Source organism: Rhodopirellula halodulae (assembly GCF_020966775.1).
Lineage (GTDB): Bacteria > Planctomycetota > Planctomycetia > Pirellulales > Pirellulaceae > Rhodopirellula > Rhodopirellula halodulae.
In genome coordinates this window covers 57,672-99,435 of record NZ_JAJKFV010000033.1, presented here as the reverse complement: position 1 = coordinate 99,435, position 41,764 = coordinate 57,672, and the positions used below count along the sequence as shown (strand labels likewise).

At 56.2% G+C, this 41,764-nt stretch carries 33 protein-coding genes (1 of these 33 running past the window's edge); 20 read left to right on the top strand and 13 right to left on the bottom strand.

The window, feature by feature from the left end; all coding sequences use genetic code 11:
* Positions 1-360: helix-turn-helix domain-containing protein (locus LOC70_RS23920; protein ID WP_230256584.1), on the top strand; the 360-nt coding region annotated here is incomplete at its 5' end.
* Entirely contained in the window at positions 344-1,027 is a 684-nt protein-coding gene (locus LOC70_RS23915) for a transposase (protein WP_230256639.1), read from the top strand. The genes LOC70_RS23920 and LOC70_RS23915, both read left to right, overlap by 17 nt.
* A gap of 415 nt (positions 1,028-1,442) precedes the next feature.
* Here the strand turns inward: LOC70_RS23915 and LOC70_RS23910 are convergent, their stop codons facing one another.
* Genes LOC70_RS23910 through LOC70_RS23900 form a run of 3 tightly spaced genes read right to left on the bottom strand, consistent with a single transcriptional unit; the run spans position 1,443 to position 6,626 of the window.
* Positions 1,443-4,304 carry a PSD1 and planctomycete cytochrome C domain-containing protein gene (locus LOC70_RS23910; RefSeq protein WP_230256583.1) on the bottom strand — a complete coding sequence of 954 codons (2,862 nt, stop codon included), beginning with the start codon at positions 4,302-4,304 and terminating at the stop codon, positions 1,443-1,445.
* Complete coding sequence (locus LOC70_RS23905; RefSeq protein ID WP_230256582.1) at positions 4,291-6,069, bottom strand: LamG-like jellyroll fold domain-containing protein; 1,779 nt, start codon at positions 6,067-6,069, stop codon at positions 4,291-4,293. The genes LOC70_RS23910 and LOC70_RS23905 overlap by 14 nt, the downstream gene beginning before the upstream one ends.
* Positions 6,066-6,626: a sigma-70 family RNA polymerase sigma factor gene (locus LOC70_RS23900; RefSeq protein ID WP_230256581.1), complete on the bottom strand. Its 561-nt coding sequence runs from the start codon at positions 6,624-6,626 to the stop codon at positions 6,066-6,068. The genes LOC70_RS23905 and LOC70_RS23900 overlap by 4 nt, the downstream gene beginning before the upstream one ends.
* Positions 6,627-6,802: 176 nt before the next feature.
* Here LOC70_RS23900 and LOC70_RS23895 point away from each other — a divergent pair, with 176 nt between their 5' ends.
* The 5 genes from LOC70_RS23895 (at position 6,803) to LOC70_RS23875 (ending at position 14,506) form a co-directional block, all read left to right on the top strand.
* Positions 6,803-7,267 carry a PH domain-containing protein gene (locus tag LOC70_RS23895; RefSeq protein WP_230256580.1) on the top strand — a complete coding sequence of 155 codons (465 nt, stop codon included), beginning with the start codon at positions 6,803-6,805 and terminating at the stop codon, positions 7,265-7,267.
* Complete coding sequence (gene hrpA / locus LOC70_RS23890) at positions 7,264-11,430, top strand: ATP-dependent RNA helicase HrpA (protein ID WP_230256579.1); 4,167 nt, start codon at positions 7,264-7,266, stop codon at positions 11,428-11,430. The genes LOC70_RS23895 and hrpA overlap by 4 nt, the downstream gene beginning before the upstream one ends.
* A gap of 7 nt (positions 11,431-11,437) precedes the next feature.
* Entirely contained in the window at positions 11,438-12,004 is a 567-nt protein-coding gene (locus LOC70_RS23885; RefSeq protein ID WP_230256578.1) for a TVP38/TMEM64 family protein, read from the top strand.
* Positions 12,005-12,231: 227 nt separating this feature from the next.
* Positions 12,232-13,269: a hypothetical protein gene (locus tag LOC70_RS23880; RefSeq protein ID WP_230256577.1), complete on the top strand. Its 1,038-nt coding sequence runs from the start codon at positions 12,232-12,234 to the stop codon at positions 13,267-13,269.
* A 451-nt stretch (positions 13,270-13,720) separates the two neighbouring features.
* Positions 13,721-14,506 carry an RDD family protein gene (locus LOC70_RS23875; protein ID WP_230256576.1) on the top strand — a complete coding sequence of 262 codons (786 nt, stop codon included), beginning with the start codon at positions 13,721-13,723 and terminating at the stop codon, positions 14,504-14,506.
* Positions 14,507-14,588: 82 nt separating this feature from the next.
* Here LOC70_RS23875 and argJ read toward each other — a convergent pair whose 3' ends face one another.
* On the bottom strand, positions 14,589-15,821 hold the full coding sequence (gene argJ, locus LOC70_RS23870; protein ID WP_230256575.1) for a bifunctional glutamate N-acetyltransferase/amino-acid acetyltransferase ArgJ: 1,233 nt from the start codon (positions 15,819-15,821) through the stop codon (positions 14,589-14,591).
* Positions 15,822-16,054: 233 nt separating this feature from the next.
* Between argJ and LOC70_RS23865 the strand changes: the two genes are divergently transcribed.
* Positions 16,055-17,035 carry an ABC transporter ATP-binding protein gene (locus tag LOC70_RS23865; RefSeq protein WP_230256638.1) on the top strand — a complete coding sequence of 327 codons (981 nt, stop codon included), beginning with the start codon at positions 16,055-16,057 and terminating at the stop codon, positions 17,033-17,035.
* Between the two features lie 29 nt (positions 17,036-17,064).
* Positions 17,065-18,018, top strand: coding sequence for an ABC transporter permease subunit (locus tag LOC70_RS23860; protein ID WP_255716618.1), 954 nt, complete (start codon positions 17,065-17,067; stop codon positions 18,016-18,018).
* Positions 18,019-18,212: 194 nt separating this feature from the next.
* Here the strand turns inward: LOC70_RS23860 and LOC70_RS23855 are convergent, their stop codons facing one another.
* The 3 genes from LOC70_RS23855 to LOC70_RS23845 all read right to left on the bottom strand — a co-directional run bounded on the left by LOC70_RS23855 (position 18,213) and on the right by LOC70_RS23845 (position 23,914).
* Positions 18,213-20,441 (bottom strand): putative bifunctional diguanylate cyclase/phosphodiesterase, encoded by a 2,229-nt coding sequence (locus tag LOC70_RS23855; protein ID WP_230256573.1) that lies wholly within the window; start codon positions 20,439-20,441, stop codon positions 18,213-18,215.
* A complete protein-coding gene (locus tag LOC70_RS23850) occupies positions 20,438-22,522 on the bottom strand; it encodes an Hpt domain-containing protein (protein WP_230256572.1) in 2,085 nt (694 codons plus the stop codon). Before LOC70_RS23850 ends, LOC70_RS23855 begins: the two co-directional genes overlap by 4 nt.
* Before the next feature lie 384 nt (positions 22,523-22,906).
* A complete protein-coding gene (locus LOC70_RS23845) occupies positions 22,907-23,914 on the bottom strand; it encodes a PP2C family protein-serine/threonine phosphatase (protein WP_230256571.1) in 1,008 nt (335 codons plus the stop codon).
* A 181-nt stretch (positions 23,915-24,095) separates the two neighbouring features.
* On the opposite strand from LOC70_RS23845, the gene LOC70_RS23840 reads away from it, so the two are divergent.
* Complete coding sequence (locus tag LOC70_RS23840; protein ID WP_230256570.1) at positions 24,096-25,331, top strand: endonuclease/exonuclease/phosphatase family protein; 1,236 nt, start codon at positions 24,096-24,098, stop codon at positions 25,329-25,331.
* Between the two features lie 37 nt (positions 25,332-25,368).
* Here the strand turns inward: LOC70_RS23840 and LOC70_RS23835 are convergent, their stop codons facing one another.
* Complete coding sequence (locus LOC70_RS23835; RefSeq protein ID WP_230256569.1) at positions 25,369-25,833, bottom strand: FKBP-type peptidyl-prolyl cis-trans isomerase; 465 nt, start codon at positions 25,831-25,833, stop codon at positions 25,369-25,371.
* 186 nt (positions 25,834-26,019) lie between these two features.
* On the opposite strand from LOC70_RS23835, the gene LOC70_RS23830 reads away from it, so the two are divergent.
* The 3 genes from LOC70_RS23830 (at position 26,020) to LOC70_RS23820 (ending at position 29,557) form a co-directional block, all read left to right on the top strand.
* Complete coding sequence (locus LOC70_RS23830) at positions 26,020-26,838, top strand: sugar phosphate isomerase/epimerase family protein (protein ID WP_230256568.1); 819 nt, start codon at positions 26,020-26,022, stop codon at positions 26,836-26,838.
* A gap of 794 nt (positions 26,839-27,632) precedes the next feature.
* On the top strand, positions 27,633-28,082 hold the full coding sequence (locus tag LOC70_RS23825; protein ID WP_230256567.1) for an RbsD/FucU family protein: 450 nt from the start codon (positions 27,633-27,635) through the stop codon (positions 28,080-28,082).
* Entirely contained in the window at positions 28,079-29,557 is a 1,479-nt protein-coding gene (locus LOC70_RS23820) for an SLC13 family permease (RefSeq protein ID WP_230256566.1), read from the top strand. The genes LOC70_RS23825 and LOC70_RS23820 overlap by 4 nt, the downstream gene beginning before the upstream one ends.
* Before the next feature lie 122 nt (positions 29,558-29,679).
* On the opposite strand, the gene LOC70_RS23815 is transcribed toward LOC70_RS23820, so the two are convergent.
* Together LOC70_RS23815 and LOC70_RS23810 are read right to left on the bottom strand one after the other, a co-directional pair.
* Positions 29,680-31,827 carry a carbohydrate-binding domain-containing protein gene (locus LOC70_RS23815; protein WP_230256565.1) on the bottom strand — a complete coding sequence of 716 codons (2,148 nt, stop codon included), beginning with the start codon at positions 31,825-31,827 and terminating at the stop codon, positions 29,680-29,682.
* A 237-nt stretch (positions 31,828-32,064) separates the two neighbouring features.
* Complete coding sequence (locus LOC70_RS23810; RefSeq protein ID WP_230256564.1) at positions 32,065-33,387, bottom strand: 3-keto-disaccharide hydrolase; 1,323 nt, start codon at positions 33,385-33,387, stop codon at positions 32,065-32,067.
* Positions 33,388-33,703: 316 nt separating this feature from the next.
* Between LOC70_RS23810 and LOC70_RS23805 the strand changes: the two genes are divergently transcribed.
* Both LOC70_RS23805 and LOC70_RS23800 read left to right on the top strand, forming a co-directional pair.
* Positions 33,704-34,192: a tRNA (cytidine(34)-2'-O)-methyltransferase gene (locus LOC70_RS23805; protein WP_230256563.1), complete on the top strand. Its 489-nt coding sequence runs from the start codon at positions 33,704-33,706 to the stop codon at positions 34,190-34,192.
* Between the two features lie 159 nt (positions 34,193-34,351).
* Positions 34,352-34,822, top strand: a complete 471-nt coding sequence (locus LOC70_RS23800) for a hypothetical protein (RefSeq protein WP_230256562.1) — start codon at positions 34,352-34,354, stop codon at positions 34,820-34,822.
* 118 nt (positions 34,823-34,940) lie between these two features.
* Here the strand turns inward: LOC70_RS23800 and LOC70_RS23795 are convergent, their stop codons facing one another.
* Both LOC70_RS23795 and LOC70_RS23790 read right to left on the bottom strand, forming a co-directional pair.
* A complete protein-coding gene (locus tag LOC70_RS23795; protein ID WP_230256561.1) occupies positions 34,941-35,225 on the bottom strand; it encodes a type II toxin-antitoxin system RelE/ParE family toxin in 285 nt (94 codons plus the stop codon).
* A 4-nt stretch (positions 35,226-35,229) separates the two neighbouring features.
* Positions 35,230-35,478, bottom strand: coding sequence for a ribbon-helix-helix domain-containing protein (locus LOC70_RS23790; RefSeq protein ID WP_230256560.1), 249 nt, complete (start codon positions 35,476-35,478; stop codon positions 35,230-35,232).
* 179 nt (positions 35,479-35,657) lie between these two features.
* On the opposite strand from LOC70_RS23790, the gene LOC70_RS23785 reads away from it, so the two are divergent.
* Positions 35,658-36,068, top strand: coding sequence for a hypothetical protein (locus LOC70_RS23785; protein WP_230256559.1), 411 nt, complete (start codon positions 35,658-35,660; stop codon positions 36,066-36,068).
* Between the two features lie 414 nt (positions 36,069-36,482).
* Complete coding sequence (locus LOC70_RS23780; RefSeq protein WP_230256558.1) at positions 36,483-36,722, top strand: hypothetical protein; 240 nt, start codon at positions 36,483-36,485, stop codon at positions 36,720-36,722.
* Between the two features lie 128 nt (positions 36,723-36,850).
* Here the strand turns inward: LOC70_RS23780 and LOC70_RS23775 are convergent, their stop codons facing one another.
* Positions 36,851-37,300, bottom strand: coding sequence for a cytochrome c oxidase assembly factor 1 family protein (locus LOC70_RS23775; protein WP_230256557.1), 450 nt, complete (start codon positions 37,298-37,300; stop codon positions 36,851-36,853).
* Positions 37,301-38,552: 1,252 nt separating this feature from the next.
* Between LOC70_RS23775 and LOC70_RS23770 the strand changes: the two genes are divergently transcribed.
* The 3 genes from LOC70_RS23770 to LOC70_RS23760 all read left to right on the top strand — a co-directional run.
* Positions 38,553-38,897 (top strand): hypothetical protein, encoded by a 345-nt coding sequence (locus tag LOC70_RS23770; protein ID WP_230256556.1) that lies wholly within the window; start codon positions 38,553-38,555, stop codon positions 38,895-38,897.
* A gap of 186 nt (positions 38,898-39,083) precedes the next feature.
* Positions 39,084-39,425 (top strand): antibiotic biosynthesis monooxygenase family protein, encoded by a 342-nt coding sequence (locus tag LOC70_RS23765; protein WP_230256555.1) that lies wholly within the window; start codon positions 39,084-39,086, stop codon positions 39,423-39,425.
* Between the two features lie 227 nt (positions 39,426-39,652).
* Positions 39,653-41,764, top strand: partial view of a DUF1553 domain-containing protein gene (locus LOC70_RS23760; protein ID WP_230256554.1) — the 5' portion only. 1,749 nt of this gene lie beyond the right edge of the window; 2,112 of the gene's 3,861 nt are visible here — the first part of the coding sequence; it begins with the start codon at positions 39,653-39,655; its stop codon lies beyond the right edge, outside the window.

The following is a 41,764-nucleotide window of genomic DNA, read 5'->3' as shown; positions in this document are numbered from 1 at the left end:
ACGGATTCCAACATCGCCGAGTTGGTCGGACTTTCATCTCGACAAGTCGTTCGAATTCGCCAGCGTTTTGTTCGAGAACGCGAAGACATCTGTTCGGTCGAAGAGGCTTGTGAGCGAAAACCACGACCAGAAGCGCCTCATCGGCGACGACTTGATGGACTGGGGGAAGCTCAGTTGGCGGTCATCGCTTGTAGTGAGCCTCCTGAGGGACGAGGTGCCTGGACTCTTCAACTGATCTGCGACGAATTGCAACGACTGAAGATCGTCGATTCCATCTCGCCAGAAACGGTCAGGCAATACTTAAAAAAACGAAACTCAGCCCTGGAAGCAGGAACGTTTCTGCATCGCCGACTCAAATAGGGCTCGTTTTGTCGCTCAAATGGAAACCGTTCTTGACACGTATCAGCAAGCCTATGACGAGAAAAGGGTGCTGATCTGCATGGACGAGGCGTCGCGTCAAATTCTACGCGATGTTTCCGAACCGCTACCGGCGAAACCTCGCCAAGGAACCAAGCCAGGCCGTAACAAACGGGTCGACGATAAATACGAACGACGCGGCGTGCGATCACTGTTGATGTTTTACAACCCAATTGATGGTTGGCGGCGCGTCGGATGCCGCGAGAGTCGAACTCGCGTCGATTGGGCCCAAGAGATACGGACGCTATTGGAGGTCGACTATCCCGATGCGGAAACCGTGACGCTCGTGTGCGATAACCTCAACACGCATAGCATTGCGAGTCTCTACCATACATTTGATGCGGAACTAGCGGGACGTCTCCGTCGGCGTCTTAACTTAGTGTTCACTCCTAAGAACGGCTCGTGGTTGAACATGGCGGAAATGGAACTGAGCCTTCTAAGTCGCCTATGTCTGGGCAGCATTCGATTTGAAACAGCCGAAGCCATGGACTGTCACATTGAGCGTTGGCAATCCGATCGCAACGCAAAAAAGCGTGGCACAAATTGGAGATTCACCACCGAAGATGCGCGAGTCAAACTCAAGTCGCTTTATCCGCAGCATGACACATAGAGCCGGAACGACCACTACGGGTGGACTATGTTCGCGGTTGGGCGCGAGCCCGCCGGTGTCGTCGGTGGAAATTTGGCACCGAAACCATGTCGGCCGAATGAAGGAGGCTTTGCGACGCACATCCGGCATCACGTCGCTCGCTTGAGACGGGCTCCTCCGGCGGAACCGAGTTGAAACGGATCGTTCCGGAACAATGATGGGTTTGGGAAGATAGGGGCAGCAGCGGAAAGGTTGTGGGGAGCGGTGCGCGGTTGTCAGGTGGGACCTGACCTACATGGAAACGGTTTAGGGGTGGTGTGCAAGTCTGTGAGGCCCGACCCGCAGAAAAAATTTGGGACTCATTCCTTGTACACCACCCCATGTTCACCGTTTGAGACGTTGGCGTTTCAACGTGGGCGGTCGTTGATCGTTCGGATCAATCCACAAACACAAACTCATTCGTGTTGAACAGCACCAAGCACATGTCGGCCAACGCTCGCGTCTTGCCGTCGACTTCCCATGGCTTCAAGTCACTTTGGTAGTCCTCAAACGTGGGCAGCCATTCGGTGTATTCGAACGGACGACCGGAGAATTCTTCGACCAATGATCGTGTGATCTCCTTGGGATACGTCTTGGGCTTCGGTGTGACTTGGTTGTGATAAGCCGTCATGTCTTTGACGTACTGCTTCATGCGTTGCAGTTGGCTCTCGGTGGGAACGCGTCCAATGGACAGCTCAAACGCACGTTGAATTTGGTCCGCCAATTGGTCGGCTTCCCGCTGCAGTCGCACGGACATCGCGATGGCTCGGTCGGTCATCAAATCGCTGTTCAGCAACGTGAAGGCTTGTGGCGAGACCGATGCCGCGTCACGCACGTCTGCCGAGTCGTTCGGATTCGGCTTGTTCAACACTTCCAAGAACGGATCGGCTTGCCCACGCACGCGGTAAGCGTAGATCGAACGGCGGTTGCGTTGCTCGGGCGTTCGCGAAGGCTGGTAAGCCGGTGCAATCGAGAACTGAATCATACGAGGTTCGAGTGCAACTTCCATGTTGATCTCTGGTCGAGCAGGCAATCCGCCCACCGTTGGATTCAATTCTCCGGTAACAGCCAGCAAACTGTCTCGGATTTCTTCGGCGGTCAAACGACGTGGCGAAAAACGAGCGAGCCAAGTGTTGTCTGGATCGGCTTCCGAGTTCGGATGTTCGATGCTTCGTCGGTACGCGTCCGAATGAAGGATCATGCGATGGATCGATTTGATCGACCAATCGTTGGCCAGGAACTCGCCGGTCAACCAGTCCAACAATTCAGGATGCGTGGGAGCCGCACCCTTGACGCCAAAGTTGTTCGGCGTGGCGACTATGCCTTGATTGAAGTGGTGTTGCCAGATCCGGTTGACGATCGAACGCGTGCTCATTGGGTTCTCGGGGTTGGCGATCCATTTCGCCAGCTCCAAACGACGACCGGTCAATGTGTTCGGCAACGCGAATGGATCGTCTTCGGGGGCACCTTCGACCGGCAGCCCACACCCGCTGAGAACGCCGGGGGTGACGGCTTCGCCTTTGGCGGCAAGTGAACCGCCGTTGAAGATGAAGTTTTCAGGGATCCAATCTTCTTTGATCGTTTTCGGTGCACGCAGTTTGCGTGCGTTCATCCAGGAATCCTGTGCATTGATCACCGTTTGAGCCATCGGCTTGTAGCGTTCCAAACGCCGGTTCCAAATCCAAACGTCCTGTTCACGCACCTTCAAGCGACCTTGTTCGGTTTCCCTCAACCCAACCGCGCGAGGTGGCTTTTCGTCGTCGGGATCACCCTTGCGAGCGTTCAGGTCTTTGTAGGGTTTGTCGTGTTCCTCGTACCACGCCTTGGCAGCGGCTTCGCGTTTGCGGACCAATCGGTCGACTCGCGTTTTCGCATAGTCGTACAAGGCTTGCGTTTGTTGCTTGCCTTCTTGGAAGCCATCCGTGTTTTCGTCTTCGATGAATGGCACTTCCATTTCAACTGGCTGTGCAGTCGAGACGGCGGAATACATGCGGTAGTAGTCACGAGTCGGCACGGGATCAAACTTGTGATCGTGACACTTGCAGCATCGCATCGGCATCGACAGGAACGACTGACCGATGCTGTGCACCATGTCATCGCGAAGGATTTGACGGGCTTCTTCTTGAGGCACCATGGCGGTGTCCCACGGTCCCATGCGCAGGAAACCGGTGGCGATCATCGCTTCCACCCGAGCCGGATCGTTGGCCGGTTTGTCGGCATGCAATTCATCGCCGGCAATTTGTTCCATCACAAACTGATCGTATGGCTTGTCCTCGTTCAGACTGCGGATTACGTAATCGCGATATCGCCAAGCGTTCGAGCGTTCGTAATCGTTCGAGAAACCACCGGTGTCGGCGTAGCGAACGACATCCAACCAGTGTTGACCCCAGCGTTCACCATAGTGAGGGCTGGCCAGCAATTCTTCGATCAATGCGTCCCATGCCGCATCGGCGTCTTTTTCAAAAGCCGTCAAAAACTCACGGGTTTGCGTGGGAGTCGGGGGCAGGCCGATCAGATCGAAATAGACGCGTCGGACCAAGGTTTCCGGCGACGCGGTGGGGCCGGGCTCGATCCCTTCTTCGTCCAACTTTGCATTGATGAACTCATCAATGCTGTCGTGTTCGAATTCGGTTTGGCGAGGCAAAAATGCCCACACTTCTTCGCGTTGGTAACGTCGGTACGTCCACTCGTCGGCTTGCCCGCCGCTCGTCGCGACCAAGACACCGTCTTCGTTCTCCGCGACCAAGGATTCTTCGTCGCGAATTTCTTTTTGCCGTTCGTCGCTGGGCCATGGTGCACCGGCATCGATCCACATCCGAACGATTTCGGTTTGGGCTTCGGTCAACCGGTCGTTTTCCTTGGGCGGCATTTCCAAGCCGTCCCAGGTCACCGCCCAATAGAACGGGCTGTCTTCGGCGTTGCCAGGAATGATCGCGGCTTCTTCGGACTCACCACCACGCAGCAAGGCGTCGCGTGTTCGGACGTCGTAGTCGCCTTTCATGTCATCCGCGTCGTTGCCGTGACACCCCAAGCATTTCTCTTTCAGCAACGGCATGACTTTCAACGTGAACAGACGGTCCATGTCGTCAGCCGAGTGACCCGCGTCATCGGTCCACGCTTGTGCTTGCGTTTCCGCGTCGGCAGCGTCATTTGCAAACAACAACGTGTTGCCATTCAAACCCAGCAACGCTCCGCCTAGCAGCGCAGCCTCCGCCAACCGTTGTGTGAATCGTCGATGCAATGAATCACGGTTTTCCATGTTCAACCATTTCCTTGATTTCGGTGGGGGAGAGAGCCGCGGCGAAGATCGCCAATTCGTCCATGCTGCCGTTCAGATTGCGAATGGCATAATGTTCGTCGGGCTCGAGGGGAGTGGACCAGTTCCCGATCGACGCCATCCCAATGCGGGTGGTGCGAACGAGTTGATGAGCAGGGATGTGATCCACGCTGAGGACATCCCCGTTCAAGTAATGAGTGGTGGTTGCCGCGTCGACGTCATAGACCACCGCCAAGTGCAACCACTGGCCGCTGAGCGAAGGGTTCCAAAACGACGGCGACAACGCGATGTAATGCGGCGGTCCAACGCTGGGTTCACCGTCCGCGCCATCCGTCGATGGACGCACGGAAAAGTGAATTTGTCCGGTGTCCAGAATCTGCCAGTGAGGTTCACCCCGTTGGTAGCTGTCGGTCAAAAACAAAGAGTTGTACCAACGGTCCAAACTGTCGATTCGCACCCAAGTCGCCATGGTCAGCGAACCAAACTCGCCGGGCACATTGACACGCACGCGATCGCCCGGGCGTTTGAATTGCAAGGCTGACTTGGTGGCCCAGCGGCCTTCGGTCACGGTTGCTCCCACGATCGCGCCATCCAAATCGGATTCGCGCGGGACCGTGTCGTTCTTCAGGAATCGTTCTCCCCGAAGCGGTGTGTCCATCGCGAAATAGGCGATCAAGCGTGGATCGTTTCGCAAGGATTCGCTGTGTTGTTGCCAACGGCGATAACGTGCCAGTTGTTGGGTTTCCGCCAATTGCTGAAGCTTGGCCGCATCGACGAAGCGATCCGGTGTCATGTCCGAGGGTTGCAAACCCGATTCAACGGATTTGCCTTTTCGCAACGAGTTGCCGGCTTGCACCAGTTGAGGTTGCTTTGACTGAGTGTGCAGTTCGACTTCGCCATCGAACACTTGAACGTTGGCGCCTTCGTCGGAGACTTCCAATCCGAACTCGGTTCCCAGGTCCACGACCTTCATGTCGTTGGTGCGAACCACAAACCCACGAGCGGCGGGCGGGACTTCCGCACGGATGCGACCGCGATGCATGATGGCTTCGGCAGAGGAAACCAGTTCCATTTCCGCGGGGCCATGCAACACGACGGTGGCGCCACTGAGAAATTCGATTTGTGCCCAACCGGAATCCAAGGCAATGGAACCAGGTTGCAAGGCGGCGTTCACGGCCAAGCTTTTGCGGATCGTGTTGGCTCCGTTGTGCGATGGCAGCAAAACCGCCTCGTTCGCATCAACCAACTGCGTCACCACCGCGATCCCGGATGAAGTGGGCTCTTCCGTCGCCACGCGATCCGCCGGCAGGTTCACGCCCGCACCGGACTGCGTCGCGACTTGGGTGGCTCGTGTCTCCAATTGAACCCAGCGAACCGACACTGCAACCAACACCGCTGCTGCCGCGGCGAAGGCCCAACGCAACACCGAGCGGTCGTTCCAAATTCGCGAAAAGGGTTCGGTCGCACTTGGGTTGAGACCAACGCTTTGGTCGAGGGACGAATCGGTTTGGGGGGTGAACGCAGACGAGCTGGACGGTCCGGGTGAACGCCCGGATTCCTCTTGCAATGCGATCGACAACATCTGCAAACGAGCGAACTCGGTTCTCGCAGCCGGATCGGTTCGCAAGCGTTCATTCAACGCCTGGCGATCCGCCTCACTCAGTGTGCCTTCTTCAAAGGCCAGCAACAGTTCGTCCAAACGAAACTCATCGCCAGCTTCTGACGGCTGGTTGGGTTGGTCGTTCACGCCAGACCTCCCGCGGCCATGCGTCGCTCAATGCACTCGGCCAACTGACGACGGATTCGCATCAAGGTGACTCGCACGTTGGAGCTGCCTTGGTCGGTGCTGCTGGCGATCTGATCGATGGACTTGGAATTGAAATAGCGATGCTCGATCAACTGGCGACGCTTTTGCGGCAAGCTTGCTAAACACTCTTTCAAGGCCGATTGAATGTCGTCGAAGTTCTCTGCTTGCGATTCAACGTCGCTGGAAACCAATTCAGCAACATCGGCATCGAGCAAAGACGGAGCACGTCGTTTGTCTCGCAGATTCGACAGCACTTGCAATCGCGCGACGCCAAACGCCCATGGCAAGAACGGTTTGCCGTCCTGAAAATCAGCCTTGCGTCGCCACAGGACCAAATTCGTTTCCTGCAAGACATCGGCGGCGCGGTTGGCATCACCGACCAGCGACAGGATGTACGCGTTCAGTCGAGCCTGATGCTCCGTCACCAACTGCACGAATCGCTCTTCCGCCGATTCGGCGGCGATGCGAGGTGCGGGGTGGTTTTGGGGATCGTTCATGCTCGAATTTTAATGGCGGAGAATGCGGTCTCAGTAGCATTTGCGGCGAGATCGCGTTTCGTTACAGAAAAAGCACAAATTTGTTGCGGTTATTCTGGAAAGGCCCGGTAATCGCCTCAAATGGGGCAAAATCGCCCTCCGGTCACCAAATTCGCCGGTGCTGCTAAACTGCCCGCATGAAAAATGCGTCCCCCATCGTTTTCCCGTCCGCCGTTGATCGGTGGCTGGTTTTTGTGCTGCTCGCACCGATCTTTTTGGCCGTTGGAATTGCTGCGTACCTGTTGAATGAGGGCCGGGCTGATGAGGCCGGCACCATGGTTTTGATGGCGGCCGCGATTGCCGCGGTGACGGCGGTTTTCACCATTCCGTGCCGTTACACGCTGCTCCAGGACACTCTATCGATTCGGTGTGGGCTGCTTTGCTACCAAGTCGACTACGCGGACATCACTGAAGCAGTGCCTTCGTCCACTCTGGTCAGCGGTCCCGCTTTGTCGCTCCGGCGGGTCATTGTGCGAACCTCGAAACGTGAATTCATTGTCTCGCCCGATGACCGGGAACGTTTCATCGAAGAGCTGATGAGGCGTGTCGCTGCGACGAAGGAAACCGACTTGACGGAACAAGCAACCACCGAAACGACGTGAATCAAAAATCCAACCCACTGCAGAAACCTCACAGCCCATCGCTTTCGCCCGACGTTGAGCTGCCGCCCGTTGATTTGGACGCCGCGTCGCGATCCGGTGCCCCGGACAAATCCAGGGCTTCGACTGAGCCCGATACTCCGATCAAGATCGAGTACCCGGCGGAGTTGCCGATCACGGCGCATCGCGATTCGATCCTGGATCTGCTCGCTGAGCATCAGGTGTTGGTGATTTGCGGCGAAACGGGCAGCGGGAAAAGCACGCAACTGCCCAAGATGTTGCTCGACGCCGGATTGGGCGAACAGGGCATGATTGGACACACCCAGCCCCGACGTTTGGCGGCACGCAGCATCGCGACTCGTTTGGCGGAGGAGACTCAAACGCGGTTGGGCGATGCCGTCGGTTACCAAGTTCGCTTTGGTGATCAAACCAGCGATCGCACCAAAATCAAGCTAATGACCGACGGGATTCTGCTGGCGGAAACCCGCAGTGACCGAGACTTGCGTGCCTACAGCGCGATCATCATTGACGAAGCCCACGAACGATCGCTCAACATTGATTTCTTGTTGGGCTATTTGCGTCAATTGATCAATCGTCGGCCGGAGTTGAAAGTCATCATCACCTCGGCAACGATCGACGCGGAACGCTTCGCGGAACACTTTGGAACGTTGGACCCCAGCCAGAACGTGGATTCCGACGACGCGATCGTGCCCGCGCCGATCTTGCAAGTCGAAGGGCGCGGTTACCCGGTCGAGCTGCGATATCTGCCTTGGGAAGATGTCGCCGGAGAAGACGCCGAGGTGGATGGACGGCATTACGATTTGTCGCGGCACGTGATCGGAGGGCTGGATGCTCTGTCTCGCGACGGCAGTGGCGACACGTTGGTCTTTCTGCCGACGGAACGTGACATTCGCGAAGTCAGTCATCGTGTGGCTGGGCACTACAAGCGGATGGGGCTGACCAACCGAGTGGAACTGTTGCCCTTGTACGCTCGACTGCCGCAGTCGCAGCAACAAGCGATCTTTCATCCCAGTGGCAACAAGCGCCGGATCATCTTCGCGACGAACGTTGCGGAATCCTCGCTCACGGTGCCAGGAATCCGCTACGTCATCGATTCCGGAACGGCTCGGATCAGCCGGTACAGCGCGCGGACCAAGGTGCAGCGTTTGCCGGTGGAACCGATCAGTCGCGCCAGTGCGAACCAGCGATCGGGGCGTTGCGGACGGGTGGGCCCGGGGATCTGCGTGCGTCTTTACAGCGTCGAAGATTTTGAGTCACGCGACGCGTTTACAACACCAGAAATCCGGCGAACCAACTTGGCCAGCGTCGTCTTGCAAAGCAAAACGCTCCGCTTGGGACGCTTGGACCAGTTCCCGATGATCGACCCGCCGCGTCCGGAAGCCATTCGCGAAGGGATGCGGACGCTGCAGGAATTGGGGGCTCTCGATGAAGAACAGGAACTGAACGACGTTGGTTGGCAACTCGGACGATTGCCCGTGGATCCTCGCGTCGGTCGCATTCTGATTGCAGCGAAAGATTTGGGGGTGTTGCCAGAAGTCTTGCCGATTGCGGCCGCGATGGAGAACCCTGATCCGAGAGACCGTCCACCGGAAAAGAAGGCGGCGGCGGATGAAGCTCACGCCGCATTCAAGGATCCGGAAAGCGATTTCCTTTCGTTGCTTCGACTGTGGCGCTTTTATGACGCCATGCGAAGCGAACACAGTCGCGGCAAGTTGACGCGAATTCTACGTAAGAACTTTTTGTCGCCCGCTCGGATGCGCGAATGGGCTGACGTATATCGACAGTTGAAGGAAATGGCGTCGTCGATTGGCGAAGGCAAACGTCGGCGACGAAGGAAGCCAAAGTCGAGCGACGACCGTGGCCAAGCGACGGATCCGAAGGCGGGGGCAAATTCGACCGGACGCGGTCGTTCCGTCGGCAAAATTCGTTACGCGCCACTGGATCCTGCGAAGCAAGCCAACGAACAGCCCATCGTCGATGCGGATCGCTATGTCTTGGTACATCAAGCCTTGATGACGGGGTTGTTGTCCGGGATTGCGATGGCGGGCGATAAGAACGAGTACACCGGCGCGGGCGGATTGAAGCTGTACTTGTGGCCGGGAAGCGGCATCTTCGAATCGAAGCCGAAGTGGATTGTCGCGGCGGAGTTGGTTGAGACCGCCAAGCAGTACGCTCGCACCTGCGCGAAGATTCAACCCGGTTGGATCGAATCGGTGGGCGGGCATTTGCTGAAGTCGTCCTACAGCGATCCACATTGGAGTCGTAAAAGTGGCGGAGCGTTTTGCTACCAGCGGCAGTCGCTGTTTGGATTGCCGGTGGTGGTGCGTCGGCGAGTTCCGCTTGCACCGATCGATCCCGCGACGGCGCGTGACCTGTTGATCCGTCATGGATTGGTGGAGAACGAGTTGCCGACCACGGCAAAGTCGATCCGCCACAACCGACGCTTGATCGAATCCATCGAAAAGCTGGCCGCGAAGACGCGGCGACGTGACTTGGTCGTGGACGACTATTCTTTGTTGTCGTTCTACGCGTCGCGTTTGCCCGAAGACGTTTGTGACCGGCCTCGTTTGGAAAAGTTTGATCGCCAACATGCCACGCCGGATTGGGCGGCCAAGTTGAAAGACGACGTTGGACTGTCCGCGTGGTTGGCGGAACCTCCGCTCGTCGAGTCGACGGAACAGGTTGATCTCGACAAAACGCCTTACCTTCGTCCGGAAGACATCCTGTCGGTGGCGTCGGTTGCCATCGCCGCGGATGCCTACCCGGACGAATTGGCCGCCGGATCTTCCCGATTGCCTCTGCAGTATCACTTTCGACCCGGGGCCGAAGACGACGGGGTTCATCTGACGATCCACGAGGCCGCACTCCCTCAAGTCAGCGACGATGCGCTGGGATGGTTGGTGCCAGGATTGTTGGAGCCAAAGGTCATCGCGATGATCAAATCGTTGCCCAAACGTTTGCGACGCAACTTGGTTCCGGCTGCTGATGTCGCGGCCAAAGTTGTTGCGGAAATCTCCGAGCAACGCGGGAAGGTCCCGTTCCTGCCGACGTTGTGCGAAGCGTTGACGCGTCACGCGGAAGTTCGGGTGGTGGCGTCGGATTTCCAGGCTGAGAAGTTGGAGCCGCACCTGGAATTCTTGGTCAACGTGGTCGACGACTCGGGCAAGGTGATCGAAAGCACGCGAGGGGTCGATCAGGTCAAGGCGAGGCTCGGATCTCGAGTCGTCGACGACGCGGACGTTGCCGCGGCGGCGGACGGTCCCGAAGAAGACTGGTCACGCGAAAAGATGACGACGTTTGACGTTGACGTGCTGCCTCGCGAGGTCATCCGCAAACGTGGCGGAGTTCAGGTCGCTCAGTATCCCGGTTTGGTCGACCAAGGCGACTTTGTATCGACCAAATTGTTCTCAGAAGAAGCTTCCGCCGAAAGTTCAACGCAGTTGGGACTGATGCGGCTGTACGCGATGGCGTGCAAGAAAGACTTGCGGTCCCAAGTCCGGCACCTGCCTGCCTTGGCGGAGGCCAAAATCAAACTGGCACCGGTTCTGCCTTCGTCCATCATGGAATCCGCGCTGGCGGATCTGATCATTCGCGTCGCGCTGGTCGAAAGTCAGCCAGGACGCCGGGTGCCGTTGGTGCGAAAACGGTCGGAGTTTGAGGAGCAAGTGAAAATGGCTCCTCAGCGAATCGGCGAAGCGACCCAAGACATCGCCGGATGGTTGACCAAGCTGACCGAGTCGTACCACGCGATGCGATGCCAGTGGGAAGAGGTGACCTCTTCCAAATTGGACGATGTCCGCGGTGAAGTGATGAACCAAATGGAATGGTTGGTGGCGGAGGACTTCGTCGCGTGGGTGCCGTGGCAACACCTTCAACACTACCCACGTTACATGAAAGCCATCGCATATCGGTTGGAAAAAGCGAGCAGTTCCGCGTCTCGAGACGCTGAGTCGCGGCAAATGATCGGCACGCTGTGGCAACGGTGGCTGGCCGGATTGCCTGAGGATCGTCGCGATCCGAAATCACAACGCTGGAGCGAGTTCCGGTGGTTGATCGAGGAACTACGAGTCAGCCAATTTGCACAGCCACTGGGCACCGCCGTGAAGGTGTCTGAGAAACGCTGCGAGAAGCTTCTGGCAACATAGAATTGCTGTGGATGAACCAACGCCCAATCCGCCTCTTTGGAAACGCAGTCTTCGGATTGTGTTGCCGCTGGCGTTGTTGTTGGGATGCTGGGCCGCGTTTCAATTCGGTGGCGATGATCTTCGCCAAATGCATCAGCGATTGGGCTGGGTGGCTCCCGTTGTCACGGTTCCATTGCACGCGTTGATCGCCGCCGCGCCGGTGCCATCGGATGTGATCGTGATCGCCAACGGCGCTTTGTATTCTTATCCGGTGGCGGTGTTCTTGGGTTGGTTGGGTTGGCTGTTGGGGTCGATCCTGGAGTTCACCACGATCCGTTTGTGGACCGGAGTCAACAGCGAAGAAGAAGCTCGCAAGAAAATGCCGCGTTGGATATCGCGATGGCCGGCTGGCAGTCCTTGGTTTCTGTTCTTTGGACGGCAAATACCGGGAGTTGGGGCTCACCTGTGCGCTGGCGTGGCTGCGGCGGGCGGGGTCTCCTATCGGCGCTACATCACGTGGACAGCAATCGCCATCGTTCCGGGGGCGTTGCTGCTTTCAGCGATCGGCGCACGGCTGTTGGGGGAGGGAATTTAGCGTCCTAGCGACTAGCAACGAGTCACTGTGAGGCCGCTGAGTTGATTCGCTCAGTCTCGCGTTCGGGCGACGGAAATTTGGATCGAGATCCTCGTTTGGGTATGCAGCTTGCAATTGCATGGGGCTCAACAAGAGTCCCCCGGGCATGGAAGAGCAACGGTTGATAATCGTCAGCCGAACCTCCTCATCACGCTCTTTCGCCCCATCCCCACAACAAGGAATTCAACATGAAGAAGTTGCTCAGCTCCGCTGCCATTCTCAGCTTTGTCGCCTCCGGCTCAATTGCCAGTGCTCAAGGCGTTTTGAACAACACGGCTTCGCAAGTCGGCAACGCAGTTCGCGGAACCGCCGGCCAAGTGCAGAACGCGGCTCGCAACACCGTCGGAAGTCTCCGCAATCGGGTGGACGATGCCGCGGCTAGTTCGAGCCCTCAATCGCACGGTCCAACGGGGCAACTGAACGACGGCGAGTACTATGCCGCTCCCGGTACGACTTATGGGCAATCCACGATCGGCAATCGAGTCTACAGCGATTTGCAAACGGTCACTCCGACTGACTACCAGTACGACGGCAACTCACAACACGTGAACCACTCGGGACATCACGGACAAGTCAGCTACCACGCGGTGCCGATGCAAACGCATTACGGTGCTCACGTTGGCAATCATGCAAACGCCGTTTACACACTGCGTCACGACAGCAATGGACGCGAATTCATTTGTGTTGCTGGACAACGTGTGTATTTCGATAACAGCACGTCGAATGACATGCAGCAAAACGGCGCCGAGCAAAACGGCACTGAGCAAAGCGGCACTGAGCAAAGCGATTGGAAGTCTGCTGAAGGCCAGGCCAATAACGAGATGCAAGACGAACGCTATGAGGCTGCTTACGGCAACCAAGACAACGATTCCACGAACTCGGATGACTTGGAAAATCGCGAAGAACAAATGCGTGAGACGCTGAGCGAGTCGGACGAAGCCAGCGCCGACGTTCAAACGCAGAACAACGTCGATGCGGATTTGGAGAACGATGTGGCTGGCGTGCAAGCGGACGCTAACGCCGATACGAACCTGGATGCCGGTTTGACGCCGGACGAGAACAGTACTCGTACTCGTACAAATGCCAATGCGGACACGGAGTTGGATTCCAACATCAACGGCGACAACGCGACGACCAACGTGAACGCTGGATTGGACGCTGCGGTCGAAGACAGCTCCAACGCTGCTGCAAAGGCCGCCGCTGATGCAGCCGGCTCAATCGAATAATTTGCCACGCCGCGATAGCGGCTCACCAAATTTTGACCCAACCACGCTCGGTTTTCCCTCGGGAGCCGAGCGTTTTTCGTACGCCTGCGGCATGCCGCGCTGCAACCGATCACCTCCGTCTCGACGGTCGGCGATCCACCCGCACAAGCTCGCTGTATGTGTAGCACCGTGTCCCGTAGTGCAGCCTGCCACCCCTTCCCCAAACCGAGAGACTCTCCGCCCCCGTTCCCCGGTGCCCCACGCAACGCGGCGGGCGACTGTTGCAGGGATATTTCCGCGTGTTTGCATGAAGGATTGGTGTATCTGGGCTCGATTGCCAGGTACGGAAACCCGAACGCCCGGCGATGGAGTATCATCGTGTTCCCGGCGTCTGATGAGCAGACGCGACGCTTGCTGATTAGCTGGTTTTCGCGGTGGTTCACCGCGGCCGATCGTATGGGAAAGGTCTCCGATGAAGTTGAAGTGCCCCGGTTGTTCGAAGTTGTTGCAGATTCCCGACACGGCGGCTGGAAAGACGGTCAAGTGTCCCTGCGGGAAGCAACTCCGCGTGCCCATGCCGAAATCGGCGACCGGACAAGCACCGGTCAAACGCCCCGTCGCCGCGGGAGCCACCGCGACTCCGCGGCCGGCGGCTCCCGCATCCGCCAGTCCACTCGGTGCGGACGCCGGATTGTTCGACGAACTGACCGAAACAGATTTGGCACCGGTCGCCGTGGCACCACGTCCCGGAACAGCTCCCGCTGCATCGTCCGGCGGCGGGCACAATCCATACGCTTCATCGATGACGGAGGCAGACGCAGCGGGTGGAGCAGCCGGGAATTATGCGTCGCAGAACAAACGTCTCGGGAACTACTTTCTGGACGGAATTTTCGTCCAAATGATCTCTTTTGGAATCGGTCTCGTTGTTGGGATTGCGATGATCGCGATGTACGGCGTGGAGATGACTGAGCAACAAGAGGCAACGATGAACCTGGTGTCGTCCGGATTGGGATTCGGAAGCTTTCTCTTCTACTACGTGGCGATGGAAGCCATCTTCGGTGCCACACTCGGGAAATTCATCACCGGGACACGCGTGATCGCCGCGGATGGTGGCAAGGCGGGATTCGGAAAGATCATTGGTCGCAATCTGGCTCGGATGATCCCCTTCGATCCATTGTCGTTCCTCTTCGGCGACAAAACGACCGGTTGGCACGATTCCATCTCCGGCACTCGCGTGATCGACATTCGCAAGGGTTGAGCTGTTCAACGAAAGATCGGTTGCGATCAGCGATTGACCTCGTCGCGGGTTGTTCGTTTGCTTGGACCAGATTGGAAAACAATCAGGTAGTATAGAGCGAATTGAATCGGACATAGGCTTCGGTCAGATCGCTGGCCCAGAACGATGCTTTGCCCGGGCCGTCGCCGACACGCAGATCGGCCAGGACCTCGGAGTTCGCTTTCATCGCGGTGCTGAGCTTTGCCGCATCGATCTTTTGAGGGGTCCCGTTTTCGAACACGGTGACGCCGTCGATCACCAACGTCGTTCGATCGGGAGTGATCTTTGGCCCGGCGTATCCAGCGGCTGAGACGATGCGACCCCAGTTCGGATCACCGCCTGTGATCGCTGTTTTGACGAGAGGGCTGGCGGCTACCGTTTTGGCGATGTGTAACGCATCCGAATCCGACGCGGCGCCACTGACTCGAACCTCAAAAAAACGAGCGGCACCCTCACCGTCGGCGACCAAAAGCTTGGCCAAACGCAAGGCAACCTGGGTGGCGGCTTCTTGCCACAACGCCAAACCATCGGAGGAAAGCTCCGACGCGCCTTCCGAATCGGTCAACCCGGTCGCGACCAGCATCACCGTGTCATTGGTACTGGTGTGCCCGTCGACGCTGACGCGATTGAACGTCGAATCCGCAATCGATTTCAAACTGGCGTGTGCAGCATCGGGGCCGATGGGTGCATCCGTCGTGATCACGCCCAACATGGTTGCCATGTTCGGAGCGATCATCCCGGCTCCCTTACACATGGCCGTGATTTGATAGTCGTGACCGTCGATCGTCACGGTGGAACTGGCGGTTTTGCGGAATTGGTCCGTGGTGCAGATCGCGTCGGCGGATGCCAAGTAGGCTTCCTCGTCGTCACTTAAGTTGTCAAACGCGGATTGGATTCCGGATTGCACCTTTTCCATCGGCAATGGATGTCCAATCACGCCGGTGCTCATCACCATCACGTCGGACGGATCGCAACCGACCAAGTCGGCCGCCTGTTGGCACATTGCCTGGGCGTTTTGCATGCCTTCTTCGCCCGTGCATGCGTTTGCATTGCCGCTGTTGGTCAAGACAACGCGACCGGAAGCCGTTGGTGTTTTCGATCGAGTCAAGACGACTGGTGCCGCGACAATTTGGTTCGTCGTGTAGACCCCCGCGATCACGGCGGGACGATCCGTCACGATCATCGAAACATCGCGTTTGCCGCTGGCCTTGATCCCGCAGGACACCCCAGCGAAGCGAATGCCGCGTGGCAAAACGTGAGGCTGGTCCGATGTTTTCGTCGAGGCGTTGTCCGTCATAGTGGATGAGATCGTTGTCGGGAGGGAAGTTGGTGACGCGTTCGTTTGACAGATGGCAACAATGAGTCGTGCTCGGTGCGAATCCGTCGCTGCCGTCCGGGTGTGCTTGAGCGTTGTCGCGACGGTGGTTCCAATGGGTGAAAGCCCCAAAATTCGCGACCGTCGTTGGTCGATCAAGTTACGTCGCCTCGAACCTATTCCACAAGTCGTCTGAGAGAAGCAATTTGAGAACGTTGGAGGAACAGGACGGCGACCCGTCACCGGATGCCCTCGTTTGCTGTGAAGGGCTGACCAAACGTTATGGCGACTTCACGGCGCTGTCCGGTTGTACGATAAGCGTCGCACGCGGCGAAGTGTTCGGTTTGTTAGGGCCCAACGGTGCCGGAAAAACGACCTTGATCCGCACCATGTTGGGTTATCTGCATCCGTCCGACGGACGTTGCACCATCGCCGGTCTGGATCCGGTTTTGGACCCGGTGGCGGTGCGACGACAGGTGTCCTATCTGCCAGGCGACGCGCGGTTGCCGCGACACATGCGTGGACGAGGCCTGCTCGACTTTTTCGCGGAAATGCATCCATTTGGGGACCGGCAACGATCGTTTGCCGTCGCGGAACAACTGGAGTTGGATCTGTCTCGACGGGTCGCATTCATGTCGACGGGCATGCGTCAGAAGCTCGCCTTGGCGGTCGTGCTGGGGCCGCGAACGCCTTTGTTGATTTTGGACGAGCCGACCGCCAATTTGGATCCGACGGTCCGGGCCGCTGTGTTGGACTTGGTGATGCAAGAACGCGATGCGGGGCGAACTGTGATGTTCTCTTCGCACGTGCTGAGTGAAATCGAGCAAACTTGCAATCGAGTCGCCTTCCTTCGCAAAGGGCATCTTGCTCATGAGTTGACGATGGATGAGCTGTTCCAACGTCACCGTGTGACCGCGGTCTGTTCCGATCCAGACATGCAGTCGATCGAAATCCCTGGTCAATTGCGAGAATTCGTCACAGATGTCTCGTTGGAACAACGGAAAGTGCGAATCAATACAGCGGGTGACTTGGCACCGGTTTTGGGGTGGCTGGGATCGTTGCCCTTGCGCCAGGTTCGTATCGAACCACTTGGATTGCAGGCGATCTACCAAAGCGTGCATTTGGGGGAAGAGATCCTGCAATTGCAACCGAGGCGGGCACCACAAGACGTCGCGTTGGCGGAAGGAGTCGAATAGTGCGTGCGAGTGACATTGGTGTGGATCGCATGTTGATCCGCAAATTCATCGGTCAGTCTTCGTTGCTGTTCATCGCACTCGCAATCGCGTTATTCGCGTTTGGTTGGGTACGAGTTTGGGTGGTGAAGCTGCTGAACATGGGGCAGTTCCAAACCATCTTGGAACAATTTCGTGACTACGAAAAATTCGCGCCGATCGAGTTTGATGCTCTGTTCACGTACTCCGGCCGAGTCGGGATGACGTTTGACGAACCGATCGTGATTCTTTGCACCGTCGTTTGGTGCATCGCTCGCGGAAGCGATGTGGTCAGCGGGGAACTGGGACGCGGAACGCTGGAGATGCTGTTGAGTCAGCCCATCAGCCGCCTTCGATTCATGCTGTCGCACGCGGTGGTCAGCATCGGTGGTTTGATTGCATTGTGCTTGGTGCTTTGGGCGGGGGTGGGCGTCGGCGTCCAAACCACCATGTTGAAAGAGACCGTGCCGCCGCCGTCGGTTCGTGTTCCGTTTCTCAACATGGAATTGCCGTTGACCAACGATCCACCCGTCGAACGCACGTTTCCAATGAGTGAACAAGTCGACGTGTTGACCTACACGGCGTCCGTGTTTCACTTGTTCTCGTTTGGTTTCTTTCTGCTGGGACTGAGTGCCTGCTTCAGCAGCATGGATCGGTATCGATGGCGGACGATCGGTGCCGTGATGACGGTCTATGTGATTCAGTTGATCATGTACGGGCTTGGGAAAGCCGCTGAATCGTTGTCATTTCTGCAAGCGATGTCATTTTTCAATTGCTACAAACCTCAGAAGATGACGTCGTTGGTCCGCGATGGGGATCTGTGGTCGCCGTGGAGTTTGTCCATGACGATGGAGGAAGGCCTGTTGCCACCGCTGGCGTACCCGCTGTTGTTGCTAACGCTCGGCGCGGTGTTTTATGCGATCGCGCTGATTGTGTTCAATCGACGAGATTTGCCCGCGCCGTTGTAAGGCGGTTTGGTCGGGGTGTTTGGGTGCGGGCGAGGACGTGAGTAGGCGTTGGTTTGTGGTGGGAATCCTTAGCCGTTTTGGCATTAGCCACGGTTACGCGTGAGAACCGCGGCTAACGCCGGGCGGCTGTTTGGTTGGTTTGGGCGGGGAACTGGTTGGAGAGTTGTGTGTATAGGTGGGTGCTTGCTTGACACTCACTCGGCGATCCATTCACGGTGGATGGTCGCTTGGGCGTCATCCGGGTGCAGCGGTTCGGAAAAATGGAACCCTTGAACGAAATGGCATCCCAGTTCACGCAATCGTTGTAACTGCGGTTCCGTCTCGACGCCCTCCGCCACGACGTTCAATTCCAAACTGCTGGCCAGAGCCAGGATGGAACGAATCAGCGCGGCATTCTTGTCCGAATCAAACATCGATTCCACGAACGAACGATCCACCTTCAGGATGTCCATTGGCATGCGGTGCAGGTACGACAGCGAGGAATACCCGGTGCCGAAATCATCGATGCCGATGGTCAATCCGATGTCTCGCAATTGATGCAATAGATCGATGGTGTGCTCGGGATCTTGCATCAGCAGACTTTCGGTCACCTCCAGCTTGAGAAATTCCGGCGGCAAACCGGTTTCGTCCAAGACCTCCGTGACCGCTTCCACAAATCCCGTCGCGGACAATTGTCGAACGGAGACGTTGACGCTGATCATGAACGGACGACCAAAGTCTTCCTTCCACTGGATCGCTTGCTGGCATGCTTTGCGAAGCACCCACAATCCGATCTCAACAATCAATCCATTGGATTCTGCAATCGGGATGAAGGTGCTTGGTGACACGGGACCGTGTTCCGGATGTTCCCAACGCAGCAAGGCTTCGAAGCCGGCCGTTTGTCCGTTGGCCAAGTTGACCATGGGCTGGTACATCAGAGACAGTTCGTCTCGTTCGAGCGAATGCCGTAGTTCCGACCCCAGTTCCAATCGCAAACGGTTTTCCGCCAGCATCTCTTCGTTGAAGATTGCGTAGGGCAGTTCGGATTGGTTCTTCGCGTAATACATCGCGGTATCGGCGCGGACCAACAAGTCCTCGGACGTGGGCTGCGGTTGATCCGAATCAGAGTTCCATTCCGACACCACAATGCCCATGCTCGCTCGTGTCAAAATTTCGCGGTCGCCGACTGGGAACGGCGCCCGCATTTTGTCGTGCAAACGCATCGCGACGGCGACGGCTTCATCGACGTGGCGAATGTTTTCGAGCAAGACCGCAAATTCGTCGCCGCCCATCCGTGCGATGATTGCGTCGGACTTTCGCAATGAGGTGTCCAGGCGTGACGCAATGCTGACGAGAAAGTCGTCGCCCGCATCGTGTCCAAAATGGTCGTTGATCAGTTTGAAATCATCGACGTCCATGAAGATGACGGCAAACCGATTATGTGGATTGCGAGCTTGATAGTCCACGCAACGCTGCACCCGGTCGTTGAATAACATCCGGTTGGGCAGCCCCGTCAACGCGTCCGCAACCTTGCCTTCGGTGATATCGGTCAATGATCCCGCGATTCGATAGGCTGTTCCGCGGCCATCGCGAACAGCGAGTCCGCGACAGAGCATCCAACGATACGTCTGGTGCCCGTCCTGCATTCGCAGTTCGGTCTCGAAGTGATCCGTGTCGCCGCAGAGATGAGCCTCCAAATCAGACTCGACGCGTCGGCGGTCTTCGGCGTGGATCAAATCCATCCAAGTCGCACCATTGGGTTGCCAATCGGTTCCGTCCAATCCAACCATGCTTCGCCATCGTGGCGAGAGATACAGCTCGCCGGTGATCAGGTTCCAGTCCCACATTCCGTCGTTGGTTCCGCGAGCCGTCAACGCATAGCGTTCTTCGCTTTGACGTAGGCGATGCAGAGCCGACTTCAATTGCAATTGCGTCGCGATGCGAGCGAGTGTGACAGCGGCGTCGATTGGTTTGGTCACGTGGTCGCTGGCGCCGCTATCAAAAGCCTGAATCACATCGTTGGGCGATGCGGCGGAAGTCACCATGATGATGGGCAACGCGCTCAGGTCCATCCATTGCCGCAGCAATCGTGTGGTGCGGAACCCGTCCAGATCCGGTAGGTCCATGTCCATCAACACAAGATCGAGATGTTGTTGCTGCACCGCCACAATCGCATCACGACCGGTGGCGGCGGTCAGGACTTTGTAGTTGCGATAACGCAGCATTTTGGCGAGGGTTTCTCGCGTCGTTTCATCGCTTTCCGCGACCAGGATGGTACTGGTGTCTGGGTTGGCAACACGTCGATCAATGCTTCCCGTGGATCGAGGCGACTCCGTCACCGGCGGGACCGACGTTTCGGATGTGCCGACATGCGGCCAACTCAAGGCTTCGGCTGATTGCAATTGATGCAAGGTGTGCAGCGAGCTGGAATCAAACGAACTCATTTCGCTTCCTCCAACAGGGCTTGGATTCGATCGACCGTTTGGTCAATTCGCTGGGTGAGTTCCTGAATGCATTCGTTGACACGAGGGACGTCTTGCGACGTTGCGTGAGCTTTCAGTTCCAACGTCAAACTCGCCACGGCGCTCAGTGAATGGTCTTGGGCCGCGCCACCGATTTGGTGAGCCAAACGCCGGACCGCCGGGTAGTCACCCCGATGGGCAGCGGATTGAATTTCTCGGATTCTCGCCGGGAGCGACTGACAAAGAATTCCCATCACGACACCGGAAAGTTCGTCGTCACCGCCGCATTCGTTTCGCAGCGATTCCATGTTGAACAGATCCGATTCGTCCAGCGTTGGCTCGGACTCGACCAAATCGTCGGGTGCGACGGTGTCCGCATTCGCGGACAAAAATGGCAAAGCCAATCCCGAGTCAGGGACCACCGAGTGCGATGTGGCCGGCGGGCACATGCCGCAATCGTCGTCGTCTGGATTAGCGGCCGACAACGCTCCCAATAACGCGGTGCGAAGGCAGCTTTGCCGAATCGGTTCTTCGACAGTCCACACCCAGTCGGGCATCCGGTGACGTTGCTTGAAGTTGGAGCTTGCCGCATCATCTCGTGACTGAATGCGTATGTTGGTGCAGGTCGCCAAGCATTCCAATGTCTCGGTGGAAAGCGATTGACGGTTGGCGAAGATGGCCTCGTCGATCAGGATCGCGTCAAACGGACGTTGCATCTGCTGACTCACGCGAATGCGTTGCAGAGCGACATCAAGCTCGTCGCAATTGGTGACTTGGATTTTCCAAGAGCTCAGAATTTGAGTCAGCGTGTCTCTGGTGGCCGCATGCGAGGTCAGAACCAAGACTCGGTTGTGCGAATCAAGTCGATTTTCGAGGTGCAGATCGGACTCGGTTTCCTTGTCTTCCACCAAAGTCGTTTCAAAACTGACTTCACAGTGTCCGTTGGCCAGAAAGCGAGTTAGCAATTGCGTCGAAAGACGTTCGGCGTAGCGAGCCGCGATTTGCCATTCCGATGGTTGTTGGTCCGGGTGCAGCCACAACTGCGGGAAGGTTCCGTCTTCGGAGGTGACCGTCGGAATGCGAACGATGAATTTGGTGTGACGATTTTGCCGATGAGCAATCAATTGCACATCACCAAACTCTTTTTGCTCCGCCGCGTGATGCAACAAGTTGGCCAGTACACAGTGAATGGTTTGCAAATTGCCGCGAACCACAGGCGGCAGGGCGGGATCGACGTGAACCGTGATTCGGCGGCCGGCCCGGTGGATTTCGGGGGCGACTGATTCGGCCAAGTCTTCGAGCAGTTCGCAAAGACGGAAGCCGCGACGACGATCTTGGCGATAGCTTGGTTCGGGCTGTGATCGCGTGGGAACGACCTTTTTCAGTAACTCTCGCGAAAGCGGTTCGGTCTCAGTCTCTTTGTCGTCGCGAAAGCTTTTGCGGCGATCAGTCGGGGCGTTGTCGATTTCCAGGTGCAACAAATGGTCAACGCTGTCGAGCAGCGAATGCATCGTGCATGCCGAAGCGTTCTCCCGCACTGATTCTCGAACACGATCGATGGCCCACCGCAATTGTTTGCAGAGGTCATTCAACTGTGTGGCTCGCAGATCCGCAGTCGAAAGAGCAGTGCGGACGACGGTTTCGTTGCGTGACTGGATCGCGGTCAGATCAAAGATCGAACCGAGCCATTGTTCGAGGTGGCCGGTGAGGTTGCGAATCGGAACCAGCGTTTCCAACACCCAACGTTCACGACCTTTGAGCTTGATTTTGTGCTGCAGCGGCGGCGGGGCCAAATTCCGGCGGAAGTAGCCTTGGATTTGGTTCAACAGCGTTGGGTCGTCTTCGAGCCATGGCAAACAAACCATGTTCTCGCTGCTGACGGTTGCGGGACGCACGGATTCAGCGGTGTCAGCGTGTTTGAGTAGCTCGCGAAGGTGTTGGACACCAAAGAAACGCAACAGGGCGTCGTCAGCATCAATCAGCTGACCTTTGTCGTTCAACCGGTAGGTACCGACGGACCCGTGAAGCGTTGTCGGAAAGTCGGTGGGCTCGTCAGCGAACATCGAAAATCTGTTTGACAGAGAATGCAGACCGGCTCCTGACGAACGCGTGTTTCGTAGGAGCCGATCCGCTCTTGGGGCACGTTTCAAACATGGCCTTCGTTTGCGGGGGGTGTGGTCCGCGGATGTGTTCAAATTGAATCAGGGATTTTCTCAGCGGTCGCACATTTGTTGCAATCGATTCAACCGTTCGCTTTTGTGGTGGCGTATCGCTTCAGTCGAGTTGAGAACTGAAGTGATTGCGAAGAATTGACCACGACGAGCGAGCGAATCGACGTCACCGCGGTTCGGCAGCGAGGTGCAGGGCCGCTTAGACGTGCGTGAAGTCGCACCGAGTCGCGGCCGAAGATTGTTCGTTCAAAGGGTGCCAGCTTAACGAAAGCCTTTTCAACGTTGGCGATCCCGCTCGTCCGGCAACGTGTCTTCGTTGGCGAAACGTTGTAGGTCCTGAAGACTCATCGAAGACGCCTGGTCCGATTGCAGGTCACTTTCGTCGTCCAACCTGACCAGTGGAACCGTGCGCGATGGTTCCACCGTGTCTCGTTCCGGCTGGTTGGCACCGGGTTGTCCCACCACCACGGTGATATTGTCGACGCCGCCCGCCTCATTCGCAATTTGAATCAGATGATCCGTCATGCCTTGTAGGTCAGTTCCGAATTGATCCACCACGGACACCATCGTGTTCGGATCGACATATCGAGACAGACCGTCGCTGCAAAGGATGACTGTGTCGTTGGGCAGCAAGTCCACCCGAACGACTTGGGCGGTGAACTGATTCTCACCGTGGCCGCCCAAAACATTCCAAAGCACGTTGGACCATCGGCTGGTCGCTTCGTCTTCCGGTTTCATCGATCCCGCGTCCACCAATTGCCGGGCAAGCGTGTGGTCGGTGGTGATTTGGCTGCACTGCCCACTGCGAACCAAGTAACAACGACTGTCGCCCGCGTGCACCACGTACATGCGAGGCCAAACGATGTATGCGACCGTCAACGTCGTTCCCATCCCGCGGTCTTCTTCGGACTGCTTGGACTCGTTCAACAGTTTCAAGTTGGTGCGTTCGAGCAGACTCTTGAGGGAATCGATGAAACTTTGGTCGCGTTCCTCATCCAAGTGGAGAAACCAGTGAACGTTGTTCAGCAACTGGGTGATCAAATGATCGACCGCGAGGTTGCTGGCCCGGCGTCCTGATGCGTGGCCGCCCATTCCATCAGCCACCACCAGCAGTTGACCGTTGCGGCCGCCGAACAAAGTCGACTCCTCATCCAACGCCAAACTCGTCTGGTGAATCTGCATCGACTTCCGCAGTTCGGCAATCAGGAACTGGTCTTGGTTGTCTTCGCGACGCTGCCCGACGTGAGTTCGTCCGGCAGCATGAATTTGATCTTCTGAATTCACCAAAACTTCTTCGTTTGATGGGCGAGTTTCGCAATCTTTTCCACGTCGTAAGACATGTTGACTCAATGATGGACGCCATTGCCATTGAATCAATCGCCTGCGAAAACAGTCGTTTCCTGCGTGTCAGGACCATTGTAACGTTCCCCCAACCCGGTGGGCTATGATTTTGCGATTCCAACCCGTGGTTTCTTTTGCCCTGCTCGTTGTGTGTCTCGTTCCTTCCATTGGTGGTGGGCAAGACCTGGATTCCATGCCCGCTCAAAACGTTCCTGAAACTTCGCAGCGAGATTCGTTGAGCTTGCGAGTCGCCACGTTCAACGTGTCGTTGTACGGGGACGAAGCGGGCGAGGTGTTGCGTCGATTGGAAACGGGAAGCGACCGCCAAGCCATCCAATTGGCGACGGTAATTCGGACAATCCGCCCCGACGTGTTGCTGCTTTGCGAGATCGATCACGACGAAGATGCTCAAACGCTGAACGCTTTCGTCGAACGCTATCTTCGCGAGCAAGGGAATGCGAAAGAAGAGAGTACGAATGAGTTGGGCAGCGAGACTTTGCCGATCAACTACCCGTATCGATGGTCCATCCCGACCAACACGGGATTGTTGAGCGACCAGGATTTGGATTCGGATGGTGACGTCGAATTGCCAACCGATGCTCATGGGTTTGGTAAGTATCGCGGTCAATACGCGATGGCGATTCTAAGCCGCTATCCCATACTCAGCGAAGCGATCCGAAGTTTTCAAACGCTTCGTTGGTCGAACATGCCGGGAGCACTGCGTCCGTTCAATCCGGAGAGCAACGAACCCTACCACCCCGATGCGGTTTGGAAATCGTTACGTCTGTCCAGCAAGAACCATGTGGACATTCCCATTCGAATCCCGGTCGGGGCATCAAGTTCGAACAACGATGGTGCCAGTTCGCGTGTGTTGCACTGGTTGGCTTGTCATCCAACGCCGCCCGTGTTTGATGGGAAAGAAGATCGAAACGGGAAACGCAATCATGATGAGATCCGTTTTTGGTCGGATTACATCTCGGACGGAAAGTCCGTTTGGATCGTCGACGATCAAGGGAACTCGGGTGGGTTGGGGGGCGACCGTGATGGATCTCCCGCGTCGTTCGTGATCGCCGGTGATTTAAATTCGGATCCAAAGGAAGGCGACAGTCTTCGCGGTGGCATCCGAAACCTGTTGGCTCACCCGCGCGTGCAAGACACGTTGCCCACCAGCCCTCAACATGGAATTGCCACAGCGAGGTTCGGTCGAAACCCAATTCGAGTCGACTATGTCTTGCCGTCGTCAGATTGGCACGTCATAAATTCGGGCGTGGTTTGGCCGGATGCTGGCACCGCACTCGGGAAGGCCACCGAAGCCTCCGACCACCGCATGGTTTGGGTAGATCTGCGGCTTCAGCCTTGATGCTTCCGTCTCAATAAACGTGCGTACGCAAGTCAGATTACTGACGTGAGTCGTACAGCTCGACTTTGAAGTGCAAGGTGGCATTTGGTGGAATGGTTGGCGGCATCCCGGCCGCACCGTATCCCAGGTCAGACGGCACCTCCAATTCAATCATTCCGCCTTCGCCAATCAACTGGACTCCTTCCGTCCAAGCGGGAATGACGCTGGATAGATTGAACGTCGCTGGCTCTCGCCGGTTGTACGAGCTGTCAAACTCACGGCCGCTATCCAACCAACCCACGTAGTCGACAGTGACGAAGCTTTCGCGACCAGGAAGATCACCGGAACCTTTTCGAAGGATACGGTATTTCAAACCAGTATCGGTGGTGGTGAACTCTTTCGGCGCGTCGGGGTCTTCCGGTCCAGGGCCACTGGAACGATCGGTCTGGCCACAGCCGGCAAAGAACAGCGTGGCTGCCAACGCGGTGAAGGTGAGGTGCGATGCGATGGAACGAGTGAACATCTGACGAATCCGAAAAGAATGAATGATCGATGGGCGACAAGAAGCGTCGTGAGTCGTTGGCGGTCTGGCCAGACCAGCCGATAAATTTGCTCGCCGTCTGCCATCCGAAGGCGTATCAGCCTACATTGTGGACCAACGAACGGACCAGATCCCAGCCCAAACTCCCAAGAACAAACTCATTCTGCCATGGCCTTTCGCTACGCAATTTGCAACGAAACTTACGGCGACATGCCGCTGAACGAAGCCCTCGCTCTTGCGAAAAATGCCGGCTACACCGGATGGGAGGTCGCCCCGTTCATGCTGGCCGAAAATATCCGCGAGTTTTCAAAATCGGATCGTCGGTCTTACCGCGAGCAGGTCTCCGATGCGGGCATGCAGATCATCGGCTTGCATTGGTTGTTGGCAAAAACCGAAGGCTATCATTTGACAACGCGAGACGCGGTCACTCGAGGCAATACGACCGCCTATCTGAGTGAACTGGCGGAATTGTGTGCCGACCTTGGCGGGACGTTGATGGTGTTGGGATCGCCGCAGCAACGCAATCGAACCGAAGGGCAAAGCACCGAAGAAGCGATGGAGAATGCGGCCGAAGTCCTTCGCGGCGTTCTACCAGCGTTGCATTCGCACAATGTCAAAATAGCGTTGGAACCGCTCGGTCCGAGCGAAGGCGATTTTCTCAACACCGCGGACGAAGGCGTCCGGTTAGCGGAGATGATCAACGATCCGCACATCGGGCTGCATTTGGACGTTAAAGCGATGAGCAGCGAAGCCAAACCGATCGACGACGTGATTCGCCAACATGCCGACTCGATGATTCATTTCCACGCCAATGACCCGAACCTGCTGGGGCCAGGCATGGGAGACGTGAAGTTTGAACCGATCATGCGTGCGTTGTCGGATGTGGACTACGAAGGCTGGGTGAGCGTTGAAGTGTTTGACTATTCACCAGGGGTCGAGACGATCACTCGGGAAAGTATTCAGAACCTGAAGCATGCGATCGCGTGACGAGATGTTTCGAATCGACGAGTGATTCAATGTTTCGAGTGAACTCGTAGCCGTTTTGGCGTTAGCCACGGTTTTAGGATTTCCAACCGCGGCTAACGCCGTGCGGCTACTTGGTGCGAATGGATGGTGAGTTTCGAGAGGCGTTGAATTGGCACCAGACGATTGACGATAGGCAAACGAATATTGATTGACGAATGATTTGACATTTCGACCAACCCCATAGCCGTTTTGGCGTTCGCCACGGTTAGTTGAGCGCCAACCGCGGCTAACGCCGTGCGGCTATTTGTTGCGAATGGATGGTGAGTTTCGAGAGGGGGTGAGTTGGCATCACATGATTGGCGATCGGCAAACGAATATTGACTGACGAATGATTTGACATTTCGACCAACCCCATAGCCGTTTTGGCGTTAGCCACGGTTGTTGGAACGCCAACCGCGGCTAACGCCGTGCGGCTACTTGGTGCGAATGGATGGTGAGTTGCGAGAGGCGTTGAGTTGGCATCAGATGATTGACGATCGGCAGACAAATATTGATTGACGAATGATTTGACATTCCGACCAACCTCGTAGCCGTTTTGACGTTCGCCACCGTTATTGGAACGCCAACCGCGGCTAACGCCGTTCGGCTACTTGGTGCGAATGGATGGTGAGTTTTGGAAGACGAATGCAATTTTGATTGACGAATGATTTGACATTCCGAACGAACCACATCCTTGCAATCTTCCTTTTCAAACACGTTCCGTTTAGACAATTACCCTTTTCAACCTGATCTGTTTCCCCACTGAGACTAAATTCATGCTTCTTTCCAATCTCATTCACCCGGAAATCTCTGCCATCTGTGCCGCGGCGGGACACCACAGCACGATCTTGATCGCGGACGGCAATTACCCCGCGCTTAACAAGCGTGGAAAGAACGCGAAATTGGTCAGTTTGAATCTCAGCCCCGGTTTGGTTTCTTGCAACCAAGTGCTGCAGGCCCTGCTGTCGGCGGTTCCTTTTGAAGCCGCGATGACGATGCAAACCGAAACCGAGGGACCGTATGCGTTGGACGGAGATCCACCGGTTTGGGAAGACTATCGCAAGTCACTGAAAGACGCCGGCAGCAGCGTCGAATTGCAACCACTCGAAAAATGGGCGTTCTACGATCACGTGATCACGGATGACCATGTGTTGACGATTCAAACCGGTGACCAGCAACGCTACGCGAATCTTCTGCTCACCATCGGTGTGCGGATGGATGGATGAATCTCGACAAGCTTTCCAAATGGATGCTGCCGATCGCGCCGCTAATCGCGATCGGCATCGCACTGGTTGCCAATCGATCCGGGTTGTCTGATCCCGCGTCGGCTTGTGCGGGCGTTGCCATCACGTGCGCGTTGTGGTGGATCTTCGAATGCTTGCACATTGCCGTGGTGGGTTTATTGCCGTTTGTCGCATTGCCGACGTTGGGCATCATCAGCCACGGTGAAGTTGCCAACGCATACGGCCATTCGATGATTCTGTTGTTGCTTGGCGGCTTTTTGCTTTCGGCAGCGATGGAACGCAGTGGCGCTCACCGCCGCATTGCCATCAACATGGTTCGATTGGTGGGCGGCCAAGGCGGCAAACGATTGGTGCTGGGGTTCATGTTGGCGACCGCATCGCTTTCCATGTGGATCAGCAATTCCGCGACGGCATTGATGATGTTGCCGATCGCGATGGCGGTGTTGTCGCAAACCAAAGACACAAAGTTGCGCGTGCCATTGCTGCTGGGAATCGCGTTCTCCGCCAGCGTCGGTGGAATGGCGACTCCAATTGGAACGCCGCCGAACGTGGTGTTCATGGGTGAGATGCAGAAGAAATTTGGCGTGGAGGTTCCGTTTGCCACTTGGATGGCGTTCGGGTTACCGATCACTTGCATCCTGATCCCGATCATTTGGTGGTGGCTGTGTCGAAAGCTCGATGATGCTTCCGCCGTCACCATGCCAGAAATCGAACCAATCGCGAAGAACGAGATTTATCTGCTGGCGGTGTTTGGTGTCACGGCGCTCTTGTGGATGACTCGTGTCGGCCCTTGGGGCGGCTGGACCGGGCTGCTTCCGTGGGATGGTTCCAAAGTCGGTGATGCCACGATCGCGTTGGGGGCATCGTTGTTTCTTTTCCTTTGCCCGGATGGTTTGAAACAAGGCAGCCGGCTGATGGACTGGGAAACGGCCACCAAGATTCCGTGGGGAATCCTGATCATGTTCGGGGGCGGGATGGCGCTGGCGATGGGATTTGATGAATCCGGTTTGAGCGTTGCCATCGGTCAGCAATTGACGTTTTTGAAAGAAGCCCCGTCCTGGTTGATCGTTCTGTCGATCTGTTTGCTGGTGACGTTCTTGACGGAGATCACCAGCAGCACCGCGACGGCGATGTTGTTGCTGCCCATTTTGGCGGCGCTTTCCATCGAAGTCGGCTTGCCGCCTGCGTTGTTGATGCTGCCGGGAACGATCAGTTGTTCCTGCGCGTTCATGTTGCCGGTCGCGACGGCGCCGAACGTGATTGTTTTTGGCGCAGGTGGCATTCGCACCGACGAGATGGCCCGCAATGGTTTGTTCCTGAACCTCGTGGCTGCGGTGGTGATCACGGCGGTGTCGCTGACCGTGGCAAAGATGGAATGGATGCCGGAAATCCCAGCCTCGCCCGAAGAAACCGATCAGGCCGCAGAAGGTTGGGACCTCGTTCCGCCGAAGTGTTGAAGAGGCAGAGGTTCCGAATCACCACATCGGCTGGGGGGCCAGTCGCAATCAGCAACCCGCTTTCACGACGCGACGAATCCTTCGCGAAGGATGCTTTCACGACGACCAATTCAAATCAGGCTTCAAACCAATTCCCAATAAGCCACACCGAACCCGGTGTTGGCTCTTGCCAAGGTGCGAAGCTCACCATCGTTGTCGATCAAACCTTCGCGAACAGAGTAGGTTTGCAAATTACCATTCTCGATCGGTTGGAACGCAGCCAACCCGTCGCCGCCGCCGAAGGTCGCATCCAGTTGGCCGTCCGCCGTCAATCTCGCCAAGCCGCCGACGTATGGAATCAGGAAACGACCCTCGCCGTCTTGGATGAAGAAATTGTTGTACGAACCAAAGAACACTTGTCCGTCCGAAACGGTGTATTCGGGCAGTAACGTTCGCCCGCCGTCACCGAACGTTGCGTCCAATTGACCGTTGATGGTGTATCGCAGAACCGCGACATCCCCAAGCAACGTGATTCGGCCTTGATCGTCGACAATCATCTGCTCGAACCGTTCGCTGAAGTTCGAATACAGCGAGAATTGCTGGTAAGGAATCGAAACAATGCCGTTGTCACCGAACCAAGTCCCGGTCGAACCGTCTTCGTTCAGTTGCACCAAATAGTTCGCGGATGGGTTGGCGTTGTATTGCAATCCGGTCAGCACGACAATTGAGTTGTCGTCACGGATGGCCAGTTTCGTGCTGCCTGGCGTGTAGTTCGCCACGTCAGGTGCTGGGATGCCAGTCGATCCGGAATCCCCGAAGGAGTTGTCCGCCGAACCATCGGAGTTGTAGCGGGCAATGGTCGTCGCGTTGCTAACCAAAATTCGGTCTTGGCCGTCGAGAGCCATCGCTGAGGCGGTGGTGATGCTGCCTTCGTTGATTTGCAAAAAGCCATTACTGGCGAAGCCGGCGTCAAATTGACCGTCGGCCTGCAAACGGATCAAAAAAGTCGTGTAGTTATTGAAAAATCCATTGGTGTCGTACTTCTGAACCTGAGCCAGAATGCGATCTTGTGAGTCAGTCGCGACTTCTCGAAGTGAATAGCGATAGGTTTCACCCGAGGTGTCATTCAGGTGGGCCATCGTCGCCGCGATCAAATCAACGGGCTCACCGCCATTGAAGTTCTCGTCCACGGTGCCATCGGCATTGACGACTTGAACATTGATGGTGCGAACGAAAGTGCTTCCTTGGCCCCAGTCCGTTTCGGTCCAAGCCAGCACGGACTGATTGTTCGAGTTGATCGCGTGATGATCATCAAACGGGAACGTCGTGGTCAGTTCTGTCAAACCGTCACCGACAATGGACTGATCCAGTCGGTAACGTTCGCTTTCAAACGTGGTTGCGTCAAATTGCATGTACCCGCGAGCATCGATCTGTTCGGTTTGATAGTAACCCGATCGAATTTGTCCATCGCGGAACACGCCGGTCACGTAGGTCGATGCGTCTTCGCTTTGGTAGGTCACCCCATCCAATTCGATGCGGTCGATGATGAGGTTTTGATCGATCCCGAGATCGGGGCGATAAAGATCGTTCAAGAATTCGATGCGAACCGAGTTTGGGTCAATGACTTCGTTCACATAGAAACGATAAGCTTGCAATTCGGTTCCCACGTTGATGCGATTCGCGTGATACTCGCCCGCCTGCACGCTCATCAATTCAGCGCCTTCGGCGCCACGCGCGTAGACGACCAATTCCGAACCGGTGGGGGTGCCGTATTGAAGGTAACCATTGGCATTCAAAACGCTGCCACGACCGGATCCCGCCACAATGCCGTCTTCTGCCAACCAAGTTCCCGTCGAGAAAACGTCCGCCGCGTCACTGCTCAGTACCTGATCCCCGATCGTGACGCTTCCAATTTGTGCATTTCGATCGATGCCCTGATCGGGATCGTACAAATCATTTAGAAAATGAATCTGCAACTTCGATGGGTCAATCGAGGTGTAGTCGACGTCGAACTGGTAAGTCGCCCACTCCGTCGTCAAAAGCATGTAGCCAATGTCTCGATTGTCATAGCGGACCTCCAGATACTCCTCGCCCGTTTCACCGATCGCCTGAATCTGGATCCCCGAAGCGTTCGCAGCAAAGCTGATCTCCTGCCCCGCGTCACCCGCCAGCAACAGACGGGGTTCCAATGTCTCCGCGGACCATTCGACGTCACTTCCCCGGCGTGAGGCAGTCTGGGAACGTTGAAGGACTCGACGCTTCAGTGGCTTCAATAGGTTGCGGAAGTTCATGGCGGTGGACCAGCAGGTTGGCGGATTGGGGGGACAGCGTCGGCTGGGTGGATTGGTCTAGTGGCCATGAGTATACGATCCGTGACTCGCAGAAACGAGTGTGTCCAAATGACGACGATGGCGGTCGACTAGATCTTCATGAGAATAGCCGCGTTCCTGCATGGACCGCGGCTATCGATGTTGTTGTTTGACGTTTTGAACCGGAGTCGGATCCGTATGATCCGCCGCCCTCAAAAACTATTTTTCTTCGCGAATCGAGATGTCTTTGAATTCCACCGGGTCGTTGTGTCCAGCGAAACCGAAGTGCCCTGACTTGCGCGTCTTCCCAGGGTGCGGGCTGTCGGCCATGTAGTCATCGATCTGCGACAAGTCCGTGTTCAGGATGATGTTGCCATTCAACTCGACGCGAATCGTGGGGCCGATCACCGTGACTTGTTGGAAGTTCCACTCACCGGTCGGACGCAGGTAACCGCGTTTGGCTGCCGCCATTCCGTATGCCGAACCATGGTATTGCCGCTGATCCAATTTGGCATAAGCGGGATGGTCGTTGTCCAAGACTTGCAACTCCGTCATCGCGGCGTAGGCGGGATTGCCTTGTAAGGGAGCACGAATTGCCAAGCCGTTGTTGCCGCGAGGTGGCAAGCGGAAACGCAGACGCACCGTGAAGTCATCGTATTCCTTCTCCGTCAACAGGTTGCCTCCTTTGCCCTTCTGGCACTGGATCGTTCCATCTTCGGTAACCTCATAATCGTTGACCGCCCCCACCCAGCCATCCAGTGTCTTTCCATCGAAGACCGACTGAAAACCATCGGTGTGATGCGACGCCAAGATGTCATTGGCTTCGTCGATCTCAATGGGACGAACCATGATGTTTCGCCAACGGATCTCGCCGCCGTGGGTTTGAAGCTGAATCGGACCTGACGGTGGCAAAGGCTCGTCGCGTCGCCAGTAGTTTTCCATGATCGCATGGTCCACGGTCATCTGATCGTTCAGCCAAACGGACGTTCGCGAGCCGACTTGTACGATGCGAACCGAGTTCCACTCGCCGAACGGCTTGTCGGCTTTGACCAACGGGTCCTTCCCCGCAGCACCAGGTGAATTGTTCCACAAAGCACCACTGCCCAGGTTGGCTCCCAAGCTGAACTTGCCTTCGTCGGTGCTGTCCCAAATCTGAACTTGAGGCGTGCCTTTCAAGTAGATCCCACTGTCCGCTTTGGCGACCGTGCGATATTCCAGCTTCAACTCATAATCGGAATAGGTTTCGTCTGTCGTCAGGTAAGCGCCGTGGCCGTCGTTGACCAGTTCGCCATTCTCGACCGACCAATGTTTCTTTGCGTCTTCGGTCCATTCCGCAATCTTGGCTTGGCGTTCTTCGTCAGAAAGTTCTGCCAACTTGTACGGATCAAAGTGTGGTTGGCCGTGCCATCCTGATAGATCCTCGCCGTTGAAGAGTGTTTTCCATGCGGATGAAGCGCTGGAATCCTGAGCCATGCTGGTGGTCGCGAGACACGCTGCCGCGACGAGGCCGAAGAGCGATCGAAAGTTCAAGGTACGAGTCATGTTGCAATCGTCGGAGGGAAAGAAACGTTCGTGAACGGTGCCGTGCCGAAAGGCATGCGACGATCGCATCGAACCAGGAACCAAGTCAGCCGCGGTTGGCCCGCGAATCGGTTGAGCTGTTGCGGACTGGGTTCGTGGAGAGGATCGTCTACCCAAGGCAGGATGTGGGGCGGGACGGTGTTCGTTCCTGCCGCTTGCGACGAGCCGTGATGTGGACACGTTCTCAACTGGCTGGGACAACCACCGAAGTCACCGTAGGATACTCATTTCGCAACCAACGATGTTGCGACTTGTTTCGTTTCGTTTCAATGTCCCGATGATGTCCGACAGTTCACCCTTAGCGGCGACTCAGCCCGCCCACGTTGTCCTCTACCAACCCGAAATCCCCCAGAACACGGGGAATATCGGACGCACGTGCGTTGCGGTCGGGGCTAAACTGTGGATTGTGGAGCCAGCATCGTTTCAATTTGACGAGAAACGAGTGCGGCGGGCCGGCTTGGACTATTGGCAGTATTTGGACTGGGAACCGGTGCCTTCATGGGAAGTGTTGTGCCAGCGTTTGGATCCGGAACGGTTCTTTTTCTTTTCGAAGTTTGCGCGACGCACGATTTGGGAAGCCGATTTCCAACTGGGTGACGTGCTGGTTTTTGGACGAGAAACGAGTGGACTGCCCGCATCGATCTTGAAGCCGGATGATCCGCGATCTCTCAGGCTTCCAATGCGAGAACAGGTCCGCAGTTTGAACCTCAGCGTGACCGCCGGCATCGCCCTGTACGAACACCAACGTCAAACCACGAACGGCTAAAAAATGCTGCGTGCAAGCCTGCCAAGCCGCGACGTCGGGAATCGAACTTCTGGGAACGAACAACGGATCTGGAAACAAGGTCTGGTAATATTGGCGAGACCCGTTTCAAGCATGGGCGACACTCTTTCGTTCAAATACTCGTTAGCGGCCACTACCTAAATGGCAGATTTGACCTTCGACGGTGTCATTGAGCACTCGAACTTGCCAACCGCTCGTGGGTTCTCACTCGACGTCGCATTCTTTCGAGTCCCGACTGCTGACACTCCACCGCCGTTTGATGGCGACCCGCCCGGCGACTCAGTCACCGATTGCCACACGGTGTACAAGTACGTCGACCTAGATGCGGACTCCATCGACATTCCGGGCCTGATCCCATTTTCGATCCCACGTGAATCCGGCGTCTACTATCTCCAACTCCGCGCCGTCTTGTACCGTTTTCACAATGACAAACACTTCGCTCAGGCTGAACAGTTCTTCTTTACCCGACTACCACTTGAGATTTCGCCCGAATTGCCGTCGGTAACATTGCCCTTGGAATGGCCCGATATCCCACTCGAAGATTTGGGCGTTTATGGCACCGTCAAACCAAAACGCAAGTTGCCGTGGCCGCTAACATGGTTTTTACGCTGAGGCCTCCAGCACACCTTCCCTCTTTGGCAACGCGGGTTGGCCTTGGTACAATCTTTCGCAGTTCAGACTCGCTCGCTTCGTTTAGGGCGGTGTCGTTAAAACCTTCCGTTGTGTGCCCCTAGATGTCTGGATCATCAACATCACCACGAATGACGCGAACGATTTCCAGGTACCCTTCAACGTGCCGAAAGAAGATCACGTAGCTGCCAACATACGTTGATCGAATGTTCTCACCTAGCTCTGGACGCGCATCGCCGACGTCGGGATGATTGGCGACGAGACGACACTTTTCACGCAGCTTTGCTAGCCACCTTCGAGCGGCAACGGGTTTGTCGCGGGCGATGAATCGGGCGATTTGCTTCAGGTCTTCTTTCGATTCTGCGGAATACCGGAGTCTCGGCATGTCCTCAGCTTCCTTGCTGCTGAGCTTCTACCTTGTCAATCTCTGCGTTGACCTCGTCGAACACGGCTTCTTCGTCGTAGAATTCCCCTGCATTCAATTGCTCAACGCCCTTTTGAATCTCGCCTCGCAATTGCTCGCGCCCCATCAACAGCTTGATGCCCTCGACGATGGCATCTTCCTCGGAATTATAACGTCCTTGGGCAACAAGACCTTTCACAAAATCGTTGAGTTCGCTCGGCAGGTTAAGATTCATGGCTCTTCTCCGGTGGGCCGGGGCACATAACATGGTCTTTACGCTAAGGACCTACGGGCATACCTACGCCATGGTGCAGGCCTCGTCCCCATTGTACAGTCGAATGCAATTCAATCCACCTTCGCTTCGGTTGCGTCGGTTTTGCAAAAACCTTCCGTTGTGCGGCCGAATCTTTCAATATGCCGGCTATTGATCTCACAATCGCTGCATGGCAATCCTCGCTTCGCGAAATTGGCGTGCTCGAATTTGTTCCAACCGAATCCGCTACAGAACGTTTCCCGTACTGGAAACTTCCCGATACGTCCACGTTCCTAGGCGTCCTTGAATGCGATGCGCTTTGCCTGCTCGCTGACGGGAGACTCTGTCTTTACGATCATGAGATTGTTAACCGAACGCTGTGCATGGCTGCTCCCAATCAAACGTCGCTTGTTGCAGCACTTTGTGAAATGGACGTGTTTTTCGAGCGATGTGCAGACGACGGCGATTTAGCGGACGACGAATCAGCCGATCGACAAATGCGTGAAGAATGCACGAAATTGATCGGCGGTTCTGAATACGCTGAATTCGTTCAACTATTCTTCTGGTCGTAACCCCGATCGCGATTGGTCACGCAACATGGTTTTCAAGCTATTGCCATTCGGGTGCACCTTCGGTCGTTCGCGATGATATTCAATCAATTTGACGAGCCGCCGTAGTTCAGGCAATACTCGCGTCGTTCATGCCGGTGTCGTTTTCCAATCTACCTAAACCTGGGCTGGTTCAATTTGGTCCGTCCGTACGAAGCATCTGCACTAGCGACTCGCCCAATTCACAAGCGGACTTCACGGCGGATTGCCGGCTGGTGCTGCGGTATCGCATCCACTGTTGCATTGATGGTCTTAACGCTCAATCTTTTGGGCTGCAATTTGTATTTGTTCATCGATGTCGGCTCACAAGAAATCGTACTTGGCGGTGCTTCCGGAGTTTCCCACAATGCCATCGCATCACATCCAATCACTGGCGACATGGAAGCTGAACCGTTGACGCAATGGACAGGGACGCTTTCTGGCTATTGGCACGTTGATCTTCTGAAGCGAGGTCCGTTTCATCTGTTTGCCGAATCGCCAGGTGATGTGATTCAACCCTTTCGATTTGATTCTTCGTGGAGTGAGGACTACGCGGCGGTTGAATTTCCGTTGCTGTGTTTGATTGCAACTTTCGGTTTGGTTGCCTGGTTGTTGCTGCGACGTCCATGTCTGGTGTGAAAAGGGCTTCTGTGCAACACGATCAGCGACGAGGCAAATCGGTCCGCAGAAAGCAAAGGCAGTTCGAATCAGTGGAATGGGTAATGGCGTGTTGCTCGCCCGGGGGAACACGAAGTCGACGCGTCGGTCTAATCGGCCAATAGGTCAATGGTCGTCCCGTCTGCTGTGGTTGCGTCCATCCGGGTGTAATCCCAGTTTCCGTCGGTTTTGGTTCCGACCACATGCACCGTCGCCGATCCATCGGGGCCGCTGACGGAATAGTTCAGATCCGCTTTGCCGTCATCGTTGTTGAGATTGATGTTTCCTTGAACGAGAACAGACGGCTCGATTGGATCCCCGATCGCTGATTGCAACTCCACATTCGTTTGTGCTTTGGCGAGCGACTCGGTGTACGGTTCACTCGATTTGATCATCGCAAAGACACCGAAGATGCCTGCTCCAATCAAACCGCCGCAAATCAATACAACGACGAGACAACCACCGCCCAGGCCGAGCAAGAGGCAACCTGTGTTCGACTTTTTGGCTTCAGCGTGAGCGGGCTGGGGATGCATCGGTTCGACGATCGGTGATTGAGACATCGGTTGACTGCGAGAGAGCGGAAATGGTCTGAGGGTCTGAAACGGGCAGGCACAGGGATGGGCTGAACCATTGTCGCATCAGGGCGCGCACCGACCAAGGGAACCTCGACCGTTTGCGCGTTCGGGGCACGAAGCCGGGACCATTTGATCGCCAATCATCCCGAGCGATGTTGTACGCACCAGTGGACGCCACTTGTCGTTGTGGATTTGGGGGTGGCGTTTGGTGGATGCAAGTGGAGCGGATCGGATGGCCAACGGTGGATCCTGTGCGGTGAGCTGTGGATCGTGGCCCCTCTCCCCCAACCCCTCTCCCCGAAGCGGGGCGAGGGGAGCCGGGATGTTTTTGGTGCTGTTGGTTGTTTTGTTGCTCAATGATTCGCGAGAAAACGGTCGTAGCGAAAGTCGTCAAGACTTTCTTCACTAACGAAGTGTTTGACGTGGATGATGCGGACGCCGAAATGGAGGTTGAGCTAGACGCGATTGAGAAAACTGTTGGATTTCAAGTCAAAGAGCGCTACCCACGCCGATAGAATTCGACAGACCGGAGTTGGCAGGTCATATCGCTTGATGTGAACTTCACGTCCCATCTGCGCAGCTCAACCTCTGTGAGAGCTGCCGATCGTTTAGACTTTTCCCGCAATGGCTGTTCGATAGAACGGATCGGCTTCCTGATCGACACGCGGTACTACCAGGAGATCTTACCGGTGAGGCGTTCTGCTATGACAGACAATCCGTACGAGTCTTCAACAGTGCTGTCGCCTGGAGCAGTGCGATCCAGTTCGCTTCGAGCTCACTGGTTCGTTTCTGCTTTCATCCTAGGTTGTTGGGCGATCACTCTTTGGTGGTTTTATGCTTCAGACGACGTGAGTTTGCAGGATGGAGACATTGTGTTTCAGTTCACCAGCTCGTCATCGAACACAACGTCGATGGGCGACATCACGGTTACAAGCCATGCATTCTTCATCAATCGGGACTTTGCGGTTGGGCTCTTGCTGGGTGGCCTTTTCCTTACGCTCGTGGTCGTCAACATCGGCATCGCTTGGTGGAGACGTAGAACGAATGCTGATGTCTAAAGTTTCTTTTGGTGTTTTTTTAAGTTGAAATGAAGCCAGTACGAGAAGATCGTTGAGGCAGAACCTCCAGCAGCGGACAAATGTCGAGGTTGTCCAGGGCGGTGGTGCGGGGTGGTAGAATCCTGGAGCCGACTCAGAGGCACACGCACGCAATCCATTTTTCCTGCTGGTGAATTCCATTGAACGAGACCGATCTGTCAAAAAAGCTGACGTGGATGGTGCGACTATTGGCGGCGAATCTGTTCGTCACCTCTTTGGCAGTTGCGGGATTGGTATTTGGCCTGTTGCCGAAGGTGGAGCGTGCCGTCAGCACAACGGAGCGGATGGAGGCCCGTTTCCAGCGATTCGCCGATGAAGTCCAACCTGTCGTGACGGCGAGCGCCGGAAAGGCGATCGAGACGATTCAACAGATGGACGCGGAGAGACTGTCGGAGACTGCTACGGAACGTACGGATGCTCTGATGGAAGCCGCGGCTGATCGTGCCAAGCGATTTCTGGAACGCGACCAGGCGGGGAGTGAGTAACACAGCGAGTAACCGTCTGTTCAGTCGCTGATCCATCATTGGGGCTGATCCATCATTGGACCAGTTCGACGCCGCCCCTCAGACTGCCAAACTGAATCCATCCCCGTTTGGCTCGTTGAACACGAAGTGGATTGGTTCGACTTCGCGGCCGGACACCCTGGAAACTGTTTTGATCGGAACCATGCGATGGCGGAAGACAACTTGCTCGCGTCCACCCCACCGACGCCGTATTACGCTGTGGTGTTCACATCGTGCCGGACAGCCGTTGATGACGAAGGCTATTCCGCGACGGCAGAACGCATGTTGGCATTAGCGGCTGAGCAGGACGGCTACTTGGGCGTAGAAAGTGTCCGCGATGGAGATGGCGGGGGAATCACCGTTTCTTATTGGCGAGACCTTGATGCCATCGCTCGTTGGCGAGCGGCGACCGAGCACCGGCAGGCACAGTCCGATGGGCGTGCGAAGTGGTACGAACAATACCGAGTCCGCGTGTGCCGAGTAGAGCGCGAATATGGGTTCGGTGATTGAGTTCTCGGTAATCGAGGGCTGGTTACGGGAGTTGCGGCTCCGCAGGAGGTGAAATGTGGGGATCAGCGTCACATTGACCAGGCAATGTTGTCTATAGTGTTGAGATCGCTGTGGTTCTGCCGCGGCTCCCGCCTACCCACCTTCCTTCCCTCCCACCTCAAAACGCGATGTTTTCGTTTGCTTTGCCAACGAGAGCGTGCGAGCACGCTCGGACGTTGAGTCCTGGAATGATGCCATCTTCCGCTGGCGAAGACGGTGAGCCCGTGATGAGTGTGAATTCCGGACGGCTGAGATTGAGTGACCACTGGCGTGCGCCGCGTGCGGGCATGAAGAAAGCTGGTTTGTACGCTTTCTGCTTGATCGGCATGGCGTTGTTGTTGCCTTCCGTGGACGCGGCGGCGGATGACCAACATGCTGATGCCGCATGGGTGTTGGACTTTGATTCGCTGGATGAAGCCGAAGCGAGTTTTGACGAACTGAGGCAGGCGGGCGATGTTGACTGGGAGATCGCCGGGCCAAAGCCGCCTCGCTATCCCGACGCACAAGCAGAGAATCGGGCGGCGTTGTTCGGCGGGAAGGGAAGCCGGTTGGTGGTCAAAGACCCTGGGACGAAGTCGTTTTGGGATTTTGACAATGGCGATCGCTTTTCATTCGAAGCCATCGTTCGTGTGGATGAAATCGGCGAAGGTCAGAATGTCTATTTGATTGGCAAAGGTCGCACGCATGCAAAAGGCTTCTCGGCCAACAATCAGAACTGGGCGATCCGGCTGAGGCAACTGAATGGAACCAGCCGTTTGAGTTTCTTGTTCGCGACGCCGGAACCGATCAATGGCAGCCCATGGCATCGCTGGACATCGGACAAAGGTTTTACAACGCGACGGACCTGGCATCATTTGGCGTTGACCTATGAGTTCGGTGAACCAAACAGCCTGCAGGCTTGGTTGAATGGTGAACGGGTCAGCGGCAAATGGGACATGGGCGGGCCAACGCAAAACGCTCCGGTCGTGGACGATTCTGAAGTCTGGGTGGGTTCGTCGATGGGTGGCCAGGCCGCATCGAGCTTCCGAGGCCGAATCGACCGCATGGTTGTTTCGCGAAAATCGTTGGACGCGGAAAGAATCGCGAAAGCTTGGAATCCGTTGCCATCGCCTCCACCCACCGCGCCAAAGATGCCGCTGAATGTGGGGAGCATCGATTGGTGGTGGAATGACAGCGTCCGATCGCATACGCAGTGGGACGAAGAGATTCCTGAGATCGGATCGACGCTGGAAACACGCGGGCCGTTGCTGATCCATCGATTGCCGTTGAAATACGACGACTACGGGATTCGTGAATCTTACGATGGGGCGACTCATCTGCGTTTGGGATTGAAAGCCAGTTTGCCAGCGGGGGAGCATCGATGGTTGGTGCGGACTCGTGGTTTGGCCAAGCTTTGGTTGGACGATCAAACCATTGCGACGGTGAAACCTCAGACCGGACGAACCGATGGGCACAACCCAGTCCAACCATTGCCGGAACGCCCGGGGCCGGGAATGCGACGCTTGGCCTACGGTGTGCAGGAAACGCTCGTGGAGCATTCGCTTCCGAAAGACGGCCAACACGACATCATTTTGGAAACCGTAGTGGGCGGTCCGAGGTACCGGACCGAACCCGGTGAGACTTTGGTGGCGGTGCAGTTTCACGGTCGGGGGCCGTTCCGGTTGCTGCAGCCTGACAGCGGCGACTCCACGCCGGATTCAGCCATGGATTGGTTGCCGATGACCGACGAAGTCATCGAGGAACAGACTGCGATCCTCGAAGCAGACTTGTGGCACCACGACCGAAAGAATCGCATTTCGCGGGCCGCGAAGCACAACGATTACTGGCAAGAACGTCATGACATGGCGTCCACGTGGATCAAGCAGTTGCCGCCGATCAACCCACCGAAATTGAAGGTCGTCAACGACGGGCTCAAATCGCCGCATCCAATCGATCGTTTCATTGCCGCGAAAATTCAGCCTTTGCTGGAACGTCAGGAAGCCGGTGATCGTCGCTCGGGTACAAACGCGGAGCACGACAAACACTTCAAGCAAGAAGTTTTGCCGATCCTTCGCGATCGATGTTTTCGTTGTCACGACGAAAGTGATGAAGGCGGGCTGCGATTGAGTTCAGCGGAAGCCATTCGAAAGGGCGGCGATTCCGGCGAGGCCGTGGTGACCGCGGGCGATCCGCATGCAAGCGAATTGATGCGGCGTGTTCGAAGCGAAGATGAATCGGAACGCATGCCGCCATCGGAGCCTTTGTCTAACGAGGAAATGGAAACGTTGGATCGATGGATCGCGGATGGCGCGATGTGGCCC

Bases quoted from the DNA above. Each gene is read 5' to 3' on its own strand.
- LOC70_RS23830 (WP_230256568.1), top strand. From the start codon at position 26,020: ATGGCCTTTCGCTACGCAATTTGCAACGAAACTTACGGCGACATGCCG.
- LOC70_RS23835 (WP_230256569.1), bottom strand. From the start codon at position 25,833: ATGTTCACTCGTTCCATCGCATCGCACCTCACCTTCACCGCGTTGGCA.
- LOC70_RS23900 (WP_230256581.1), bottom strand. From the start codon at position 6,626: ATGAACGATCCCCAAAACCACCCCGCACCTCGCATCGCCGCCGAATCG.
- LOC70_RS23860 (WP_255716618.1), top strand. From the start codon at position 17,065: ATGTTGATCCGCAAATTCATCGGTCAGTCTTCGTTGCTGTTCATCGCA.
- LOC70_RS23795 (WP_230256561.1), bottom strand. From the start codon at position 35,225: ATGCCGAGACTCCGGTATTCCGCAGAATCGAAAGAAGACCTGAAGCAA.
- LOC70_RS23815 (WP_230256565.1), bottom strand. From the start codon at position 31,827: ATGAACTTCCGCAACCTATTGAAGCCACTGAAGCGTCGAGTCCTTCAA.
- LOC70_RS23825 (WP_230256567.1), top strand. From the start codon at position 27,633: ATGCTTCTTTCCAATCTCATTCACCCGGAAATCTCTGCCATCTGTGCC.
- LOC70_RS23785 (WP_230256559.1), top strand. From the start codon at position 35,658: ATGCCGGCTATTGATCTCACAATCGCTGCATGGCAATCCTCGCTTCGC.
- LOC70_RS23850 (WP_230256572.1), bottom strand. From the start codon at position 22,522: ATGTTCGCTGACGAGCCCACCGACTTTCCGACAACGCTTCACGGGTCC.
- argJ (WP_230256575.1), bottom strand. From the start codon at position 15,821: ATGACGGACAACGCCTCGACGAAAACATCGGACCAGCCTCACGTTTTG.
- LOC70_RS23765 (WP_230256555.1), top strand. From the start codon at position 39,084: ATGGCGGAAGACAACTTGCTCGCGTCCACCCCACCGACGCCGTATTAC.
- LOC70_RS23805 (WP_230256563.1), top strand. From the start codon at position 33,704: ATGATGTCCGACAGTTCACCCTTAGCGGCGACTCAGCCCGCCCACGTT.
- LOC70_RS23775 (WP_230256557.1), bottom strand. From the start codon at position 37,300: ATGTCTCAATCACCGATCGTCGAACCGATGCATCCCCAGCCCGCTCAC.
- LOC70_RS23780 (WP_230256558.1), top strand. From the start codon at position 36,483: ATGGAAGCTGAACCGTTGACGCAATGGACAGGGACGCTTTCTGGCTAT.
- LOC70_RS23820 (WP_230256566.1), top strand. From the start codon at position 28,079: ATGAATCTCGACAAGCTTTCCAAATGGATGCTGCCGATCGCGCCGCTA.
- LOC70_RS23910 (WP_230256583.1), bottom strand. From the start codon at position 4,304: ATGGAAAACCGTGATTCATTGCATCGACGATTCACACAACGGTTGGCG.
- LOC70_RS23790 (WP_230256560.1), bottom strand. From the start codon at position 35,478: ATGAATCTTAACCTGCCGAGCGAACTCAACGATTTTGTGAAAGGTCTT.
- LOC70_RS23880 (WP_230256577.1), top strand. From the start codon at position 12,232: ATGAAGAAGTTGCTCAGCTCCGCTGCCATTCTCAGCTTTGTCGCCTCC.
- LOC70_RS23810 (WP_230256564.1), bottom strand. From the start codon at position 33,387: ATGACTCGTACCTTGAACTTTCGATCGCTCTTCGGCCTCGTCGCGGCA.
- LOC70_RS23875 (WP_230256576.1), top strand. From the start codon at position 13,721: ATGAAGTTGAAGTGCCCCGGTTGTTCGAAGTTGTTGCAGATTCCCGAC.
- LOC70_RS23895 (WP_230256580.1), top strand. From the start codon at position 6,803: ATGAAAAATGCGTCCCCCATCGTTTTCCCGTCCGCCGTTGATCGGTGG.
- LOC70_RS23800 (WP_230256562.1), top strand. From the start codon at position 34,352: ATGGCAGATTTGACCTTCGACGGTGTCATTGAGCACTCGAACTTGCCA.
- LOC70_RS23855 (WP_230256573.1), bottom strand. From the start codon at position 20,441: ATGAGTTCGTTTGATTCCAGCTCGCTGCACACCTTGCATCAATTGCAA.